This is a genomic window from Thioclava sp. GXIMD4216 (assembly GCF_037949285.1).
Taxonomy (GTDB): Bacteria; Pseudomonadota; Alphaproteobacteria; order Rhodobacterales; family Rhodobacteraceae; genus Thioclava; species Thioclava litoralis.
The window spans coordinates 57,672-113,308 of record NZ_CP149926.1; the positions used below are offsets into that span (position 1 = coordinate 57,672).

At 62.4% G+C, this 55,637-nt stretch carries 56 protein-coding genes, 1 other RNA gene and 1 riboswitch (2 of these 58 cut by a window edge); of the genes, 32 read left to right on the forward strand and 25 right to left on the reverse strand.

All coding sequences use genetic code 11. The features are described 5' to 3' along the window. Positions 1-486 carry the 5' portion of a fructose-6-phosphate aldolase gene (fsa, locus tag WDB88_RS00290; protein WP_339108230.1) on the reverse strand. It extends 168 nt beyond the left edge of the window, so 486 of the gene's 654 nt are visible here — the first part of the coding sequence; it begins with the start codon at positions 484-486; its stop codon lies off the left edge, out of view. A 150-nt stretch (positions 487-636) separates the two neighbouring features. Between fsa and WDB88_RS00295 the strand changes: the two genes are divergently transcribed. Then, positions 637-2,826 carry a primosomal protein N' gene (locus WDB88_RS00295; RefSeq protein WP_339108231.1) on the forward strand — a complete coding sequence of 730 codons (2,190 nt, stop codon included), beginning with the start codon at positions 637-639 and terminating at the stop codon, positions 2,824-2,826. 26 nt (positions 2,827-2,852) lie between these two features. Here the strand turns inward: WDB88_RS00295 and WDB88_RS00300 are convergent, their stop codons facing one another. The 5 genes from WDB88_RS00300 to WDB88_RS00320 all read right to left on the reverse strand — a co-directional run bounded on the left by WDB88_RS00300 (position 2,853) and on the right by WDB88_RS00320 (position 6,676). Then, positions 2,853-3,830: a glutathione S-transferase C-terminal domain-containing protein gene (locus WDB88_RS00300; RefSeq protein WP_339108232.1), complete on the reverse strand. Its 978-nt coding sequence runs from the start codon at positions 3,828-3,830 to the stop codon at positions 2,853-2,855. Then, complete coding sequence (locus tag WDB88_RS00305; RefSeq protein ID WP_339108233.1) at positions 3,820-4,635, reverse strand: VOC family protein; 816 nt, start codon at positions 4,633-4,635, stop codon at positions 3,820-3,822. Before WDB88_RS00305 ends, WDB88_RS00300 begins: the two co-directional genes overlap by 11 nt. Positions 4,636-4,701: 66 nt before the next feature. Next, the gene (locus WDB88_RS00310) at positions 4,702-5,160 is read right to left on the reverse strand and encodes a DoxX family protein (RefSeq protein WP_339108234.1); all 459 of its coding nucleotides are present in this window, start codon (positions 5,158-5,160) and stop codon (positions 4,702-4,704) included. 131 nt (positions 5,161-5,291) lie between these two features. Further along, on the reverse strand, positions 5,292-5,831 hold the full coding sequence (locus WDB88_RS00315) for a hypothetical protein (RefSeq protein WP_339108235.1): 540 nt from the start codon (positions 5,829-5,831) through the stop codon (positions 5,292-5,294). Positions 5,832-5,893: 62 nt separating this feature from the next. Then, positions 5,894-6,676: an SDR family oxidoreductase gene (locus WDB88_RS00320; RefSeq protein WP_339108236.1), complete on the reverse strand. Its 783-nt coding sequence runs from the start codon at positions 6,674-6,676 to the stop codon at positions 5,894-5,896. A 178-nt stretch (positions 6,677-6,854) separates the two neighbouring features. On the opposite strand from WDB88_RS00320, the gene ffs reads away from it, so the two are divergent. The 11 genes from ffs (at position 6,855) to WDB88_RS00375 (ending at position 16,598) form a co-directional block, all read left to right on the forward strand. After that, an RNA gene (ffs, locus tag WDB88_RS00325) (signal recognition particle sRNA small type) lies at positions 6,855-6,953 on the forward strand. A 170-nt stretch (positions 6,954-7,123) separates the two neighbouring features. After that, positions 7,124-8,338 (forward strand): efflux RND transporter periplasmic adaptor subunit, encoded by a 1,215-nt coding sequence (locus tag WDB88_RS00330; protein ID WP_339108237.1) that lies wholly within the window; start codon positions 7,124-7,126, stop codon positions 8,336-8,338. A gap of 10 nt (positions 8,339-8,348) precedes the next feature. Further along, complete coding sequence (locus WDB88_RS00335; RefSeq protein ID WP_339108238.1) at positions 8,349-10,283, forward strand: MacB family efflux pump subunit; 1,935 nt, start codon at positions 8,349-8,351, stop codon at positions 10,281-10,283. Positions 10,284-10,345: 62 nt separating this feature from the next. Continuing rightward, the gene (locus WDB88_RS00340) at positions 10,346-12,205 is read left to right on the forward strand and encodes a DNA polymerase III subunit gamma/tau (RefSeq protein ID WP_339108239.1); all 1,860 of its coding nucleotides are present in this window, start codon (positions 10,346-10,348) and stop codon (positions 12,203-12,205) included. Positions 12,206-12,234: 29 nt separating this feature from the next. After that, positions 12,235-12,579, forward strand: coding sequence for a YbaB/EbfC family nucleoid-associated protein (locus WDB88_RS00345; protein WP_339108240.1), 345 nt, complete (start codon positions 12,235-12,237; stop codon positions 12,577-12,579). A 4-nt stretch (positions 12,580-12,583) separates the two neighbouring features. Beyond that, entirely contained in the window at positions 12,584-13,183 is a 600-nt protein-coding gene (gene recR, locus WDB88_RS00350) for a recombination mediator RecR (RefSeq protein WP_339108241.1), read from the forward strand. Further along, the gene (locus WDB88_RS00355; RefSeq protein WP_339108242.1) at positions 13,184-13,558 is read left to right on the forward strand and encodes a TfoX/Sxy family protein; all 375 of its coding nucleotides are present in this window, start codon (positions 13,184-13,186) and stop codon (positions 13,556-13,558) included. Positions 13,559-13,616: 58 nt separating this feature from the next. Next, a complete protein-coding gene (locus tag WDB88_RS00360; protein ID WP_339108243.1) occupies positions 13,617-14,282 on the forward strand; it encodes a glutathione S-transferase family protein in 666 nt (221 codons plus the stop codon). Next, entirely contained in the window at positions 14,263-15,333 is a 1,071-nt protein-coding gene (gene queG / locus WDB88_RS00365; protein WP_339108244.1) for a tRNA epoxyqueuosine(34) reductase QueG, read from the forward strand. Before WDB88_RS00360 ends, queG begins: the two co-directional genes overlap by 20 nt. A 30-nt stretch (positions 15,334-15,363) precedes the next feature. Further along, entirely contained in the window at positions 15,364-16,305 is a 942-nt protein-coding gene (locus tag WDB88_RS00370; protein WP_339108245.1) for a DMT family transporter, read from the forward strand. Positions 16,306-16,403: 98 nt separating this feature from the next. Beyond that, the gene (locus WDB88_RS00375; protein WP_339108246.1) at positions 16,404-16,598 is read left to right on the forward strand and encodes a hypothetical protein; all 195 of its coding nucleotides are present in this window, start codon (positions 16,404-16,406) and stop codon (positions 16,596-16,598) included. Between the two features lie 70 nt (positions 16,599-16,668). Here the strand turns inward: WDB88_RS00375 and WDB88_RS00380 are convergent, their stop codons facing one another. Further along, the gene (locus WDB88_RS00380) at positions 16,669-17,538 is read right to left on the reverse strand and encodes a branched-chain amino acid aminotransferase (protein ID WP_339108247.1); all 870 of its coding nucleotides are present in this window, start codon (positions 17,536-17,538) and stop codon (positions 16,669-16,671) included. A 136-nt stretch (positions 17,539-17,674) separates the two neighbouring features. Between WDB88_RS00380 and WDB88_RS00385 the strand changes: the two genes are divergently transcribed. From WDB88_RS00385 to WDB88_RS00410, 6 genes are all read left to right on the forward strand, one after another. Next, positions 17,675-18,175 (forward strand): MarR family transcriptional regulator, encoded by a 501-nt coding sequence (locus WDB88_RS00385; protein WP_339108248.1) that lies wholly within the window; start codon positions 17,675-17,677, stop codon positions 18,173-18,175. After that, a complete protein-coding gene (locus WDB88_RS00390) occupies positions 18,175-18,888 on the forward strand; it encodes a response regulator transcription factor (protein WP_339108249.1) in 714 nt (237 codons plus the stop codon). Before WDB88_RS00385 ends, WDB88_RS00390 begins: the two co-directional genes overlap by 1 nt. A 263-nt stretch (positions 18,889-19,151) precedes the next feature. Continuing rightward, on the forward strand, positions 19,152-19,712 hold the full coding sequence (gene petA, locus WDB88_RS00395; protein ID WP_339108250.1) for a ubiquinol-cytochrome c reductase iron-sulfur subunit: 561 nt from the start codon (positions 19,152-19,154) through the stop codon (positions 19,710-19,712). An 11-nt stretch (positions 19,713-19,723) separates the two neighbouring features. Then, entirely contained in the window at positions 19,724-21,049 is a 1,326-nt protein-coding gene (petB, locus tag WDB88_RS00400; RefSeq protein ID WP_339108251.1) for a cytochrome b, read from the forward strand. 1 nt (position 21,050) lies between these two features. Then, complete coding sequence (locus WDB88_RS00405) at positions 21,051-21,860, forward strand: cytochrome c1 (protein WP_339108252.1); 810 nt, start codon at positions 21,051-21,053, stop codon at positions 21,858-21,860. A gap of 84 nt (positions 21,861-21,944) precedes the next feature. Then, positions 21,945-22,688 carry an NYN domain-containing protein gene (locus WDB88_RS00410; RefSeq protein WP_339108253.1) on the forward strand — a complete coding sequence of 248 codons (744 nt, stop codon included), beginning with the start codon at positions 21,945-21,947 and terminating at the stop codon, positions 22,686-22,688. Here WDB88_RS00410 and WDB88_RS00415 read toward each other — a convergent pair. The 3 genes from WDB88_RS00415 to aroC all read right to left on the reverse strand — a co-directional run bounded on the left by WDB88_RS00415 (position 22,685) and on the right by aroC (position 26,533). Next, on the reverse strand, positions 22,685-23,356 hold the full coding sequence (locus WDB88_RS00415) for a TetR/AcrR family transcriptional regulator (RefSeq protein WP_339108254.1): 672 nt from the start codon (positions 23,354-23,356) through the stop codon (positions 22,685-22,687). The genes WDB88_RS00410 and WDB88_RS00415 overlap by 4 nt on opposite strands. Before the next feature lie 289 nt (positions 23,357-23,645). After that, the gene (locus tag WDB88_RS00420) at positions 23,646-25,358 is read right to left on the reverse strand and encodes a hypothetical protein (RefSeq protein WP_339108255.1); all 1,713 of its coding nucleotides are present in this window, start codon (positions 25,356-25,358) and stop codon (positions 23,646-23,648) included. 71 nt (positions 25,359-25,429) lie between these two features. Next, a complete protein-coding gene (aroC, locus tag WDB88_RS00425; RefSeq protein WP_339108256.1) occupies positions 25,430-26,533 on the reverse strand; it encodes a chorismate synthase in 1,104 nt (367 codons plus the stop codon). Positions 26,534-26,749: 216 nt separating this feature from the next. On the opposite strand from aroC, the gene WDB88_RS00430 reads away from it, so the two are divergent. The 4 genes from WDB88_RS00430 to WDB88_RS00445 all read left to right on the forward strand — a co-directional run bounded on the left by WDB88_RS00430 (position 26,750) and on the right by WDB88_RS00445 (position 31,511). After that, positions 26,750-28,081, forward strand: a complete 1,332-nt coding sequence (locus WDB88_RS00430) for a dicarboxylate/amino acid:cation symporter (protein WP_339108257.1) — start codon at positions 26,750-26,752, stop codon at positions 28,079-28,081. 79 nt (positions 28,082-28,160) lie between these two features. After that, positions 28,161-28,264, forward strand: a riboswitch (TPP riboswitch). Positions 28,265-28,298: 34 nt separating this feature from the next. After that, a complete protein-coding gene (gene thiB, locus WDB88_RS00435) occupies positions 28,299-29,303 on the forward strand; it encodes a thiamine ABC transporter substrate binding subunit (RefSeq protein WP_339108258.1) in 1,005 nt (334 codons plus the stop codon). Then, positions 29,282-30,817, forward strand: a complete 1,536-nt coding sequence (locus WDB88_RS00440) for a thiamine/thiamine pyrophosphate ABC transporter permease ThiP (protein WP_339108259.1) — start codon at positions 29,282-29,284, stop codon at positions 30,815-30,817. The genes thiB and WDB88_RS00440 overlap by 22 nt, the downstream gene beginning before the upstream one ends. After that, positions 30,801-31,511, forward strand: a complete 711-nt coding sequence (locus WDB88_RS00445) for an ATP-binding cassette domain-containing protein (protein WP_339108260.1) — start codon at positions 30,801-30,803, stop codon at positions 31,509-31,511. The genes WDB88_RS00440 and WDB88_RS00445 overlap by 17 nt, the downstream gene beginning before the upstream one ends. Before the next feature lie 82 nt (positions 31,512-31,593). Here the strand turns inward: WDB88_RS00445 and WDB88_RS00450 are convergent, their stop codons facing one another. Continuing rightward, on the reverse strand, positions 31,594-32,724 hold the full coding sequence (locus WDB88_RS00450) for an S-(hydroxymethyl)glutathione dehydrogenase/class III alcohol dehydrogenase (protein WP_339108261.1): 1,131 nt from the start codon (positions 32,722-32,724) through the stop codon (positions 31,594-31,596). Between the two features lie 73 nt (positions 32,725-32,797). Between WDB88_RS00450 and WDB88_RS00455 the strand changes: the two genes are divergently transcribed. Further along, a complete protein-coding gene (locus WDB88_RS00455) occupies positions 32,798-33,145 on the forward strand; it encodes a hypothetical protein (protein ID WP_339108262.1) in 348 nt (115 codons plus the stop codon). A gap of 183 nt (positions 33,146-33,328) precedes the next feature. Here the strand turns inward: WDB88_RS00455 and WDB88_RS00460 are convergent, their stop codons facing one another. Then, on the reverse strand, positions 33,329-33,763 hold the full coding sequence (locus WDB88_RS00460; protein ID WP_339108263.1) for a cytochrome c: 435 nt from the start codon (positions 33,761-33,763) through the stop codon (positions 33,329-33,331). 509 nt (positions 33,764-34,272) lie between these two features. On the opposite strand from WDB88_RS00460, the gene WDB88_RS00465 reads away from it, so the two are divergent. Then, positions 34,273-34,611 carry a DUF2794 domain-containing protein gene (locus WDB88_RS00465; protein WP_339108264.1) on the forward strand — a complete coding sequence of 113 codons (339 nt, stop codon included), beginning with the start codon at positions 34,273-34,275 and terminating at the stop codon, positions 34,609-34,611. Here the strand turns inward: WDB88_RS00465 and WDB88_RS00470 are convergent. The 3 genes from WDB88_RS00470 to WDB88_RS00480 all read right to left on the reverse strand — a co-directional run bounded on the left by WDB88_RS00470 (position 34,608) and on the right by WDB88_RS00480 (position 37,372). After that, entirely contained in the window at positions 34,608-35,465 is an 858-nt protein-coding gene (locus WDB88_RS00470; RefSeq protein WP_339108265.1) for an NlpC/P60 family protein, read from the reverse strand. The two genes, WDB88_RS00465 and WDB88_RS00470, sit on opposite strands and share 4 nt — an antisense overlap. After that, a complete protein-coding gene (locus WDB88_RS00475) occupies positions 35,462-36,865 on the reverse strand; it encodes a leucyl aminopeptidase family protein (RefSeq protein ID WP_339108266.1) in 1,404 nt (467 codons plus the stop codon). The genes WDB88_RS00470 and WDB88_RS00475 overlap by 4 nt, the downstream gene beginning before the upstream one ends. Positions 36,866-36,991: 126 nt before the next feature. After that, the gene (locus tag WDB88_RS00480) at positions 36,992-37,372 is read right to left on the reverse strand and encodes a hypothetical protein (RefSeq protein WP_339108267.1); all 381 of its coding nucleotides are present in this window, start codon (positions 37,370-37,372) and stop codon (positions 36,992-36,994) included. Between the two features lie 247 nt (positions 37,373-37,619). Here WDB88_RS00480 and WDB88_RS00485 point away from each other — a divergent pair, with 247 nt between their 5' ends. Next, complete coding sequence (locus WDB88_RS00485; RefSeq protein WP_339108268.1) at positions 37,620-38,270, forward strand: carbonic anhydrase; 651 nt, start codon at positions 37,620-37,622, stop codon at positions 38,268-38,270. Positions 38,271-38,338: 68 nt separating this feature from the next. Next, complete coding sequence (locus tag WDB88_RS00490) at positions 38,339-39,031, forward strand: hypothetical protein (RefSeq protein ID WP_339108269.1); 693 nt, start codon at positions 38,339-38,341, stop codon at positions 39,029-39,031. Here the strand turns inward: WDB88_RS00490 and WDB88_RS00495 are convergent. The 4 genes from WDB88_RS00495 to WDB88_RS00510 all read right to left on the reverse strand — a co-directional run bounded on the left by WDB88_RS00495 (position 38,988) and on the right by WDB88_RS00510 (position 43,439). Further along, positions 38,988-40,547 (reverse strand): DUF4139 domain-containing protein, encoded by a 1,560-nt coding sequence (locus WDB88_RS00495; RefSeq protein ID WP_339108270.1) that lies wholly within the window; start codon positions 40,545-40,547, stop codon positions 38,988-38,990. The two genes, WDB88_RS00490 and WDB88_RS00495, sit on opposite strands and share 44 nt — an antisense overlap. Positions 40,548-40,704: 157 nt before the next feature. Continuing rightward, positions 40,705-41,727, reverse strand: coding sequence for an aspartate-semialdehyde dehydrogenase (locus tag WDB88_RS00500; RefSeq protein ID WP_339108271.1), 1,023 nt, complete (start codon positions 41,725-41,727; stop codon positions 40,705-40,707). 75 nt (positions 41,728-41,802) lie between these two features. Beyond that, positions 41,803-42,417 carry a glycosyltransferase family 29 protein gene (locus WDB88_RS00505; protein WP_339108272.1) on the reverse strand — a complete coding sequence of 205 codons (615 nt, stop codon included), beginning with the start codon at positions 42,415-42,417 and terminating at the stop codon, positions 41,803-41,805. Further along, a complete protein-coding gene (locus WDB88_RS00510; RefSeq protein ID WP_339109442.1) occupies positions 42,414-43,439 on the reverse strand; it encodes a glycosyltransferase family 4 protein in 1,026 nt (341 codons plus the stop codon). The genes WDB88_RS00505 and WDB88_RS00510 overlap by 4 nt, the downstream gene beginning before the upstream one ends. A gap of 121 nt (positions 43,440-43,560) precedes the next feature. On the opposite strand from WDB88_RS00510, the gene WDB88_RS00515 reads away from it, so the two are divergent. The 4 genes from WDB88_RS00515 to modC are packed head-to-tail and all read left to right on the forward strand — an operon-like array spanning position 43,561 to position 46,496. Continuing rightward, on the forward strand, positions 43,561-43,908 hold the full coding sequence (locus tag WDB88_RS00515; RefSeq protein WP_339108273.1) for a LysR family transcriptional regulator: 348 nt from the start codon (positions 43,561-43,563) through the stop codon (positions 43,906-43,908). Positions 43,909-43,968: 60 nt separating this feature from the next. Continuing rightward, on the forward strand, positions 43,969-44,712 hold the full coding sequence (modA, locus tag WDB88_RS00520) for a molybdate ABC transporter substrate-binding protein (protein ID WP_339108274.1): 744 nt from the start codon (positions 43,969-43,971) through the stop codon (positions 44,710-44,712). A 4-nt stretch (positions 44,713-44,716) separates the two neighbouring features. Then, a complete protein-coding gene (gene modB, locus WDB88_RS00525) occupies positions 44,717-45,412 on the forward strand; it encodes a molybdate ABC transporter permease subunit (protein WP_339108275.1) in 696 nt (231 codons plus the stop codon). 1 nt (position 45,413) lies between these two features. Then, on the forward strand, positions 45,414-46,496 hold the full coding sequence (modC, locus tag WDB88_RS00530) for a molybdenum ABC transporter ATP-binding protein (RefSeq protein WP_339108276.1): 1,083 nt from the start codon (positions 45,414-45,416) through the stop codon (positions 46,494-46,496). Between the two features lie 112 nt (positions 46,497-46,608). On the opposite strand, the gene WDB88_RS00535 is transcribed toward modC, so the two are convergent. The 5 genes from WDB88_RS00535 to WDB88_RS00555 all read right to left on the reverse strand — a co-directional run bounded on the left by WDB88_RS00535 (position 46,609) and on the right by WDB88_RS00555 (position 51,681). After that, entirely contained in the window at positions 46,609-47,085 is a 477-nt protein-coding gene (locus WDB88_RS00535; RefSeq protein WP_339108277.1) for an Hsp20 family protein, read from the reverse strand. Positions 47,086-47,272: 187 nt separating this feature from the next. Next, a complete protein-coding gene (locus WDB88_RS00540) occupies positions 47,273-48,049 on the reverse strand; it encodes a trypsin-like serine protease (protein ID WP_339108278.1) in 777 nt (258 codons plus the stop codon). Positions 48,050-48,243: 194 nt separating this feature from the next. Beyond that, a complete protein-coding gene (locus tag WDB88_RS00545) occupies positions 48,244-49,614 on the reverse strand; it encodes an aspartate aminotransferase family protein (protein WP_339108279.1) in 1,371 nt (456 codons plus the stop codon). Positions 49,615-49,635: 21 nt separating this feature from the next. Beyond that, a complete protein-coding gene (locus tag WDB88_RS00550) occupies positions 49,636-51,102 on the reverse strand; it encodes an NAD-dependent succinate-semialdehyde dehydrogenase (RefSeq protein ID WP_339108280.1) in 1,467 nt (488 codons plus the stop codon). A 99-nt stretch (positions 51,103-51,201) separates the two neighbouring features. Further along, on the reverse strand, positions 51,202-51,681 hold the full coding sequence (locus WDB88_RS00555; protein ID WP_339109443.1) for an Lrp/AsnC family transcriptional regulator: 480 nt from the start codon (positions 51,679-51,681) through the stop codon (positions 51,202-51,204). Between the two features lie 117 nt (positions 51,682-51,798). Here WDB88_RS00555 and WDB88_RS00560 point away from each other — a divergent pair, with 117 nt between their 5' ends. Both WDB88_RS00560 and WDB88_RS00565 read left to right on the forward strand, forming a co-directional pair. After that, entirely contained in the window at positions 51,799-52,608 is an 810-nt protein-coding gene (locus WDB88_RS00560) for a glucose 1-dehydrogenase (protein ID WP_339108281.1), read from the forward strand. A 1-nt stretch (position 52,609) separates the two neighbouring features. After that, positions 52,610-54,490 carry a glycoside hydrolase family 15 protein gene (locus WDB88_RS00565; RefSeq protein WP_339108282.1) on the forward strand — a complete coding sequence of 627 codons (1,881 nt, stop codon included), beginning with the start codon at positions 52,610-52,612 and terminating at the stop codon, positions 54,488-54,490. Here the strand turns inward: WDB88_RS00565 and WDB88_RS00570 are convergent. Beyond that, positions 54,487-55,637: the 3' portion of a PLP-dependent aminotransferase family protein gene (locus WDB88_RS00570; RefSeq protein WP_339108283.1), read on the reverse strand. 292 nt of this gene lie beyond the right edge of the window; 1,151 of the gene's 1,443 nt are visible here — the last part of the coding sequence; its start codon lies off the right edge, out of view; it ends in the stop codon at positions 54,487-54,489. The two genes, WDB88_RS00565 and WDB88_RS00570, sit on opposite strands and share 4 nt — an antisense overlap.

Below are 55,637 nucleotides of genomic sequence, written 5' to 3' on the forward strand. Positions count from 1 at the left end.
CGCGAGGATCTCGGTCTTGAACTCGTAATTGTCATAGACGGTGCGGATGTCTTCGATCAGCTCCAGACCATCAAGGTTGATGTCGTCCAGACGCCCGATGAAGGGCGAGATGAAGGTCGCGCCCGCTTTGGCGGCAAGGATCGCCTGTGCCGCAGTAAAGCACAGCGTGACATTGACCATATGTCCTTCGGATGCGAAAGCCTTACACGCGGTCAGACCGTCCCAGGTCAGCGGAACCTTGATCGCGATATTGGGGGCAATCTTGGCAAGTTTCAGACCTTCTTCGATCATGTCCTTGGCTTCGGTGGCGACCACCTCTGCCGAGACCGGACCGGTGACCATGTCGCAGATCTCTTTGGTCACTTCGAGGATATCGCGCCCCGATTTCATGATCAGCGAGGGGTTGGTGGTCACGCCATCGACCATGCCGAGGTCGTTGAGTTCCTTGATGGCGGCCACATCGGCCGTATCGACGAAGAATTTCATGAGTTTCCTCCAGATGGGCAGGTGCGGCACTGATAGCGCAAAACCTCTGGCCGCGAAAGGGTGGTTGTCGCGCATTCGGGGGGCTCTGCCCCCCTTGGCCTGCGGCCAATTCCCCCCGGGATATTTGGGGCAGCTGGAAAGGGGGGCCGCATGAGCGGGCAGGACTGGTTTACGGACGGGGCACGGGTCTCGGTTCTGACGGCGGAGCCGGTCGGGCGGCCACTGGATTATCTGGCGCCTGAAGGGGGCTGTTGGGCGGGCGCCTTTGTCATGGTGCCTTTGGGGCCGCGCAAGGTCTTGGGCGTTGTCTGGGGGGCGGGCGATGGGGATTTTGCCGCGGCCAAGTTGCGGCGCGTTTTACAGGTGATGGATGTGCAGCCGATGAAGGCAGAGATGCGGCAGTTCCTGATGAGGATGGCTGCCTATACGATGACGCCCCTGCCGCAGGTTTTGCGGCTGGCCACCCGTGCGCCGGGGCTGTTTGACGCGCCGGGGCTGCGCAAGATCTACCGTCTTGGGGCGGGCGAGCCGTCGCGGATGACCGATGCGCGGGCGCGGGTGTTAGAGGTTTTGCGCGACCATGGCGGGGCGGGCTTTCAGTTGGGAGAACTGGCCGCTTTGGCGGGGGTGACGACATCCGTGGTGAAAGGGATGCTGACCTCTGGCGCGGTGGTGGAGGCGGATGTGCCGCGCGATGCGCCCTTTGCGCGGCTTGATCCGTCCTTGCCGGGAAAGGTGCTATCCGAGGCGCAAAGGGCCGCTGTGGCACGGCTGGAGGATGGGTCTGGTGGGTTTGCGCCGGTTTTGCTGAAGGGTGTGACGGGCTCGGGCAAGACGGAAGTTTATCTGGAAGCGGTGGCCGATTGTCTGCGGCAGGGGCGGCAGGCTTTGGTGCTTTTGCCAGAGATTGCCTTGTCATCGGAGTTTCTCGCCCGGGTGGAGGCGCGGTTTGGCGCGAAACCGGGCGAGTGGCATTCGGGCGTGACCCAGACCGAGCGGCGACGGTTGTGGAAGGCCACGGCCTCGGGCGAGGTGCAGATGGTGGCGGGGGCGCGTTCGGCGCTATTTCTGCCCTTCCGCGACTTGGGGCTGATCGTGGTGGATGAGGAGCATGACACCTCCTACAAGCAGGAGGAGGGTGTGTTGTATAACGCCCGCGATATGGCGGTATTGCGGGCATCCCTGTGTGGGGCGCAGGTGGTGCTGGCTTCGGCCACGCCATCGCTCGAGACCTGGGCCAATGCCGAGAGCGGCAAATATGCGCGGGTCGATCTGGGCGCGCGGTTTGGCGCCTCCAAGCTGCCCGAGATGCGGCCCATCGACATGCGCAACGAGAGCATCGAGAGCCAGCACTGGATCGGCCCGACGTTGGTGGGCGCGGTGATCGAGCGGGTGCGCCGTGGCGAGCAGGCGATGCTGTTTCTCAACCGTCGCGGCTATGCGCCGGTGACGATCTGTCGGGCCTGCGGGCATCAGATCGGCTGTGACCATTGCGATGCGCGGATGGTGGAGCATCGTTTCATGAAGCAGCTGGTCTGCCATCAATGCGGCGAGACGAAACCGATCCCCACGCAATGTCCTAATTGCAAGGTCGAGGGCAAGCTGGCGCCCGTTGGCCCCGGTGTCGAGCGTCTGGCCGAGGAGGTGCGCGAGCGTTTCCCCGACAGCCGGATGGCAGTGCTTTCGTCTGATCTCTTCACCACCGCGCGGGCGCTGAAGGAGGCGATTTCTGATATTGCCAATGGCGGGGCGGATATCATCATCGGCACGCAGATCGTGGCCAAGGGGCATAACTTCCCGAAGCTGTCGCTGGTGGGGGTGATTGATGCCGATCTGGGGCTGCAGGGGTCCGACCTGCGCGCCGCCGAGCGGACTTTCCAGCTGATGCGGCAGGTGGCGGGCCGTGCGGGCCGCGCCGAGACCGAGGGGCTGGCGCTTTTGCAGACCTATCAGCCCGAGCATCCGGTGATCCGTGCGATTCTGGGCGGCGATGAGGAAGCCTTCTGGCGCGCCGAGGCCGCCCAGCGTCAGGCGCAGCATGTGCCGCCCTATGGGCGGATGGCGGGGATCATCCTCTCGGGACCGGATCTGAAGCCGCTGTTTGACATTGGCGAGGCGCTTTCGCGCCAGTCGGGGCCTTTGCGCGAGATCGAGGCCACCGTCTATGGCCCTGCCCCCGCCCCTGTGGCACGCGTGCGCGGACGGCACCGCGTGCGGCTGCTGGTGAAGGCCGACAAGCGGGCACCTTTGCAAGCGGCCCTTGCGCGTTGGGTGGCACAGGTGCGCCTGCCCAATAATGTGCGCCTTGCGATCGACATCGACCCGCAAAGCTTCATGTGACGCAGAGTTTCATGTGAAACGGTCCCTTAGCGCCCGCGCGCCTCGGCCAGCAGGCGATAGCTGTCTTCCGGCCCCTTCGGCACGATACGCGGCGGGTTAAGCCGTTTGATCGCGTAATAGCCCGCCTTGATGTGATCCAGATCGACCGTACCGGCCACGCCCGGCTGGTTCAGCATCCGCACCATATGGGCGTAAAGCGCAGGGTAGTCGCGCAGCATCTTCAGGTTGGTCTTGAAGAGCCCGTGATAGGCCACGTCAAAGCGGATCGAGGTGACGAAGATCCGGATATCGGTCTCGGTCAGGCGGTCGCCGTGAAACCACGGGCGGCCATCCGACAACACGGCTTCCATCCGGTCCATCTCGGAGAAAACACCGGCCACGGCCTCGTCATAGGCCGCCTGAGAGCTGGCAAACCCCGCCTTATAGACCCCGTTATTATAGGCGTCATAAATGCGGGCAGATGCCTTGGAGATCTCTGTCTCAAGATCCTCGGGGCGCAGGCACGGGGTCTCGGGGGCAAGCCCTTCGAAGGCTGCGTCGAACATACGGACGATATCGGCGCTCTCGTTATTCACGAGGCTATCGGTCTTCATGTCCCACAGCACCGGAACCGTCGCGCGGCCTGAGTAATGCGGATCGGCGCGGGTGTAGAGCTCGTGCAGATAGCTCGCGCCATGCAGCGGATCGGCCTCCGCCCGCTGGAAGCCGCCAAATTCCCAGCCCTGATCGCCCAAGCGCGGATTGACGACAGTCACCTCGATGAACGCCTCCAGCTTCTTGAGCTTACGGGCCATCAATGTGCGCGAGGCCCAGGGGCAGATATAGGCCACATACAGACGGTAGCGCCCGGCTTCGGCCTTATAGCCGCCCTGCCCCGTGGGACCGGCCGACCCGTCCGGCGTGATCCAGTTGCGAAACCCCGAGACCTGTCGCACGAAGCGTCCCTTATCATCGGATTTCTGCACCGGCTGCCAGTCTTCGGTCCATGTGCCATCAACGAGCATTGGCCATCTCCTTGGCTTTCAGTGTCACCGGCAGCCCCCAAGGGTCCACCAGTGTGGCAGCACCGCCCAGCGCTGCCAGGGCTTTGGCCTCACCGCGCAGGGTCAGCCCTGACAGGCCGGTGGCGGGGCGCGAAACGGCCCCTGCGCCCCGCGAATTCCAGATGTTGGTGGCGATATGGTGGTGATAGCCGCCCCAACCGAAGAACTTCGCTCCCGGATAGTCGTTCATCACCGAAAGCCCCAAACGCTCGCCATAGAAATCCATCGCGGGCACAAGCCCACCCACCTGCAGATGCACATGGCCAATGGTCATCCCCTTGGGGGCGCCAAACCATTTGCCCGAACGCTGGTTGTGCAGATCCTGCAGATCCAGCGGCTCGGTCACCATATGGATCTGGTCTCCCATGCGGATCCACTGATCTCGCGGGCGGTCGACATAGACCTCGACGCCATTGCCCTCGGGATCGGCCAGATAGATCGCCTCGGACACCGAATGGTCGGATGCGCCCTGCAAAGGTGCCCGACGCGCCACCGCATTATCCAGCCAATCGGCAAGCGCACGGCGCGAGGGCATCAGGAAGGCCGTGTGGAACAGCCCCGCCTCGCGGTGGCTGGCCTTGCGGGCCGCACGATCCGCCCGCAACTCGACCAGCACGCGCCCATCCGCGCCATAGCGGGCCACCGTGCCATCCGATGACAGACGCGCCAGACCCAGCACGTTTTCATAGAATGCGCCCACGGATTTCAGGTCGTGGACCGTGAGGGTGACATGGCCGACCTCGATCGGTGCGTCACTCGTTGCCATTTCAAACCTCCTGCCACCCGAGTGGCGTTATAGCTTGCGGGGAAAGCGCCCCCGCAGTCCAAGCTATCAGCGACGGAACAGGCGATGCGTCGGGAACAAGGCAGCCGCGCCATCCCCCAGCAGGGCCATCATGCCCATGACGGCGGCCCACATTACCGGATATTCCCAGCCGCCACCGGCATTGGAGAAGGTGAAGCCATTGGCGATATGGGCGGCCATCGCAGCCCCCAGAAGCAGCGGCACGAAGAGCGCCGAAACGAGACGCGGCAACAGGCCGAAAATCAGGGCCAGACCACCAAAGAACTCCGCCGTCATGGTCAGCAGACCTACCCAGCCCGGCAGGCCGAGGCTCTGGAAGTAGCCGGCGGTGCCTGCGGGGGTGAAGATGAAATATTTGATCAGCCCGTGGGTCACGAACAAAGCCCCCGTCGTCAGGCGAAGCCCCAGAATGCCCAGCGGAGCAAGGCGGCTGGTGGTGTCAGGCTTGGCCGGAGCGGCTGCGTTATCGAGTGCGATATGTGCCATTGTCTTCTCTCCATCATCCGGCAGATCCGCCGGAAGTATTGCGGGCCTTCCGTGCTGGCCCTTTCGATGAAGACACTATGACGTCGATCATTTGCCAATAAAATGATCTATAAAAGGAAACACTATCGCTATTATGTTCTTAAACAACTCCGTTTGATCGCAGCCAGCATCCTTTTGCGGATCAGACCGCTGACCGGCCGGATCAGATACCAATAGGGCGTCAACCGCACCTTGGCCGCACCATCCAGACAGTAGATACGCGTGCGGGTGGTCAGGCGGGGGCGATTGTCGCCCTCAACATGGAAATGCATCACCAGCTTGACAGAACCGGCCCGGTCATAGGCGTGAAGGGCGGCCAGATCGGGCAGCGGGTCCTGACCGTAGCGCGCCTGCCAGAACCGTCCGACCATCCCGAAAACCGCCTCGTCGGGGCCCTGAGCCAAGGGCGTGAAATGCGTCAGATCGAACGGCTTTTGCGCCACGGGCTTGCCCCGCAGGCGCCCGAACAGCCGTGCGGGCAACTCCCTGAGGGTGATGGCCCCACGAATGAAACCGTCCTGTCGGGGATCATAGGCCAGCGCCTCTGCCAGTATCCGCTCGGCAGGGGCCGGAATGGAAACCGAATGGGTTTCCTGAAAATGGAACTCGGGAAGAATGTCATCGATAATCATATGAATCTCCGCTGCGGATTGTATGTTACAATCCACAACGGAACACCGGATTCAAGCGGCGGTTACACCTCGATCGAGCCCACCGAGCCACCATCGACCCGCCAGTTCGCTCCGGTGACAAAGCTCGCCCTTTCCGAGCACAGAAGCGCGATCACGGGAGCGACCTCTTCGGGCTTACCGCGACGCCCCAGCTTCAGGAAGGGACGTTCTTCCTTCAGGAAGCTCTGGATCGCCTCGTCCTTCGACACGCCAAGCTCTTTCGAACGTTTCTCCATCATCCCGTCGGTCATCGGGGTTTCGATGAAAGCAGGGGCCACACAATTCGCCATCACCCCCTTGGAGGAATGCGCCAGCGCAATGGATTTCGAGAAGCTCAGCAGCGCCGATTTCGCACAGTTATAAACGGTTTCATCCGCATAGGGCTGGGCGACATTCTCCGAGGTCACAAAGACCATCCGTCCCCAACCGCCCCTGATCATCGCGGGCCCGATATGGCGGGCCAGACGCACGGCAGACAGGAAGTCGATATTCAGCGCTTCGGCCCAATCCTCTTCCGTCATCTGTAACGGATCGCCCTTGGCCCCCGTCACACCGGTCGCATGAACCCAGATGTCGAAATCGGTGCCGATTGTGTCGATCAGCGTGTCCACCCCTTCGGGTGTCGAAAGATCGGCAGCCACGGCCTTCGCCCCCAGCGGCTCGGCCACGGCATCAAGCTTTTTCTGATCGAGATCGGTCAGGACAAGATCGACCTTTTCCTCGGCCAGAAGCTTGGCGGTCTCGTGCCCCATGCCCCCCGATGCTCCGGTAATCAGCGCGCGCCGTCCCCTGATGTGCAGATCCATGTGCAATTCTCCTGATTGAATGCTGTCGACGGGCCAACGCCCCCGCCCCCGCCCGCTGTTCCAAGAGAGCCGATCACGCGCCCGCGAGGCCGCCCGCAAGAATACGTAGCGAGGGCGCGTAGCAATGACCTCGAAAACAAGGCTTGCGAAAGAGGCGAAGATTTTCTATATGCCCCCTTGAGAGGTTGGCGCGGGCGAGCGCCTCGCCAACCCGGTCAGGTCCGGAAGGAAGCAGCCGCAACGAGCCCCGCTTGGGTCGCTGTCCAGCCTCTCACCTCTTCCCCCACAGCTTCAGTTTCTCTTCAGGTCCATCACCGAAGGTGCCGCCAGATGTCGGCGGCGCAAGGATCAGCTGATATTTGCGTGAAGGCGCAAATTTATCAGACAGAATATAGCCCGTCCGCCGTTGAAGCATAACAAGACGAATAAGTTAGTGGACCGGGCCGTATGACGCAAAGACTGAAAATCACTCGCGCGAAGCTGATATCTCTTGCAGGTATCCTCCTGATCGCGGCAGGCGTTTTTGCGTGGTTCCACAGCCATAGCAATGCCGCTCAGGAGAGCGAGGTGCAGACCGTGACCGTCGCGCGCGCCAATGTGCAGAAGACGGTTCTGGCGACGGGGCTTATCGAAGCGGATGATCTGGTTTCGGTCGGGGCGCGGACCTCGGGGCAGATCGAGACGCTGGCGGTGGAGATCGGCGATACGGTCAAGTCCGGTGATCTGATCGCCCAGATCGACAGTCTCGAACAGCAGAACACGGTGGCGCAGGCCAAGGCCGATCTGGACGAGATCGATGCAGAGATCACCTCGAAGGAAGCCGAGATCAAGGTGGCGCAACTGGATGTCACGCGCCAGACGGGGCTGAATTCGCAAAAGCTCTCGGCCACCTCCGATCTGGAAACCGCGCAGGCCACGCTGGATATGGCCAAGGCGGGGCTGGTCTCGTTGCAGGCACAACGCGCCCGTGCGGTGATCGAGGTCTCCTCTGCCGAACTGGATCTGGACCGTACCAAGATCACCGCGCCGATTGACGGAACGGTGGTCGCCATCGTCAATGGCGAGGGCACCACGGTGAATGCCAGTCAGGATGCGCCGACAATCGTCAAGCTGGCCAAGCTCGACAAGATGCAGATCAAGGCCGAGATCTCCGAAGCCGATGTGATCAATGTCAAAGCGGGCCAGAAGGTCGAGTTCTCGCTGCTGGGCGATCCGGACAAAACCTATTCGGCCACGCTCGACAAGGTCGAACCGGCCCCCTCGTCGATCGAGGATGACGACGATATCGATACCGATAGCGCGATCTATTACGATGCCCTTTTCACCGTCGACAATCCCGACGGTCTGCTGCGGATCGGCATGTCGGCCAATGTCACGATCATCATTGACGAAGCCGATGACGCGCTGACCCTGCCGGTTTCCGCCCTGCCGCCAAAAGGGCCGGATGGCAAATACCGCGTGCAGGTCATTGGCGCGAATGACAAGCACGAGATGCGCGCGATCACGGTCGGGCTGGAGAACTCGACCACGGCGGCCATCACCGACGGCCTCTCCGAAGGTGACAAGGTCGTGCAGATGACCGCGCCCACCGGCCCGCCCCCTTCGGACAATTCGCAGCGGCGCGGCGGTCCTGGCGGTGGCCCGCCGATGATGGGCATGTGAGGCACAGACCATGGCATTGATCGAAATTTCCAATATCCGCCGCGCCTTCGCGGCAGGCGATCAGGAAGTGACCGTTCTGCATGATATCGACCTCAGCATCGAGGCGGGCGAAATGGTGGCGATCATCGGGCAGTCCGGCTCGGGGAAATCGACCCTGATGAACATTCTGGGCTGCCTCGACCGTCCGAATGGCGGCAGCTACCGGTTTGACGGTGCCGAAGTCGGCCAGATGTCGGATGAGGAACTGGCCGAACTTCGCCGCGCGCATTTCGGCTTCATCTTCCAGCGCTACCAGTTGATGCCCGAACTGGATGCCGTGGAAAATGCCGAGATCCCTGCTGTTTACCGTGGCATGTCACGTGGCGCACGGCGCCAGCGGGCACAGGATCTGCTGACACGGCTGGGGCTTGGCGACAGGCTCGGCAACCGCCCCGGCGCACTGTCGGGCGGGCAGCAACAACGGGTCTCGGTGGCCCGCGCCCTGATGAATGGCGGCGAGGTGATCCTTGCTGACGAACCGACCGGCGCCCTGGACAGCCAGTCCGGCAAGGACCTGATGGCGCTCTTGCAGGAACTGCATGCCGAGGGTCATACCGTCATCATCGTGACCCACGATCCCGAAATCGCGGCCCAGACCGAGCGGGTGATCGAAATCCGTGACGGGTGCATCATCGACGACACCCGCAAGGCCCCGCTGCGCCAAAGCACAAGGATGACACCGCCGCATGAGGGCGCAGGCGGCATCAGCGTCTGGCTCGACCGGCTGCGCGAGGCCGCCCGCATGGCGATGAAATCCATCGCCGCCCATAAGCTGCGGTCCTTCCTGACCATGCTGGGCATCATCATCGGCATCACCTCGGTGGTCTCGGTGGTGGCTTTGGGCAATGGCTCGCAACAGAAGGTGCTGGAAAACATCGCCTCTATCGGCACCTCGACCATCTCGATCCGTCCGGGCACGGGCTTTGGCGACAGGCGTGCCAATCGGGTGGAAACACTGGTGGGCGGCGATGCCACGGCGCTGGAAAGCCTGTCGCTGGCACAAAGCGTATCGCCGGAAGTTTCGGAAACGGCCAATGTCCTGCATGGCAATGTGACGGCCTCCGCCTCGGTCAACGGGGTAACGGCGGGCTATTTCGACTTGGGCGCCTATAAGGTGACCAAGGGGGCGGTGTTTGACGAAAGCGATGTCACCAACCGCACGCAGGTCGCGGTGCTGGACACGGACGCCGCCGAGACCTTCTTTGGCACCGACAACCCCATCGGCCAGCGCGTGCTGATCGGGCGCATCCCGCTGCAGGTGATCGGTGTGGTGGAAAGTTCGGGCGCAAGTTTCGGACCGCAATCGATCAAGATTTTCACCCCCTACACCACAATGATGGTGCGGGTGACCGGCGCCGACACGGTGGATTCGATCACCGTTCAGGTCAATGACGGCTACGATATGGATCAGGCCGAAACCGAGATCAGCAACCTTCTGGAACAGCGCCACGGCACGGTGGACTTCTTCCTGACCAACTCGGACACGATCCGCGAAACGATCCAGTCCACCTCGAAGACGCTGACCTATCTGATCTCGGCCATCGCGGTGATCTCGCTGATCGTGGGCGGGATCGGGGTGATGAACATCATGCTGGTCTCGGTCACCGAGCGCACCAAGGAGATCGGCATCCGTAAAGCGGTGGGCGCGCGACGGTCCGATATTACCGCGCAATTCTTGATCGAAGCGGTGATGGTCTGCATATTAGGCGGGGCGCTGGGGGTCGGGCTGGCCTTTGCCATTGGCGAAGTTATCGGCATTCTCTCACCCAGCACGCGGCTGGTCTATTCGGGCACGACCATTGCTGCGGCCTTCACCTCGGCCACGCTGATCGGGATCATCTTCGGCTACCTGCCTGCCCGCTCGGCCTCGCGGCTGGATCCGGTGGTGGCGCTTGCCCGAGAGTGAGTGATCACACCTTGCCCGCGGGCGGCCCAATCCCTAGATTGGCGCCAACCAAAGGAGAGGCCATGACAGACGCGATGGGAACCGACGCCCCCGAGAAAGGCGGCTATCAGGTTCTGGCCCGCAAATACCGCCCCGCCACCTTTGCCGATCTGATCGGTCAGGAGGCGATGGTGCGCACCCTCAAGAATGCCTTTGCGGCGGACCGGATCGCGCATGCTTTCGTCATGACGGGCATCCGGGGTGTGGGCAAAACCACCACCGCGCGGATCATCGCCAAGGGGCTCAACTGTATCGGGCCGGATGGCAAGGGCGGCCCTACGACCGAGCCTTGCGGGGTCTGCGAGCATTGCCGCGCCATCGCGGAAGGCCGCCATGTCGATGTGATGGAGATGGACGCAGCGTCCCGCACCGGCGTCGATGATATCCGCGAGATCATCGAAAGCGTCCATTACCGCGCGGCCTCGGCCCGCTACAAAGTCTATATCATCGACGAAGTCCACATGCTGTCCACCAATGCCTTCAACGCGCTGTTGAAGACGCTGGAAGAGCCGCCCGCGCATGTGAAATTCATCTTTGCCACCACCGAGATCCGCAAGGTTCCGGTGACGGTGCTCTCGCGCTGCCAGCGGTTTGACCTGCGCCGGATCGAGCCGGAGGTGATGATCGACTATCTCTCCAAGGTCGCGGCCAAGGAGAACGCCCAGATCAATGCCGATGCGCTGGCGCTGATTGCGCGGGCGGCAGAGGGCTCGGCGCGGGATGCGATGTCGCTGATGGATCAGGCCATCTCGCATGGGGCGGGCGAGACCACCGCCGATCAGGTCCGTGCGATGCTGGGTCTGGCCGACCGTGGTCGCGTGCTTGATCTGTTCGACATGATCCTGAAAGGCGATGCCGCAGGCGCGCTGACCGAGATCGCGGGCCAATATGCCGATGGTGCCGACCCGATGGCCATTCTGCGCGATCTGGCCGAGATCACCCATTGGGTCTCGGTCATCAAGATCACGCCGGATGCCGCCGAAGACCCGACCATCCCGCCGGACGAGCGCGACCGCGGCATGGGCATGGCCGAGAAGATCCCGATGCGGGTGCTGACCCGCCTGTGGCAGATGCTGCTGAAGGCCATCGAAGAGGTCTCTTCCGCGCCCAATGCCATGATGGCCGCCGAGATGGCGGTGATCCGTGTGACCCATGTGGCCGACCTCCCCGACCCCGAGGCGCTTTTGCGCCGCATTCAGGATGGGCCGGGTGTGACCCCGCCCAGCGGTGGCGGCGGTGCGCCTGCGGGTGGCCCCTCTGGCAGCACGGGCGGTATGGGTGGCCCTGCCCCCGCGGCAGGCCCCGTGCATGGCCCCATCATGTCGGGCGAGGGTCAGGTCATGGCGATCGACCCCTATGCCACCACGATGCGCGCGCGCTTTGGTCAGCCCATCGTCGCGGCGGGCAATCTGGCCGTGGCTCAGCAGCCCTCGGCAGAAGAGGCGCTGGCGCGGTTTGACAGCTTCGAGAAGGTCGTGGACCTCATCCGCCGGATGCGCGACATGACGCTTTTGCTGGATGTCGAAACCGGGCTGCGCCTTGTGCGCTACCGTCCCGGCCTAATCGAGTTCCAGCCCGCCGAGCGTGCTCCGAAATCGCTGGCCGCCCATCTGGCGCAGCGGCTTCAGAACTGGACGGGTCAGCGCTGGGGCGTTTCGGTCGTCAATGAGGGCGGCGGGGAAACCATCGCCGAGATGCGCGACGCCGACCGGCGCATCGCCGAGAAGGCCGCAATGGATAACCCCCTTGTGCAGGCGATCTTTGCCGCATTCGAGGGCGTGAAATTCGAGAAAATCATCTCGTCGGAAGAAATCGCGCAGGAGATGGAAGACACCGTCCTGCACGAGGTCGAAGACGAATGGGACCCTTTCGAGGATCATTGATCCCCGAGATCACTTCAGGAGATTACCCTATGTTCAAAGGTTTGGGCGGTCTTGGCGATATGGCCAAGATGATGAAACAGGCGAAGGAAATGCAGGAACGCGTTCAGGGCCTGCAAGAAGAGATGCAGAAGATCGAGGTCACCGGCGAATCCGGCATGGGTCTGGTGAAGGCGCGTGCGGCGGTCTCGGGCGATCTGCTGGGGCTGGATATCGACCCCTCGATCCTTGTGGCCTCGGAGAAAGAGGTCGTCGAAGATCTGATCCTTGCCGCGATCAAGGATGCGCAATCGCGCGCCAAGGCCCGCGCTCAGGAAGAGCAGAAGAAGATGCTGCAGGATATGGGTCTACCGGCCGATATGAACCTGCCGATCTGACCTGATGGCCGGACCCCGCGACGAAATCGAGGCGCTGATTGCGCTGATGTCCCGCCTGCCGGGGTTGGGGCCACGCTCTGCGCGGCGTGCGGTGCTGCATATGCTCACGCGGCGCGAGGGGCTGATGGCCCCTCTGGCGCGCGCGATGGGCGAGGTGGCCGCCCATGCCCGCGAATGCTCTGTCTGCGGCAATATCGGAACGGCCGAGATCTGCGAGATCTGCGCCGACCCCCGCCGCGCCACGGGCGAGATCTGCGTCGTGGAAAGCGTGGCCGATCTTTGGGCGATGGAACGCGGTCAGGCCTTCAAGGGCCGCTATCATGTGCTGGGCGGCACGCTTTCGGCGCTGGATAGTATCGGCCCCGAAGAATTGGGCATCCCCAAGCTGATCGACCGCACTGGCGCCGAGGGTGTGACCGAGGTGATCTTGGCGCTCAATGCCACGATCGAGGGGCAGACCACCGCCCATTACATCGCCGAGGCGCTTGAGGCGCAGGAGATCAACGTCAGTACTCTGGCCCAAGGGGTGCCGATTGGCGGCGAGCTTGACTACCTTGACGATGGCACCATCGGCGCGGCCCTGCGCGCGCGGCGGAAGTTCTAGATGCCGGTCTCGCCCGATATCGAGCTGTTCCTGCGCGAACAGCTTGAGGGCCGCGTGCATACGAAGCGGATGTTTGGCGGCTATGGCGTCTATACGGATGTGAAATGCGTGGCGTTTTTGCTCAATGACGCGCTGTTCCTGCGCCCGCTGCCTGAAATCCGCGCCTATATCGAGGGCACGGGGCATGATCTTGTCATGGATGGCCCGGTGAAAGGCGCGAAAAGCTATTACCGGATCGACCCCGACCTATGGGAGGATGGCGACTGGCTGATGGGGCTGATCCGCACCGCCCATGAGGTGATCCCCGCCCCCAAACCCAAGGCGAAACCCAAGGCGAAACCCAAGAAGACGCGCCGCGAATCAGGCAAGGATTGAACCGCCCCGCATTCCCGCGTATCACCGGAGCTGCCCCCAACCGCCACAAGAGGTGAAGATGAACCGGCTCTATCACATGACGCTATCGCCCTATTGCCGCAAGGTGCGCCTGACGCTTGCGGAAAAGCGCATGGAGGTCGAGCTGGTCGAAGAGCGCTATTGGGAGAAATCGCCCGAATTCATGCGCCGCAACCCTGCTGGCAAAGTGCCGATCCTGCGCTATGAGGGCATGCTGATGACCGAGAGTCAGGCCATCTGCGAGTTCCTTGACGAAATCGCCCCCGAGCCGCGCCTGCTGCCGCAAGACCCGATGGGGCGCTATGAAGTGCGCCGGTTGTGCAGTTGGTTCGACGACAAGTTCAACGAAGAGGTCAGCGGGCCGATCATGAACGAGCGCGTCTGGAAGAAGGTCCGCAAGGAAGGCTATCCCGACAGCCGCACGGTCAAGGGGGGCTTGGCCGCGATCAAATATCATATCGATTACATGGACTGGCTTCTGAATGAGCGCCGCTGGCTGGCTGGCGACATGATGTCTCTGGCCGATTTCACCGCCGCCGCCCATCTGAGCTGTCTGGACTATATCTCGGATGTAGATTGGAACCGCTCGCGCAATGTGAAGGACTGGTACGCGAAGATCAAATCGCGCCCTGCCTTCCGCTCGCTTCTGGCCGATCAGCTTCCGGGGATGCGGCCCAGCCCGCAATATGCCGAGCTTGACTTCTGATCCTCTCGTTGCCCTCAAGGCGCGCCTGAACGCACAGGCGCTGGCCGAGGGGTTTTCCAAGATGGGCGTCACCCGCCCCGACGCCATCCCCGAGGCCATGAGCCGTCTGCGCGCCTTTGTCGAGGCGGGCTATCACGGCGATATGGGCTGGATGGAAGAGCGGATGCAGTGGCGCGGCGCCCCCGATGCGCTTTGGCCAGAGGCGCGGTCGGTCATCATGCTGGCCGAGACCTACACCCCCGATCACGACCCGCTAGAGGTTCTGAACCACCCCGAACAGGGCGGGATTTCCGTCTATGCGCAGGGCAAGGATTACCATGATCTGGTGAAAAAGCGGCTCAAGCGCTTGGGGCGCTGGCTGATGGACGAGGCGGCAAAGCAGGGCATCGACCCGCAGATCAAGGTCTTCGTCGATACGGCTCCTGTGATGGAGAAACCGCTTGCGCAGGCGGCGGGTCTGGGCTGGCAGGGCAAACATACCAACCTTCTGGGGCGCGATCTGGGGTCGTGGTTCTTTCTGGGGGCGATCTTCACCACGATCCCCCTTGCGCCCGATGCGCCTGACAGCAGCCATTGCGGGTCTTGCCGCGCCTGTCTGGATGCCTGCCCGACAAAGGCCTTTCCCGCGCCCTACCAACTGGATGCGCGGCGCTGCGTGTCCTATCTGACGATCGAACATAAGGGCCCCGTGCCGGAAGATCTGCGTGCCATGATGGGCAACCGGATCTATGGCTGCGACGACTGCCTTGCCGCCTGCCCGTGGAACAAATTCGCGGCAGACGCGCGCGAGATGCGCTATCATGGCTCCCATCGCGCCCCTGATCTGGCAGAACTGGCGGCCCTTGATGATGCAGCCTTCCGCGAACGGTTCTCGGGCTCGCCCATCAAAAGGATCGGGCGCAACCGGATGGTGCGCAATGTGCTTTACGCAATGGGAAACTCCGGCCAGAGCACATTTATTAGGCAAGCCAGCGCCCTGACGCAGGACCCCGATGAAACTGTGGCGGATGCGGCCAGTTGGGCATTGGAGCGGCTTACCAAGCCATGCTAGCCAAGCTTAGCATCCGAAGGACAGACCCCCATGCCCGACACACCTGACGCGCCGCCCTCCGCCCTGACAGGGATCTTGCTGAAGCTCGGATCGGTGCTGGCCTTCATCGTGATGTCCTCGCTGATCAAGGCCGCCGCCGATGAGGTGCCCGCCGGTGAAACGGTCTTCTTCCGGTCGTTCTTCGCGATTCCGGTGATCGTCGGCTGGCTGGCGCTACGCGGGCAGTTGCGCGTGGGCTTTCAGGTGGCCAGCCCGATGGGCCATTTCTGGCGCGGGATCGCGGGCACCGCCGCCATGGCGCTGAACTTTGCGGGGCTTGGCCTTCTGCCCCTTCCCGAACTGACCGCCATCACCTATGCAACCCCGCTTCTGGTGGTCATTCTGGCCGCGATGTTTCTGGGGGAAGAGGTCCGGCTGTTCCGCCTGAGCACGGTCGGGCTGGGGCTGGTGGGGGTGCTGATCGTGCTCTATCCCAATCTGGGCCATGTGGGAGACACCTCCGACAGGCAGGCGCTCGGGGCGATGATGGCGCTGACGGGGGCACTCTGCGCCGCCCTCGCGCAAGTGTTCATCCGCAAGATCGTGCATACCGAGCGCACCTCGGCCATCGTCTTCTGGTTCACCATCACCTCGACGCTGCTTTCCCTGATCACCCTGCCCTTTGGCTGGGTCATACCCAGCCCCACCAATACCGCGCTGCTGATCGTGGCGGGGCTTCTGGGCGGTGTGGGGCAGATCCTGCTGACCTCGGCCTACCGTTTTGCGCCCGCCTCTATTGTGGCACCTTTCGATTATGCCTCGATGCTCTTCGCGCTGATCATCGGCTTTGTGTTCTTTGCCGAAATTCCGACCACCCTGACACTGGCCGGAGCCGCCGTGATCATCTTTGCCGGTATCCTCATCATCTGGCGCGAACGGCAGCTGGGGCTACAACGCGACCGCCAGCGCAAGGCCCAGACCCCGCAGGGATAAGGCCAAAGATGGTTTCCCTCTGATCAAGCAAGATTAAAAATAATTCCGGTGCGGACCTATTCCATGCTATGCTCTTGTCGGGGAAGGAGGACCCTCACATGACAAAGCATATTCTTGACCGCGCTCCGAACCGGAGCGATGACAGCCGTTACCGCCGGTTTCTGAAAATCGACCATGATGGCCAGATGGCACGCAATACCCGCGCCCTGCTGCAACGCCCGCGCAAATCCAGCGACCAGCCAAGGCTGAGCCACTTCCTGCGGATCGAACATGAAGGCCTCGGGTCTGTCTAAGCCGCTGCTGCCGAACAAAGCCAAAAGGCGCACTGCCAGAGTGCGCCTTTTCTGTTATGCCCCGCAGACCCTAGCGGCGCACCAAAGCCTCGTAGCCCTCCGACAGCGCCCGCGCCATCGGGCCGACGGTAAAGGTAATATCGCCGATCTGCGCCACCGGCGTGACCTCTGCCGCCGTGCCCGTCAGGAAACATTCCTCGAACGAGGCAAGCTCCAGCGGATTGATCCGGCGCTCATGCACCACAATCCCCTTCTCGCGCGCCATCCCGATAATGGTCTGACGGGTCAGCCCGTTGAGGAAGCAATCGGCCAGCGGCGTGTGGATCTCGCCATTCCTGACGAAAAAGATATTGGCCCCCGTGGCTTCGGCCACATTGCCGCGCCAGTCGAGAAACAGCGCATCCGAACAGCCCTTCGCCTCGGCGGCATGTTTGGACATGGTGCAGATCATATAAAGCCCCGAGGCTTTGGCCTGCACCGGAATGGTCCGCGGGTCGGGACGCGCCCATTTCGCGATATCGAGCCTGGCGCCGTCCCATTTGGCCTCGCCGTAATAGCTGCCCCATTCCCACGCGATCACCGCCAGTTGCACCGGATTACGGGCCGCCGACACGCCCATATCCAGACCCGCGCCCCGAAAGGCCACCGCCCGCACGTAAGCATCGCTCCAGCCATTGGCCGCAAGCACGGCATATTTGGCCGCGTCGATTTCTTCGGGCGTATAGGGGATCTCCATATCGATCAGGCGGCCCGACTGGATCAGCCGTTCCGAATGTTCGCGGCATTTGAAGATCGTGCCGTTATAACAGCGCTCCCCTTCGAAAACCGAAGAGGCATAATGCATGGCGTGGCTCAGGATATGCACCTTCGCCTCGCGCCACTCGACCAGCTGGCCGTCTACCCAAATCTTGCCATCGCGATCATCATATGCAGCAGCCATACCAGCCTCCTTTTTAAATGTTGCAAAATTACGTCCAAATCGGCCATAAAATTACAGAAACGATGAGAATTCGCTAGCAATCGATTCTTGGAAAGTCAACATCGTTGACGTAAACTCGTCAAAAATGAGGTGAGACATGGCGGAAATCGGATCTCAGGGCGGCGAGACCCTGCTGTTTCTGACCGACGAGCAATTGCGCAAAGGGATCGAGGCGATGTTTTTCGCCTATCGTGCCTTCACGGCAGATCCCGACCGGATTCTGGACAAACATGGCTATGGCCGCGCCCATCACCGTGCGCTGCATTTCATCAACCGCCAACCGGGCCTGACGGTGACCGCGCTGCTGTCGGTTCTAGGGGTGACCAAACAATCGCTCAACCGTGTGCTACGCACCCTGATCGAGGACGGGCTTGTTGATAACCGCGTGGGCCGCAAGGACAAGCGCGAGCGGCATCTGTACCTGACCGACACGGGCTCGGCGCTGGAACGCGAGATTTCGGATGCGCAGCGCACCCGAATGCGCGCCGCCTACCGGCAGGCAGGGCCTCAGGCTGTGCAGGGGTTCCGGCAGGTGCTGGAGGCGATGATGGATCACGACTTGCAAAAGCAGTTCCAGACCATGAAAGACAATAGCTGATGGCCTATGATCCCGCAGCCCCGCATCTTCTGATCGTCGATGATGACGAACGCATCCGCTCTCTGCTGCGCAAGTTCCTGATGCGGAACGGGTTTATCGTGACTACGGCACGCGATGCCGCGCATGCGCGCAGGCTGCTGGACGGGCTGGAGTTCAACCTGATCGTGCTGGATGTCATGATGCCCGGCGAAGACGGGATCAGCCTGACGATCGACCTGCACAAAAAGATCCGCACTCCGGTTCTGCTGCTGACAGCGCGCAGCGAGACGCGCGACCGCATCGAGGGGCTGGAGGCGGGGGCCGATGACTATCTGGCCAAACCGTTCGAGCCGCGCGAATTGCTGTTACGGATCAATGCGATCTTGCGGCGGGTGCCGGCAGAGACCTCGGCGGGGCCGAAATTCCTGCATCTGGGCGGGCTTCGCTATGATCAGGACCGTGGCGAGCTGTGGGATGGCGAGGAAATCGTTCGCCTGACAGCCACCGAGATGGCTCTGATGAAAATCTTTGCCGCCCATCCGGGCGATGTTGTCTCGCGCGCGGATCTGATTGACGAGCTGTCGCGCGACCGTCCCGCCTCAGACGAGACCTCGGGCGACCGTGCCATTGACGTGCAGATCACCCGCCTGCGCCGCAAGCTGGAACGCGACCCGAAAGAGCCACGCTATCTGCAAACCGTGCGCGGCCTGGGCTATATGCTGACGCCCGACTAGACGCGGCCCGTCCGGCTGTGACCGCAAAACCGTGCCGACACGGTCTTCACATTTGCTTGACCTATATCAATGCGGCCCGCTCCCTTGCCTGTGTATCGGATGCTATAAGGCGGAACTTTATGTTCCAGTCTAAGGGCATCGGTCTGTTTTCCCGTGTCCGCATGACAGGAGAGGATCGGGCGCTTACGCCTTTCTTCTTCCGGTCGGGTCGGCGGACAGGCAGAAAACAGGCACAGCACAGTCTAGGCAAGGGAGAGGAACGCGTGTCCCACTCAGACGAACAAAAAGGTACCCGGAGGGACTTCCTTTATTTTGCAACCGCCAGTACGGGGGCAGTGGCCGCCGGTGCGGCGGCTTGGCCATTGATCAACCAGATGAACCCCTCGGCGGATGTGCAGGCCATGTCCTCGATTTTCGTCGATATCTCGGGGGTCGAACAGGGCACCCAGATCACGGTGAAATGGCGGGGCAAACCGGTTTTCATCCGCCGCCGCACGGCAGACGAGATCTCGGCGGGTCGCGCTGTGCCGCTGAACGACCTGATCGACCATTCTGCCGAAAACGCCAATAAACCCGGCGCCGATGCGGCAGATGAGAACCGCACGCTGGATGAGGCCGGAGAATGGCTGGTGATGATGGGCGTGTGCACCCATCTGGGCTGCGTTCCGATCGGCAATGCCTCGGGCGATTTCGGCGGTTGGTACTGCCCCTGCCACGGCTCGCATTACGATACCGCAGGCCGTATCCGCAAAGGCCCCGCCCCGCGCAATCTCGATATTCCGGTGGCCAAGTTCACCGATGACACAACCATTCAACTGGGCTGAGGGAGGAACCTATGTCCGGCATTCCCCATGATCATTACGAACCCAAATCGGGGTTCGAGAAATGGTTACATTCTCGCCTGCCCATCGTTGGACTGGTCTATGACACCATCATGATTCCCACCCCCAAGAACCTGAACTGGTGGTGGATCTGGGGGATTGTTCTGGCCTTCTGTCTGGTGCTGCAGATTGTGACCGGCATTATTCTGGCGATGCATTACACGCCGCATATCAGCCTCGCTTTCGCCAGCGTGGAACATATCATGCGCGATGTGAATGGCGGCTATTTCATCCGCTATCTGCATGCCAACGGTGCCTCGCTCTTCTTCTTCGCGGTCTATTTGCATATCTTCCGCGGCCTCTATTACGGGTCCTACAAAGCGCCCCGCGAGGTAACGTGGATCATCGGCATGATCATCTATCTGTGCATGATGGGCACGGCCTTCATGGGCTATGTGCTGCCCTGGGGGCAGATGTCCTTCTGGGGGGCCACGGTGATCACCGGCCTGTTCGGCGCGATCCCCGGGATCGGCCCGTCCATCCAGGAATGGCTGCTTGGCGGACCGGCGGTCGATAACGCGACGCTCAACCGCTTCTTCTCGCTGCACTATCTGCTGCCCTTCGTGATTGCCGCCCTTGTAGCGCTGCATATCTGGGCCTTCCATACCACCGGCAACAACAATCCCACCGGGGTCGAAGTGCGTCGCACCTCGAAAGAAGACGCCAAGAAAGACACCCTGCCCTTCTGGCCCTATTTCGTGATCAAGGATCTCTTCGCGCTGGCACTGGTTCTGCTGATTTTCTTCGCGGTTGTCGCGTTCATGCCGAACTATCTGGGCCACCCCGATAACTATATCGAGGCCAATGCGCTGGCGACGCCCGCCCATATCGTGCCCGAATGGTATTTCCTGCCCTTCTACGCCATCCTGCGCGCCTTCACCGCCGATGTCTGGGTGGTGATGCTGGTGAACTGGCTGACCATGGGCTTCATCGACGCCAAGTTCTTCGGGGTGATCGCCATGTTCGGCTCGATCATCGTGATGGTGCTGGCGCCGTGGCTCGATACCTCGAAGATGCGCTCGGGCATGTTCCGGCCCGCCTTCAAATTCTGGTTCTGGCTGCTGGCCATCGACTTCGTGGTGCTGACTTGGGTGGGGGCAATGCCGACCGACGGGATCTACCCCTATATCTCGCTCATCGGGGCCACCTACTGGTTCGCCTATTTCCTCGTGATCCTTCCGGTGCTGGGCCGTATCGAGAAAACGACGCTTCCCCCCGCCACCATCGAGGATGACTTCAACGCCCATTACGGCCCTGATGCCGCGGAAAGGGGCCTGTAAGATGAAAACCCTTCTGATCTCTGCCATCGCTGCCTTGGGGCTTAGCTTTGGCGCGGCCAATGCCAATGAGGGCGGCCATGTCACCGATATCGCCTTCAGCTTCGAAGGACCGTTCGGCAAATATGACCAGCAACAGCTGCGTCGCGGTTTTCAGGTCTATCGCGAGGTCTGCTCGGCCTGTCACGGGCTAAAATATGTGGCGCTGCGCACGCTCTCCGACAAGGACGGGCTGGGAATGAACCCCGATTGGGTGCGCGCTTATGCCGCCGAAATGTCGATCTACGACCCCGAACTCGACGATGAACGCCCGCGCAAGGAAACCGACCATTTCCCGACCGTGGTGGATGCCGGCGCACCGGATCTGTCGCTGATCGCGAAATCGCGGGCGGGCTTCCACGGGCCCTACGGCACCGGTATCGCACAATTCGTGCAAGGTATGGGCGGACCGGAATATATCTATTCGCTGCTGACCAGCTATACCGGAGAAGAAACCGAAACCGCCGGCAATGTGCTTTATGAAAACCACGTCTTCTCGACGGGTTATCTGCAAATGCCGCCGCCGCTTTCGGACGATCTGATCGAATACGAGGACGGCACGCCCGCCACGACCCAGCAGATGGCCAAGGATGTCGCGGCCTTCCTGATGTGGGCCGCCGAACCCAAGCTGGTGGATCGCAAGGAGTGGGGCTTTGTGGCGGTGCTGCTGCTGTCACTGCTGACCGTGCTGCTCTACCTGACGAACAAGCGGCTCTGGGCACCGTTCAAAGACCGGTTCCGTCATGATGACTACAAAGAGAATATTCCGGACTAGAACCGGCCTCTTCTTGAAACGCGCCCTTCGGGGCGCGTTTTCCTTTGCGATAGAATGCGCTAGCTTGGGGCAAAAGAGGATCACATGCCCGACACCCAACGCCACGAGCTTCACCGCACCGCCCGCCTTTGCGTCCTGATCGATGCCGATAATATGCCCCACGCCCATGCCGAAGCGATTTTTGAAGAGATTTCGGGCTTGGGCGAGGCCAGCGTGCGCCGGATCTATGGCGACTGGTCAGCCCAACGACTGGGCGGCTGGGCCAAGAAGGCCAATGTTCTGGGGCTGGTCGCGGACCAGCAATTTGCCAATACCAAGGGCAAGAATGCCTCGGATATCGCGCTGGTGATTGCCGCGATGGATTTCCTGCATTCGGGGCGGTTCGACGGGTTCGTGCTGGTATCCTCGGATAGCGATTTCACCCGCCTTGCCCAGCGTATCCGCGAACAGGGGCTAGATGTGTTCGGCATCGGCGAGAAAAAGACCCCCGAGGCCTTCCGCAATGCCTGCAAACGCTTCATCTATGTCGAGAATCTGGGCGAGACCGCATCCCCCGAGCCCACCGATGTCACCCCCCGTCTCGCCCCCGTCGAAAAACTGGGCGCCAAGGAGGCCATTCCGTTGATTGCCGCTGCGATCAAACGGATCGGGCTGGAAGAGGAGTGGTATTCCCTTGGCCAGATCGGTCAGTTCATCACACAGGCCAATCCCGATTTCGACACCCGCACCTATGGCGCAGCCAAGCTGTCGGATCTGATCCGCCAGACGGGCCGCTTCGAGGTGCGCAAGGGCGAAGGGAACCACATTCAGGTGCGCGACCGCGCTTAGGAGGCGCCGCCCTCTGTCTGGCAATGACATTTGGTGCCATAGCGCGCCATGAACATCGCCACGGCCTCCTTGACGGTGCGCTGGCGGCAGTCTTCGGTCAGCATCTCCGGCAGGCCGAAGACGATCTTGGCATGCAGATTGGCCTTGCACAGTTCCAGAAACTGCTCGGCGGCAAAGTCGAAATCCTCGATCTTCAACTCGCCGCGTTCCGCGCCGCGGCGCATAAGGCCCACTAGCTTGTCGCAGACAACGACATGGCCGGTGGCGTAGAACTGCCGTCCGACCTCGGGAAAACGCTCGGCTTCGGCCACGCAGATCCGGAAGATATCCCGCCCGAAATCAGAGAAAATATAGGTTGTCAGCTTTTCTGCCGCCCCTGTCAGGACCACCTCGATCGGCGCGTCCATCGCCTCCATCGGAGACATGCTGGATTGCGCCTGCATGGCACATTCCTGCTGGGCGAAAACCATAAATAACAAGCGCTTGTCAGGAACATAGCTGTAAAGGGTCGCCTTGGAGACCCCTGCCTCGCGGGCGATGTCATCCACCGAGGCTCCCTCGAACCCGTCCCGCAAGAACACCTTGCGCGCCCCTTCGAGCACCTGATCGAATTTCCGCCCTCGGCGGATACATGTTTCCATGGCAGGCTGTTTCGGAGAATGCGTCATCAAAGTCCCCTTCTTTCCATCATGATAGACAGAACGGTTCAGAAGGGGAAGCGGGTCCCTTCAACGGGCAAGAAAAGCCATCCGCCGCCGTGTCTCCAAAGCCTATCATGCCGGCGCGATAGGCCACCGCCCGACCCACATCCTGCGCAGGGGCGATATCCGCAAGGCACGGCATCCGCCGCATGTCCGAAAGAAGGATACCAACGGGCGAGGCTGCGAATCTCATGGCGACCCATCTCAAAAGGCCACCCCGAGGGGCGGCCTTCCCGATCAGTAAAACGCGGGCCGTTTAGGCATCCGCAAGTGCCTCGTCCTCGTCTTCGTCCTCGGTATCGCCATCTTCGGCAACCGGCACAGTCGGGATATCGGCAAGATCGGCCACGGCGGTCTGGGTCTCGCTCGTGGTCTCATCGAGTGCCTCGGTGCTCTCCTCGCTGTCAGAGGCATCGGCCTGCGCTTCGGTGCTCTCGTCTTCCAGCTCGGCCCAGGCGGCGCTGTCATCTTCGGCCGCGCTGTCATCGGACCAGCCATCCGCCAGTTGCGCGTCCTTGGCGGCCTGCAACTTTGCACCATAGCTTTGCATGGAGGCAACCGACTGGCCTTGCAGGGTCACGCTATCATCATCATGGAACGACAGGACAAGATTGCCATCCTCGTCATCCGCGCCGGAGACGTCATCGGGCAGAGCCGAGAAATCGACCGCCTCGCCATCAAACATCAGCACATCTTCCCCGAAGCGGAAATCCGTGACCGTCACATTGGATGTCGCCGTATCGGAAGCGCCGCGCAAATCCACCACGTCATTGCCCTTGCCCAGATGCATCACGTGATCAGCCCCGTGATCGAGATACCCCACAAGCGTGTCATCCCCCTTGCCGCCTTCCAGCAGACAGGTGTCATTGCCGCCAACGATCAGGTCATCGCCTGCCTCACCGGCCAGATGATGCTCGCCGCTGACCGCATACAGGCTGTCATTGCCCTCGCCGCCCCCGATGATATGCGACAGACCACTTTTGACACGGATGTAATCATCGCCCCCAAAGCCGTTGATCCGCACCGTATCGGCTGTCGAATCGCCATCGGCATCGACATAGAGATCCTGCATGAAATCCGCCTCTTCGGTGCCATCGACACGATTGTCCGAGAGGGTCGCCTCTTCACCGGTGCCCGCGCCCGGATCGGTCGCGGCCTCCTCGCTCGATTCCTCATCGGCGAAAATGTCGGAAGACAAACGGATGGTCACCGGCCCCCCTTCATCGTTCCCCGAGAACGCAAGATAGGTGAAATTCCCCGAATATTCGGTCGCGCTGCTGATATCGACCCCTTCCGCATTCTCGGGATCGGCCACCAATGCCGACAGATCGTCGCCGCTATATGTCACACCATTCACAACAAGCGTGTCCATCGAGGGGTCGAAATCGCTGCCCAAATCGACAAGGCCACCCGTCTCGGCATCGATATCGGAGGTAACATTGACAACATCCGCTGCGGCCTCGGTTTCAGCCAGAAACACCGAGGCCGTATCATTATCGCCCAGCGTGATATTGACGGTATCCGCACCCTGTCCGGTGAAGATCCGCGCAGACTCGGCCCCCACTGCCGTCATATTGGCGGTGATCACATCATCGCCATACTCGCCCGACAAGGACGCATAGCCCTGACCGGACCATGTAATCGTGTCGTTGCCCGCATTGCCGTTGAACAGCACATTCCCCGACCCTTCGATCGTGTCATTGCCCTCATCGCCAAAAAGCTGGGGGTAGAAATGGTCGAGGCTGGGCGTCGCAACCAGATTGCTGCCCGAGAGATAATCGTCTCCGGCCTGACCATGAACGATGGTGCGCCCCTCCACACCGGTCACGCGGTCATTGCCACGACCTGCCCAGATATTGAGAAAGGTTTCCCAAGTGGCGCTGCCCGTGTAATCGAGCGTCACCCCATTCGCATCAACAAAACCGGCGGTGATCTCGTCAGCCGCAGAGCTCCCCAGAATATAAGACATAATAATCCCCACAATCAGGCAAAGGCCCGTAATAATGCGAGGATTATAATATTTATGGATGCGGTAAAGTTTTATTTACCGACTTCACCCCGAATCCCGCTCGTTTGTCCACGGTCCATCAACAGATGGTCCAGAATGACACAAGCTGTCATCGCTTCGGCAACAGGCACGGCCCGAATACCCACGCAAGGATCATGGCGGCCCTTGGTCACCACCTCGACCGCCTCGCCATCAAGGTTGATCGAACGGCGCGGGGTGAGAATCGACGAGGTCGGCTTGACCGAGAAGCGCACCACAACCGGCTGGCCCGTGGTGATCCCGCCCAAGATGCCGCCCGCATGGTTGGTCAGGTATTCCGGCCCGTTCTCGCCCATGACGATCTCGTCGGCATTCTCGATGCCGGTCAGATTGGCGGCATCCATGCCCTCGCCGATCTCGACGCCTTTCACGGCATTGATCGACATCATCGCCGCCGCCAGATCGGTATCCATCTTGGCATAGATCGGCGCGCCAAGCCCTGCGGGAACGCCGGTGGCCACCACCTCGATCTTGGCGCCGACCGAGGAATGCTGCTTGCGGATCGCCTGCAGGTAATCGGCCCATTCATCGACCACATCCGCATCGGGGATGAAGAAGGGGTTCTGCAGGATCTGGGCTTCGTCGAACCGCGCGCGGTTGATATGTTTCACGCCCATCTGCACCATATAGCCGGTGATCTTCAGATCGGGCACCAGCTGGCGCAGCACGGCCTGCGCGACACCCCCTGCCGCCACCCGCGCCGCCGTTTCCCGCGCCGAGGACCGTCCGCCGCCACGGTAATCGCGGATGCCGTATTTCTGGAAATAGGCCAGATCGGCATGACCGGGGCGGAACTGGCGGGCGATCTCGCCGTAATCCTTCGACCGCTGGTCGGTATTCTCGATCATCAGCTGGATCGGGGTGCCGGTGGTTTTTCCCTCGAACACGCCCGACAGGATACGCACCGCATCGGGTTCCTTGCGCTGGGTGGTTTCTTTCGACTGGCCCGGACGGCGGCGGTCAAGGAAGACCTGAATGAACTCTTCCGAGATCTCGATCCCCGGAGGGCAGCCATCCACCGTCGCGCCAAGCGCCGGCCCGTGGCTTTCGCCCCAAGTGGTCACGCGGAACAGATGTCCGAAGGTATTATACGACATGAGGCATCTCCCTGTTATGCGCGCCAGATCCGGCAAAAGCTCCTGCGGCGGTCGATTCCAGCCTGCATAAAAGCCCGGCACCGATGTAGCAACTGCATCCCCTCTAGGCAATCAGGGCTGAAGATATCATGATGGGCATGCTTGGGTTTTAATGGCCTCGCCCGGGCCGATCACCTATAGGCAGACTGAAAGCATCACAAAGGGGGAGAGTGTTGCATGGTTCATAAACGCGTATCACTGACGACGCAGATCATGGTTGCGATGGGCGCGGGCATCGTTCTGGGGGTCATTTTCAACCAGATCCAATCCGGTTTCATTTCGACCTATATCACCGGCGGCCTTCTCGCGATGATCGGGAAGATGTTTGTCAACGCGCTGAAAATGCTGGTGGTGCCGCTGGTCTTCTTCTCGCTGATCTGCGGCGTGACAGGGATCGGCGATATCCGCGTGCTGGGGCGTGTTGGCGGCAAAAGCTTCGGGCTTTATATCGTGACCACCGCCATCGCCATCGCCATCGCCATTCTCATCGCCAAGATTGTCGGGCCGGGCCAAGGCTTCACAATGGAGGGCATCGACACCTCGGGCATTAGTGCCAAAACGGCCCCTTCGGTCTGGGATGTCTTCGCCTCGATCGTGCCGACCAATCCGGTTCAGGCCTTTGCCAGCGGCGAGATGTTGCAGATCATCTTCTATACCATCGTGCTGGGCGTGGCAGTGCTGATGCTGGGCGAGAAATCGGACAAATTCGTCGAGGGCTGTGAATATATGAACGAGGTGATGATGAAGATCGTCTCCATCGTCATGGCCTTCGCGCCTTTGGGCGTGTTCTGCCTGATCACCAAGACCTTCGCAGAACAGGGGATCGACCTGTTCCTGCCGGTGCTGGCCTATGTGCTGACCCTGACCGGCGCGCTTCTGCTGCACCTGTTTGTCACGCTGATGGTGATCTTGAAGCTGTTCTCGGGGCTAAGCCCGATCACCTTCATTCGCAAGATCCGTCCGGCACAGATCTTCGCCTTCTCGACCGCCTCCTCGAATGCCACCATTCCGGTGACCCTGCGCTGCGTGACCGAGCGTATGGGCGCGCGCAATTCGGTGGCGTCGTTCTGCATTCCTTTCGGGGCCACGATCAACATGGACGGCACCGCGATCATGCAGGGTGTGGCCACGGTCTTTCTGGCCAATGTCTACGGCATCGATCTGGGGCTGACCGGCTACCTGACCGTGATCGCTATGGCGGTTCTGGCCTCGATCGGCACCGCAGGCGTGCCCGGCGTGGGGCTTGTCATGCTGACGATGGTGCTGGGACAGGTCGGCCTGCCGATCGAGGGCATCGCGCTGATCTTGGGCGTTGACCGGCTGATGGATATGATCCGCACCGCCGTCAATATCACAGGGGATGCCGTGGTGACCGCCATTGTGGCCAAAACCGAAGGCCAGCTTGACATCGCTACCTACGAGAACCCTCTTGCAGGCACCGCGGATGACGATCTGGGCATCGACCCCGCCGCCGAAGAGAAACTGGCCCATCTGGCCCGCCCGCATTAAGCGGCGCGCTCCGGTTTGAGCGGCCAGTACGACACGGCAGGGGGCGCTTGCCCGAATGCGGCCCCTGCACTAGAACAGCCCTATCACCTCGGGGTGCCGGTTTGGTCCGGCTGAGATGCCAAAGGCGAACCCGTCGAACCTGAACCGGCTAGCACCGGCGGAGGGAAGGTCACGGGACTGTCGCGCCCTCCTTCCCCTGCGGATTGGAGGAGCATAGATGAAACGACCCCTTACGGCCCTTCGCCTTGTGGCGGGCACAGCCCTTCTGGCAGCCACGACCGGCGGCGCTCAGGCCGAAGACCTGCCCGTTCTCACGGTCTATGCGCCCGATTATTTCACCTCGGAATGGGGTCCCGGCCCGCAGATCGAAAAAGGGTTCGAGGCCAGATGCGGCTGCGACCTGCAATTCGTGGCCGGTGACGTGCTTTCGCGCCTCATGCTCGAAGGCGACAAGACCAAAGCGGATATCGTGATCGGCCTCAATACCGACCAGACCGCCCGTGCCCGCAAGACCGGCCTCTTCGCGCCCTCGCATGAAGACAATTCGCGCCTGACCCTGCCGATCAAATGGACCGATGACACCTTCATCCCGTTCAACTGGGGCGAAACTGCCTTTGTCTATGACAAGACCAAACTGAAAAACCCGCCGAAAAGCTTCGAGGAACTGCTGGATGCCCCCGATGATCTGAAGATCGCCATCCAGGACCCGCGCTCGTCCGTTTCGGGGCTGGCGCTGCTGCTCTGGGTCAAGGCCGTCTATGGTGATCGCGCGCCCGAAGCATGGGCCAAGCTCAAACCCAAAGTGCTAACCGTGACCCCCGGCTGGTCGGAAAGCTACGGCCTCTTCACGGATGGCGAGGTGGATATGGTGCTGTCCTATACCACATCGCCGGCCTATCACATCATCGCCGAGCACGATAACACCAAAGCCGCCGCGATCTTCCCGGAAGGCCATTATTTCATGGCCGAGCTGGTGGGACAGCTGAAAACCTCCAAACATCCCGAACTGGCGCAGGATTTCATGGATTACGTGCTGTCGGATGATTTCCAGGGGATGATCGCCACCGCCAACTGGTCCTATCCGGCCATCATCAAAGAAGGCTTCCTGCCGCCCGAATTCGCCAGCCTGCCGCGCCCGAACAAGACCATCTTCTATAGCGAAGACGAGGCCGAGGCCCTGCGCCAGCCCGCACTGGACGAATGGCTCGCCGCGTTCCGCTGATTGCGGCTTGCGTCGCTCTGGTCCCCGCGCTTCTGGTGCTGGGGCCGATCCTGATGACCGCCCTGCACGGGGGCGGTCTTACGGGGTTGCGCGGGTCGGACCTGCAGGCGCTGTGGTTCACACTCTGGCAGGCGGCGGCGTCGGCGCTGATCTCCTGTGTGCTGGCGGTGCCTCTGGCGCGGGCGCTTGCGCGGCGGCGGTTTATCGGGCGCAGCGTGCTGATCACCGCACTTGGTGCGCCCTTCATCCTGCCGGTCATCGCCGCCATTCTGGGACTGCTGGCGGTCTTCGGCCGTAGCGGGCTGCTCAATCAGGCGCTCGGCGCGCTCGGTCTGCCGACAATGACCATCTATGGCGCGCATGGGGTCATTCTGGCCCATGTGTTCTTCAACCTGCCACTGGCCACCCGCATGGTGCTGCAAGGCTGGCAGGCCATCCCCGCCGAACGCCTGCGCCTTGCCATGATGCTGGATTTCGACGGCCCCGCCCGACGCCGCCACATCGAAACCCCGATGCTGCGCGCCACCCTGCCCGGCGCCTTCATCGCCATCTTCCTCGTCTGTCTGGGCAGCTTCGCCGTTGCGCTGACCTTGGGCGGAGGCCCCTCGGCCACCACGGTCGAGCTGGCCATCTACCAAGCGTTCCGCTTCGATTACGATACAGGCCGCGCCGCAAGCCTCGCGCTGGTGCAGGTCGCGCTCTGCGTGCTGGCCGTGGGGATCGGGGCCAAGATCTCGGCCCCCACGGGCTTCGGCGCAGGGCTGGACCGCCCCACCCTCTATGGCCCGTCAAGCCTCTGGCAACGGTCGGGCGATGCAGCCATCATCGTCCTTGCCGCACTGTTTCTTCTACTGCCCATCGGTTTGATCCTCTGGCGTGGCCTGCCCGCCTTTCCGGCCCTGCCCCTTATGGTCTGGAAAGCCGCGGCCACCTCGCTGACCATCGCACTCGGCTCCACCGTGCTGGCGCTGGCATTGGCCCTCCCTCTGGCACTGGCGGCCCCGCGCCATCGCTGGGCGGAAGGCTCCGCCATGCTGCCACTGGCCGCCTCGGGGCTGGTGCTGGGCACAGGACTTTTCCTGCTGATCCAGCCCTTTGCCGCACCGACAAGCCTCCTCGTGCCGGTCACACTGGTGGTCAACGCCACGCTGTCCCTGCCCTTCATCACCCGCCTTCTGCTGCCCGAAATCCAATCCCTGCAAGCCGATTACGACCGGCTCGCCACATCCTTGGACCTAAGCGGATGGGCCAAATTGCGGCGGCTCACCCTGCCCCGCCTCGCCCGTCCCTTGGGCTTTTCCGCAGGGCTGGCCTGCGCCTTCTCGATGGGCGATCTGGGTGTCATCACCCTCTTCTCCGATGGCCAGACCCGCACCCTGCCGCTGGCGATCTTCCAGCTGATGGGCAGCTACCGGCTGGATCAGGCCGCCGCCGCCGCCACATTGCTTCTGACACTCACCTTCGGGCTCTTCGCCCTTTTCGACCGGATCGGACATCATGCTGACCCTCGATAACCTGCGCCTGACGCAAAACGACTGGCACCTCGAGGCCAACCTGAACATCGAACAAGGCCAGCATACCGCACTGATCGGGCCTTCGGGCGCGGGCAAATCCACCCTGCTTGCCGCCATTGCCGGCCTCTTCGCGCCGGAACGGGGACGTGTGCTCTGGCAGGGGCAGGATCTTGTCCAGATCCCGCCGGGCAAACGCCCGCTCTCGATCCTGTTTCAGGACCAGAACCTGTTCCCCCATCTCAGCATCGCGCAAAATCTCGGCCTCGGAATCTCGCCGCGCCTGCGCCTCTCGCCCGAAGATCACCAGCGCATCGAAAACGTCCTTGCCGCCACGGGCCTGCAGGATCTGGGCACCCGCCGCCCCGCCGAACTCTCGGGCGGTCAGCAAAGCCGCGCAGCCCTTGCCCGCGCGCTCCTGCGCAACCGCCCCCTCCTCCTCCTCGACGAGGCCTTCGCAGCCCTCGGCCCCGCATTGAAAACCGAGATGCTCCACCTCACCGAAACCCTCGCCAGACACCATGATTTCACCATCCTCATGGTCACCCATGACCCCGAAGATGCGCGCCAACTCTGCCCGCAAACAATCCTCGTAGCAGAGGGCCGCGCCTATCCGCCAGAACCGACAGACCGCCTTCTGTCACACCCCCCCGAAGCGCTCCGCCGCTATCTCGGCACGTCTGCTTCCAGCTGCTAGAAATATCCTCAGGGGGTGAATTTGCGGGAAACGCAAAGAGGGGGCGCGAGCGCCCCCTCCTTCCCATCGGCCTAAGCCGAGCTCAGTATTGCACGACCGCGCGGATCGACTTGCCCTCATGCATCAGGTCGAAGCCGTGGTTGATCTCCTCCAGCTTCAGAACATGGGTGATCATCGGATCGATCTCGATCTTACCATCCATATACCAGTCAACAAACTTCGGCACGTCGGTCCGGCCCTTGGCGCCCCCAAAGGCGGTGCCCTTCCAGACGCGGCCGGTGACCAGCTGGAACGGGCGGGTCGAAATCTCGGCCCCTGCCGGCGCCACACCGATAATCACCGACACACCCCAGCCACGATGCGAACATTCCAGCGCATCGCGCATGACCTTGACGTTGCCGGTCGCATCGAACGAATAATCCACGCCACCGATCTGGTCATCGCCCTTCTTCGTCAGATTGACGATCTCCTGCACGACACTGCCTTCGATCTTCGAAGGATTCACGAAATGGGTCATGCCGAATTTCTTGGCCATCTCGGCCTTGTCGTCATTCAGGTCAACGCCGATGATCATATCGGCCCCCGCCATCCGCAGCCCCTGAATGACGTTCAGACCGATCCCGCCCAAGCCGAACACTGCCGCGGTCGAGCCGATCTCGACACCTGCGGTATTGATCACCGCACCGATGCCGGTGGTCACGCCGCAGCCGATATAGCAGATCTTGTCGAAAGGCGCGTCCTCACGCACTTTCGCCAAAGCGATTTCCGGCATCACGGTATGCTGGGCAAAGGTCGAACAGCCCATGTAGTGATAGATCGGCGTGCCATCCAGCATATGGAAGCGCGTCGTCCCATCGGGCATCAGCCCCTGACCTTGGGTATTGCGGATCGCGGTGCAGAGGTTGGTCTTGCCCGAGCGGCAGGAGGGGCACTCGCGGCACTCGGGCGTATAGAGCGGGATCACGTGATCGCCCGGTTTGAGCGTGGTCACGCCCTCGCCCACCTCGATCACGACGCCCGCGCCCTCATGGCCGAGAATCGACGGAAAAAGCCCCTCGGGGTCCGCGCCCGAGAGCGTGAAGGCATCCGTATGGCATAGGCCCGTGGCCTTGATCTCGACCAACACCTCCCCCTTCTTCGGCGGATCAAGCTCCACTTCCATAATTTCCAAGGGCTTACCTGCCTCTAGTGCAACAGCAGCACGGGTTCTCATTGGCCTTCTCCGTCATATGGAATTTTATCCGAACCTGAGGCACAATGCGCGCAAACACAAGCAAGAGAGCGACATGTTGACCCGAGTTTACGCCTTCGCAGCGATTGGCCTATTGGCCGCCTGCCAGCCTTCCCAACAAGAACTGGCCCCGACCCCGATCCTCCCCGAATCAGCTCAAGCCCTGATCCAGCCGGAAAATTCCGCCGACGGGCTGAACGAACGCGAGCCCGATCTTTGCGGGGCCAAAGCCTATTCTTATGTGCTTGGCCAGCCGGGCAGCGTCGTCTCGACCCTGCCGCTTGGTGACACGAAATACCGCGTGGTCGAATGGCGCGGTGTGGAAGACCAGCTTTACCAACCGCATCGGATCGTCTTCCGCCTCGACGAGGCAGGCAATGTCTATAACGTAGATTGCGGTTGAGAATGCGCGTCGCGCATCTTGGCGCGAGCTGCGGGATTGGCGGGATTGCGGCCTGCCAATCCGACCCGCGCCCGTGACGCCGGACACGGGCGGCACGGCCCCTGCGGCCCATTGCGGGGCCGACAGGCTTTACGGACAGCGCCTTTGCGGACAGGGCCAAAACCCCGCCCGCAAGAGGCACGGTTATTCCTTGAACTGCTTATGGCAGCCGCCGCAGGCCGCACCAACCGCCTGCATCCCTTCCCGCACGCCCGCCAGAGACGAGGTGTCCATCTGCGCCGAGGCGACCTCGAGATCGGTGGCATGAGAGGTGAAGGCCTCCCAGTTGTCCCAGATGCTGGATTTGGCTTCCGATTCAGGGTCTGTGGCCTTGGCTTCGAACAAAGGCGCCACCTTCTTGGCCTCTTCCTTCAGCGCCGAAGCGGCAGAGGCCGCGATCTCGGCATCAAAGCTGCTTTTGCCCTTGGCCATATCGCCCAGAATATTGGACGACTGACGCAGCTCTTTCATTCCGTCCTGCCAGGCTTTGACCGTCGGATCTGCGACATCGGCATACACCGCCGCGACCGAGCTGCCCATCAGCAGGACCGCTGCGGAAAAAGTAATGAAACGCTGCATCTGTGGCTCCTTGTGAAATAGCTTATGCGAAGACGCGTAATGGCTCTGCACATCCTGGACACTATGCCAGCCTCCGCTGTGAGACAAAACAGGTTTTCCGTCAGCCCGCCCCCCCCACGAGGAAAACCGCCCACGAAAGGCCCGCGCCCATCTGAACGCGCCCTGCACAGCCGGTCATCCGCAATCGGGCAGGCCCCGCCGCAACTGGCCTGTGCAGTTCGGCCCGAAAGGCATGGATCGCAAAGAGGGGGAAAGACTGTTCCGGTGCCGCATACTGGGTGGGGGCTGTTAACTGCGGCACCGGAACAGAGCGTTTGCTTTCGCTCTCTCTTTCCTGACAGCGGATCGCGGCACCTTCGAGGGGGCAAAAAGGTCATTTCAAGACCGGAATCTGGCTAAACCAAGAATTGATTAACCGCATTCACTTTCCGCTCATAATGGCACCCGCGCCGTGCTGCGGCCCCTTGGAAAAGATTGCGCGAAACGCAAAGCGGTGGCAGGCTGGCCCCATGACAGTGCAAAATATGCCGCCTCTTTCCGGAGGCACACCGCAAATCGCCTTCGACCGCCACGAGCTTTCGGTCATCCTCTCGGTCTATGGCCGCATGGTCGCAGCTGGTGAATGGCGTGATTACGGCATGAGCTTTCTCAGGGATGTGGCGATTTTCTCGGTCTTCCGCCGGGCGGCAGAATACCCGATCTACCGCATCGAAAAGCGCCCCGCCCTGCGCAACCGGCAGGGGATGTATTCGGTGATCGGCATGGACGGGCGGATCCTCAAACGCGGCCATGACCTTGCACAGGTGCTACAGGTTCTGGAGCGCAAGCTGATCCGCCCGATCGATTAGAGCCTGCGCTTGCGGCCCAGATAGATCCCCTCGCCGGAGGCGGCGATGCGCTCCATCGTGTCGCGGATCGGTTCGTAACGGACCGCCATATGGTGGCCATTGGCATGGATCAGGCGCGTGTCATCGACCGCCATCGCCACATGCCCCTTCCAGAAGAACAGATCCCCGCGGATAACCGGAACCTCTTCCGGAAGCACCTGCCCGAAACCGTGCCACTGCTGGTCACTATCGGCCGGACAGGCGATACCGCAAAGCCGGTAAGACAGCTGCACGAGCCCCGAACAGTCGATCCCGTCATAGCCGTTCCCCCCCCAGAGATAGGGAGCCCCCAGCAGACGTTCGGCCACGGCCACAGGATCGGCCTCGGGGGCGGTCACCGCGCGCAGATGCTGGCGCGGCACGAAGCCTTCCGCTGTCACGACAAAGCCGCCCTCTTCCCGTATCGCGCAAAGCCCTGCGCCGATCGGCAGGGCCATGACCTCGCCGCGCTTGATGGAGGCCTCGCGATAGATATGGGTGGCAGGGGCACAGACCACATGGGTGACATCCCCGCCCTGCCCCAAAGCGGTCAGAGGCACCCAGCCGCAATAGTGGTCGGCTGCGGCCTGAACGAAGGCCCATCCCGCGCGTTCGTCGATCACGGTCACGCCCGCCCCGAAAACAAGCTGCCGGTCACGTGCTCCGGCGGGGGCGTCACATAGATCCACCACTGGCACAGCGACCCGCGCAGGCCGGCCCTCGGTAAAGCTGATCGCGGCCACTTTCCCCTTGAGGGCAACCAGTGCCACCGAGCCGGAATAGGGGGTCAGCCGCCTGTCCAACCCGTGCAGGGGATCACATCCGGCAGGCGTCATGCGGGCAGCCCCAGCATGGCGGGCAAGGCCGCAAGAATGGCCCGCGCGCCCTGCCCCACCCCCCCTTTCGGTCGCGCCGGAGCCGCCGAAGGTTGCCAGCCATAGATGTCGAAATGGACAAAGCCCTCGGTTTCAGTGACGAAGCGGCGCAGGAACAATGCCGCTGTAATCGAGCCTGCCATCCCCCCTGCCGGCGCATTGTCCAGATCGGCGATGCCGGGTTCGATCTTGTCCTCATAGGGGCACCAGAACGGCATCCGCCATAGCGGGTCGGCAACCTGCGCGGCCCCCTCTGCCAGCGCGGCGGCAAGATCCTCGTCATCGGTATAGAATGGCGGCACGTCCGGCCCCAAGGCCACGCGGGCGGCGCCGGTCAGGGTGGCCATGCAAAGCACCAGATCGGGCTTTTCCTCATCGGCATAGGCCAGCGCATCGGCCAGCACCAGACGGCCCTCGGCATCGGTGTTGTTGATCTCGACCGTCAGCCCCTTGCGGGAGGTATAGACATCTTGCGGACGGAACGCATTGCCCGACACCGCATTTTCCACCGCAGGCACCAGAACGCGCAGCCGCAGCGGCAGTTTCAGGGCCATGATCATATGCGCAAGGCCCAGCACCGTGGCCGCCCCGCCCATATCCTTTTTCATCAGCCCCATCGAGCTGCCGGGTTTGAGGTTGAGACCACCCGTATCGAAACACACGCCCTTCCCCACCAGCGTCAGTTCCGGCCCCTCGCTGCCCCAGCGCATCTCGACCAGTCGCGGTGCCCGCGGGCTGGCCTGCCCCACCGCGTAAATCAGCGGAAATCCTTTCTCGACCAGCTTCTCGCCGATGATCGAGTTCAGTTCGGCCCCGTGCTGGTCGGCCAGATCCTTGATCGCACGCTCCAGCTCTTCCGGCCCCATATCATTGGCTGGCGTATTGATCAGATCGCGGGTCAGGGCTTCACCTGCAGCTATCGCTTCAAGGCGCGCCGCATCCAGCCCTGCGGGACAATGCAGGCGGGCCTTGGGCGCGGCAGCTTTGGCATAACGCTCATAGGCATAGCCCGCCAGCAACCAGCCAAGCGCCGCCTCTTCAGATGCGGCACCCGACAGATCGCCCTGCAAGGACCAAACGCCTTCGGGCAGGGCCGTGGCCGCACGCGCCAGATGGAACCGCCCGCGCGCCCGGCTGGCCGCGCTGCCCCAGCCGAAAAGCGCCGCAGACAGCCCCCCCTCGGCATCGGGAAGCACACAGATCTGCCCCAGAGCGCCGGTAAAGCCTTGCGCCTTGGCCCATGCCACCTGCGCCTCCGTCAGCGCGGCCGGCAGCCCCCCTTCGGTAATATAAAGCGGCAACGGTGCGTCGCTTTGCGCGAAACGCATGGCAGGACGGTCGGGCAGGACAGGCAAAGACATCAGAAGCTTCCGGATCGGTTGGACATTTGCCTCAGCCTAACCTGCTCTGCGCCACCTGCAAGAGCACGCCGGAGCGTCAGCCGCGTTCTCACGCGGCTTTGCACCATGATCTGCGGTGCCCCCCGCCTAGATGCTCATATCCTCCAGATCCCAAACCTCGCTCAGCGAGCGGTCCCCGATCCGCATCAACCGTGCCAAAACAGCACGCGAGGCCACCAGATCCTGCGCCCGCATACAGTCCCGCAGATCCCGCGTCACCTGCTCCAGCTTGGTCATTCCCACCTGACGCGCCAACGGAATAAGCGAGGTCACGGCGTCGTCAAACGCCCCGAGCTGGTTTTTCTGCACGGCGGCATCAATGGCAACCATATGCATCGCCAGATCCTCGATTGCGCTGGCCATCAGCCGTTCGGCTGCCTGCTGCCCCAACTGGGCATAAAGCGCGACGATCCGGGCCTGTTCAATCCGCACCGTTTCATTGCAGCGCAATTTCGTAACATTTGCCAAACTGGCACCCTCCGCATTGCGTCGGGTCACATCATACTGACCATACAGAACACGTATGGCTTTCAAGGACCCCATTTTGGCAGGTATAGCCTGCCCCCCATGACCCCCACGGTCGACATTCACCATGCAGGAAAGGTCTCAAGAAAAGCTTTCATAATTAGGAAAAACTCTGCCTAACCCCCGGAAAATCTCTCGAACTCCCCTTGTATCGGGTCTAAGTAAGGGGAAATCATTATAGGGGATGATCATGAGGGAACGTGTAAAACTGTTGCCGCCGACTTTGGTGCAACGCTTCCACGGCTGGAAAGCAACCACCTATTCGGAAAATTCCGTATGGTACAAAAAGCTCGCCGATGAGGGCCAGCGCCCGCGTGCGATGGTGATCTCGTGCTGCGATTCGCGTGTGCATGTCACCTCGATCTTCGGTGCCGACTCGGGCGAGTTCTTCATTCACCGTAATATCGCGAACCTCGTGCCGCCCTATGAGCCCGATGGCGAACATCACGGCACCTCCGCCGCACTGGAATATGCCGTACAGGCGCTGAAAGTGTCGCATCTGATCGTGCTCGGCCACTCGAATTGCGGTGGCGTGGCAGGGTGCAACGCGATGTGCACCGGCCATGCGCCCGAACTGGAAGACAAGACCTCGTTCGTGGGCACCTGGCTCAACCTGCTGCGTCCCGGCTTCGAACGCGTCAAGGATCTGCCGGAAGAAGAGCGAATCACGGCGCTTGAACAAGAGGCCGTTATGGTCAGCCTTGAAAACCTGATGACCTTCCCCTTTGTCACGGCGGCTGTCGAATCGGGTCAGATGACGCTGCACGGGCTGTGGCACGACATCGGCAGCGGTGATCTGCGCCAGTACAACCCCAACAAGAATGGGTTTGAAGCCGTCTGAGGCGGTTTTAATAAAAAAGAGCAAGTTCGCTTAACTCGCGATTAAGGACAGGGATGCAATCTGGCGACATGACCCAGATTGCATCACACCTCGTCACCCTCCGCCTGCCGGCAGACATGATCCACCTGATCGAACGCACGGCACGCGCGCAAGCAAAGTCCCCCGCGGACCTGATCCGCGGCGCTCTTCTGGCTTCCCTGTCTCAGGGGGGCAGCACCGTCGCCGAACGCCTGCGCAAGCATGTGGCACTGGCGGAATGTTTCGAGCTGGCCGATGGCTGGCTGGATCTTCAGGCCCAGCTGCGCGGTCTCGGGTTCGTGCTGCGCCATAACGGTGAAGAGCAGGTCTGCCTGCATGACTTCCCGTCGCAGGATTTCCTCTGCAGCCTACATGATATCGGCCAGAATCTGGGCGAACTGACCCGCCGCTACCATTCTCCCTTCCCCGGCCTGCGCCCCGAAGCTGCCGCCGAAGCGGCGCCCGAACCGGTTCCGGCTCCGATGCTGCAAACCGCACCTCAAGCTGCCACGGCAACGGCAGAGATCGAGCCCCTCGTGCAGCCCCAGCCCGTCTTCCATTCGCTGCGCCGCAAACCGCGCCCGGAACCGGACCGCCCGAAGCTGGTCGCCGTTTCGACCGCCCCCACCGAAGACGAGCTGGACGCCGCTTTCAGCAATGCGATGTTCCGGTCCCGCCGCGCGGCGCAGGCGGTCAGGTTCAGTGCAGAACCTGATCTGCGGGCCACTCCAATCGCGTCGTAAGCGTGATCTCGCGGCTGGCCTGCGCGGGCAGGTCAAACCGCCATCCCAGAAGACCGGTCTTGTCGTCAAGATCGGTCTGGCTGACCTCGGGCGAGGCATTCCAGCTGATCTTCAGATCATCCTGTTCCGAATAAGGCACCTGATCCACCACCCGCAGGGGCCATGACTGGTCGGTATGGTTCTCGACGGTCATCCGCACGGTCTCCACCTGTTCATTCCGGCGCGCGATCACCCCGCGATCTCCAGACTGGCGGGTCTGCTTGCGGGTCAGCACAAGCCCGTCAATCGCTCCGAACCCCTGGGTGACCGTCTGGCCCGGCATCGTCAGCGGGAGGGCACCCTGACCGACCAGACGCCCATCGGCATAAAGCATCACCGGACCGGGCAGAATCGGCTCGGACCCGCTATTGGTCGCCTCGGCCACCAGATAGGCGGTTGCATCGCGCGAAGGCACGGCCTCCGCCCAGCTTGCGGCCTTCAAGGACAGATCATCCATCTTCAGACGCAGCGCCTCGGCCCCGTCGCGCATATCCACCTTCTGCGGCAGATGATAGACAAGCGACACCCCCTCCATTTGCGGTGCTAGCAGATCCGCCTTCCGCATCGGTGCCGCCTCGACCTCGGCTGCGGCATATTCCGCCCCCATCGTTCGCAGAACCGGACGGTCCGGCCCGACGCTGCGCAAAAGCGGCCATAGCTCGGACGGATCCATGCGGTCATTCGGGCGCGCGGTTGACAGGGTCAGATCGACATTGTGCCAGTCCTCGCCGCTCGACTGATGCACCGACACCAGCCGCGTAAGATCAATCCGCTTGGCGCCGCGGTCCAGACGCATATCATACACCGGCGACCAGCCCGCATCATCGGCAAAGCTCGTCAGCGTCAGCACCCCATGCCCGCTGGCCGTGGCCTCCAGCCACTGGCCATTCTCCGCTTTGGCCAAAAGTTGCGCCAGATCATCCTGCGCGCGCTGCAACGCGCGTCGGTCAGGGGCCAGTGCCGCCTCGGCACGGCGCGCCTCCGCTTGCGCATGCAAGGCGGTCTGACGCGCCGCCAGAGCACGCGCTTCGACCTCATCGCCAATCGCAAGCGCCTGCTCGGGCGTGGCCTGCGCCGCCCCGATCCCACGCAGATAGACCACCCGATCCAGCGCCGCCTCGGCTTTGGCCCGCAAAAGCGCGACCGCATCCTCTTTCTGCGCCAGATCCTCGGTCATTTGCGCAAGCTTGGCGCGCGCCTCCTGCACGACAGGGCTGTCGCCCGCCCCCTGCCCCGAGACAAGCCGCACGCCCGAAAGGCTGACGCCCTCACCCGCGATCCGAAGCCGGTCAAGATCAAGGCTGGCAGGCAGTCCCGCAACCCGCACGGTGCCCGCCCCATCCGGAACCTGCACCTGCCGCGTCACCTCGGCCCCTTGCGGATACAGCGTGACACGACGTATCTGCGCCTGCAAAAGATCCTCTGCCCATACCGTTTGCGGCAATGCCACGACCAGTCCGGCCATTATCAAACGCATCACATTCTCCTCCCCGACTATTCACGAAGGTGATCGGTCGGACAGAGGCTGACAAGCCCCCGCCCGCATAATCCCCCGCCTCCGCCAATGACGATTGCGTCAATGCAAAACGCCCGGAGAACTCTCCGGGCGTTTCGACATCAGTCCAGTCTGGCGCTTAGCCTTTTTTCAGGCAGCGCTTCCCAAGCGTTTCGGCAATCTGCACGGCATTCAGCGCCGCGCCCTTGCGCAGGTTATCCGACACGCACCACAGGTTCAGACCATTCTCGATGGTGCTGTCCTGACGGATGCGCGAGATGAAGGTCGCGTAATCGCCCACGCATTCCACGGGGGTGACATAGCCGCCATCCTCGCGCTTATCGACCACCAGAATACCGGGGGCTTCACGCAGGATATCGCGGGCTTCGTCCTCATCAAGGAACTCTTCGAACTCGAGGTTGATCGCTTCCGAGTGACCCACAAAGACCGGCACGCGCACACAGGTCGCGGTGACCTTGATCGCCGGATCGACGATTTTCTTGGTCTCGGCCACCATCTTCCATTCTTCCTTGGTCGAGCCGTCTTCCATGAAGACGTCGATATGGGGAATCACGTTGAAAGCGATCTGCTTGGTGAATTTCTTCGGCTCTTTTTCCTGACCGGGGACGTAAAGGCCCTTGGTCTGGTCCCACAGCTCATCGATCCCTTCCTTGCCCGAGCCGGACACCGACTGGTAGGTCGACACGACAACGCGCTTGATCTTGGCACGGTCATGCAGCGGCTTGAGCGCCACAACCATCTGCGCGGTCGAGCAGTTGGGGTTCGCGATGATGTTCTTCTTGGTGTAGCCATCAACCGCCTCGGGGTTCACTTCCGGCACGACCAGCGGAATCTCCGGATCGTAGCGGTAGAGCGAGGAGTTATCGATGACAACGCAACCCGCTTTCGCCGCGATCGGCGCGTATTGCTTGGTCGCATCCGAGCCGATGGCGAAGAGCGCAATGTCATAGCCAGAGAAGTCGAACCCTTCGATGTCCTTGCACTTGAGTGTCTTGTCGCCATAGCTGACCTCAGTACCAAGGCTCCGGCGCGACGCCAGAGCAACAACCTCATCGGCAGGGAACTCGCGCTCGGCGAGAATATTCAGCATTTCGCGGCCCACATTACCCGTGGCGCCAGCAACGACGACTTTATAGCCCAATTTAGGCCCTCCTTGTACTTCGGACGAGGTGCGACATAGCCCGAATGGCCGTATATTTAAAGGGTTTTCGCGAAATTAGCGGCGAATAAGGCGGTTATCTTGCGCCATCAGCCCTGCGACGAAATCGGCCTCGGAGGTGAAATCATGCGGCACATCTTTGGCGCTGCGGCTGCCCGAAAGCGACAAAGAGGCAAAGAAATCAAAGCCGTATAGCGTCAACTGCCGCAGATCCGAGCGCAAGAGAAGGTCGATCATCATCGCCCCCGTGGTGGGCTGCGCGCCAAGCCGGCTTTGCAGATCCGCATAATCGGCCAGAGGGTGCAGATAGAAACCGTGGCTTGTGGCCGTTTGCCAATCCAGCCGTTTGCGTTTGTGACTCATCCACAGATACCGCCCCGCCCCGATGCGGGCACGGTCCTGCGCCCCGAGCCGCGTCGCAAGGGCCAGCCAGTCCGTGCGGGTGCCGTGGCTTGCCACCGACGGCATCGGGGCACGGTTGATCCGCACCACCACATCCTGCGCATCGATCTCGGCCCCGTGCCGCGTTTCCGCCAGCGACCGCGCATTGCCCACCAGCGCCACCGATTTGCCCGCAAGCCCCGCCAGCAGATCCGCCTGATCCACCGACATCGCGGCCAGAGGTGCCTCCTGCCGCAAAAGCCGCGCCAGATAGAAACCCGCCCGCGTCATGCCAGCAGATCGCGATAGACAGCGATCAGCGCATCGGCTTCGGCATCAATCTGGAAGCGCGCCTCGACATTGCGCCGCGCCGCACGCCCTGCCGCGGCCATCGATTGCGGATCATCCAGATAGCCCGCCACCGCCGCGCTCATGCCCTCTATATCGCCCGGATCGACCAGCTTGCCGCTTTCCGGCGTCACGATCTCCTCGAAGGCGCCCACGCGGGTCGCCACCACCGGCACATGGCAGGCCATTGCCTCGATGGGCGTCAGGCCGAAGCCCTCCCAACGCTGCGGCGCAACGTAAAGATCAAGCACCCGATACCAGTCGGCCATGCGATCGACCGAGACCTCGGGCATGAACAGGATGCGATGCTCCAGCCCCGCCTGCCCCACTTTACGCTTCAGCCCCGCCAGAAATTCCGAATGCCCTTCGGTTGCGCGGCCCATCACCAGCGCCGAGACATTGGGGCGCGAGGGCAGCAGCGCGATCATCGCCTCCACAAAAGCATCGGTGCCCTTCTGATGGCGGACCCGCCCGTAACAGCCGATCAGCACCCCGCGCGGCAGATTCATCGATGCGCGCAAGGCGCTACGGTCCTGCGCCCTGTCGAACCCCGAGATATCGATGCCATGATGGATCACATGATTGGGCACGCTCAGGTATTCCGCCGTGCGCGCCGAGGTCGCCACCACCGCGTCCATCTGCCCGATCAGCCATTTCGTATAGCCCGTATGCTGCCGCTGGCTGGCCGAGGTGAATAGCAGCTTCAGATCCATGAAACACAGATATTTCAGCGCCAGCCCCAGAGCCATTTCCACATTGCGCCGCGCATGCCAGACACGGCGGCGACGCTTCAGAAACGGCACGCGCCATAGGGCGACATGCGGCACGGTTTCGGGCAAACCCGGCCCGGTGGTCACAATACCGATCTTGCGCGCCTGCAGGGGCACAAGCCGAACAATCGTCGCGGTCACGCCGGACAGGCGACGCTTGAGGTTCGGGGCAATAACATCAATCTCTTTATCCATACCCCTTTCATACCCTGCCTTGCCCGCCTTGTCTTTCGAGAAAATGGCGCGGCGCGGCTTGCCTTCGGGGCGGGCGGGCAGGATGATCGGGGCTGTTTCCATGCCCTGTCAGGACATTCGCATGCCGCCAAACCGTATCGCCCTGCGCCTTTACTGGGACCCGATCATGATGGGGCCCGGCAAGGCCGATCTTTTGCAGGCCATTGCCGAAGAAGGCTCCATTTCCGCCGCCGGACGCCGCATGGGCATGAGCTATCGCCGCGCATGGGCCCTGGTGGAAGAGATGAATGCAGGCTTTTGCGCACCGGTCGTGTCCTCGGCGCGCGGTGGAACAAGGGGCGGCGGCGCGCATCTGACCGAAACCGGCACCGAAGTGCTGCGGCTGTATCGCCAACTGCTGGAACGGTTCCGCGAAAGCTGCAACGACGACATTGCCGCGCTCGAGGCCCTGACCGGCCCCCGCGACTGAAGCCTATGGACGGGAAGCAGAAAAGGGTTATGTTCAGCAAAACATATCGGAGATCCCCGCATGCGCGCCCTGCCCCTTCTTGCCCTGACCACCGTCCTGATGAGCCCGCTTGCCGCCGCAGCGGACCCCGTCATCTTTGCCGCCGCCTCGATGAAAACCGCGCTGGACGAGATCGCGCAGGACTGGAGCGAAACGCATGATCCGGTGACCATCTCCTATGCGGGCTCGTCGAAGCTGGCCCGCCAGATCGAGGCCGGAGCGCCAGCCGATATGTTCATCTCGGCCTCGACCGACTGGATGGACGAGGTCGAGACATCCGGCGCGACCATTGCAGGCACCCGCCACGACCTGCTGGGCAACGCGCTGGTTCTGGTGGCCCATGACGATGTGCAGACCACCCCCGCAGACTTGCCCAAAGCCTTGGGCCAAGACGGTTTTCTGGCTATGGCACTTGTCGATAGCGTACCGGCGGGGGTCTATGGAAAGCAGGCGCTGACCCATCTGGGGCTGTGGGACCAGCTTTCCGCACATGTCGCACAGGCCGATAACGTGCGCGCGGCTCTGGCCTTGGTGGCCACGGGGGAAAGCCCCTATGGCATCGTCTATGCCACCGATGCCCATGCCGAACCGCATGTGCATATTGCCGCCACCTTCCCCGAAGACAGCCATGATGCGATCACCTATCCGGTGGCGCTGCTGAATACCGGCGCCGATGCGGCGGGGGCCAAAGCCTTTCTGGCCTATCTGACCACGCCCGCTGCCAAAAAGATATTTGCAGCACAGGGCTTCACGGTAAAGCCCTGAGCAGATGCCCATGCTCAGCCCCGAAGAATGGGCCGCCATCGCGCTGTCGCTGAAAGTCTCGCTGGTGGCGGTGCTTTGCGCGCTGCCGGTGGCGATTGCGGTCGCGCTGGTGCTGGCGCGGGGGCGCGGGCCGCTTGTCTGGGGGCTGAATGCGCTGGTTCATCTGCCGCTGATCCTGCCCCCTGTCGTCACCGGTTACATCCTGCTGCTGCTTTTTGGCCGTAACGGGCCGGTGGGGCGCGTGCTCGACCATGCCATCGGGCTGGTCTTCGCCTTCCAATGGACGGGGGCGGCGCTGGCCGCTGCGGTGATGGGCTTTCCGCTGATGGTGCGGGCGATATGGCTGGCCATCGAAGCCGTCGATCCCGGCCTTGAACAGGCCGCCCGCACCCTTGGCGCGCGCCCTTTGGGCATGTTCTTCAGCATCACGCTGCCGCTGATCGCGCCGGGGATCATCGCGGGGATGATCCTCGCCTTTGCCAAGGCGATGGGCGAATTCGGGGCCACCATCACCTTTGTCTCCAACATTCCGGGGCGGACCCAGACACTGCCTTCAGCGATCTATGCCCTGCTGCAGGTGCCCGGTGCCGAGGCCTCGGTGGCCAAGCTTGCGGGGATTTCCATCGCGATTGCGGTCACGGCCATGCTGGTGTCGGAATCCGTCTCGCGGATGATCGCCAAACGGATCAGGGGGGCATAGGATGCTCAAGGTCTGCCTGAAGCACCGCGCCGGACAGCTTGACCTATCGGCCGAGTTCACCGCCCCCACCGGCGTCACCGCGCTGTTCGGACCCTCAGGAGCGGGCAAATCCACCATCGTCAACGCGATCTCGGGGCTTCTGCGCCCCGCTGCCGGTCGCATCACATTGGGCGGAACGGTGCTGTTTGACAGCGCCACCCGCACCAATCTGCCCCTCCATAAACGCCGCATCGGTTATGTCTTTCAAGAACCGCGCCTGTTTCCCCATCTGGGTGTCAGGGGCAATCTGGATTATGGCCGCAGGCGCGCCCCCAAAGACGCACAGGGGCCGGATTTCGATCAGGTGATCGGAATGCTGGGCATCGCGCCCTTGCTCGGGCGCAGGGTCGCGGCGCTCTCGGGCGGCGAAAAAGCCCGCATCTCGATCGGTCGCGCCCTACTGTCCAAACCGCAGATCCTGTTGATGGACGAACCGCTGGCGGCGCTTGATACCCCCCGCCGTGCCGAGATCCTGCCCTTTCTGGAGAATCTGCGCGATACCGGCCTGCCGATTGTCTATGTCAGCCATTCCGTGTCCGAGATCGCGCGGCTGGCCGATACGCTGGTGGTGATCGAGGCCGGCAGAACCCGCGCTTCGGGACCGCTTCAGACCCTGCTGGCCGAGCCGGATCTGGCCCCGCTATTCGGGCAGGACGGGGCGGGCGCGGTGATCCATGTGCAGGTTGCCGGACAGGACCCCGATGGCATGACCCGCGTGCAGGGCGCGGGGGGCACGCTTTTTCTGACCGAGCCGCATCCCGTGGGCCAGACGCTACGGCTGCGCATTCAGGCCAGTGATGTCATCCTGTCGCGCCAACGCCCCGAGGGGCTTTCGGCGTTGAATATCCTGTCGGGACAGGTGCAGAAAATCACCCCGACATCAAAGGCCGAAGACCGGTTCTGGGTACAGATCCGCTGTGGCGGAGAGACGCTGCTGGCCAAGATCACCGCGCGCTCGCGGCAGGCTCTGGATCTGCGGCCCGACACGGAATGTCATGCGATCCTGAAAACCGTGGCCGTCGAACGCCGCGCGCCCCGCCCCTGAACGGCCCTGAGAACAACCGACACAGGCTAAGGTATAGCAGGCCAAGGCATAGGAAACGGCATAGAAAAAGGCGCGGGATATCCCGCGCCTCCGGCTTCGTCACACAGATGGCTTATTGCGCATTGTCGATCACATCGCGCATATCGCGCGCGACACGGCCCGCACCCGTATTGGTAATCTCGATCCGGCGGGGCTTGAGAGCCTCGGGAACCTCATGCACCAGATCGATATGCAGCATGCCATCCTCATTGCTGGCACCGGTCACACGGACATGATCGGCCAGCCCGAAACGACGCTCGAAAGCGCGGGTGGCGATACCGCGATGCAGATAGGTCTTCTGTCCGGCTTCCTCGGATTTGCGGCCCGAGACGATCAGCGCCCCGTCGCGCATCTCGACGGTCAGCTCGTCTGCGGCAAACCCCGCGACAGCGATGGTAATGCGATAGGCATTCTCGGCGGTTTTTTCGATATTATAGGGGGGATAGCTGGTTTGGGAGACGTCTTTCGACATCACGCTATCCATCAGGTCGGCCATCCGGTCAAAACCGACAGTGGCACGGTAAAGCGGCGAAAGATCAAAGCTACGCATGGTATCATCCTCTCAGAGCGATGGTTGCCCACCCCGTCCGGGCATGGGCGATGAAATGGGTGCGGGACCCTGTTGCGGCATCCCGACACACTCAATCTGGGAAGGGCCAAACGCCGTTTCAAGCCTTCCTGCCCCGAAGGATTTCAGATTTTTGCCACTCGGCCACAGCCCGCATTGGTGCGGAAGCCTAAGGCGAAACGGATGGCGGCACCGAGAGGAACTTCGCGCCCCCCACCATCTTCGCCCGCTGCCCGCCCGGCTGGCGCAGATCGGTCAGCATATGGCGCATCAGGCTGGCATCGGCCACCACCGCAACCGGCTGCCCCTCAAGCCGCGCCTTGGCCGAGACCACCCCCACGATCTGCGGCCTGCCATGTTTCATGACGAAGACCGGCGCACCGGAGGCCCCATGATCGACATCACAATCCGTGATCATCCGCCCCTCGTTTTTCTGGATCACATAGCAGCGCGCCTGCAGGGAGGGCAGCGCCTCGCGCCCCTCGGCATAGGAGACCACCCGCAGCGGATCGCCCTTGCGGGGCACCTCCCCCAGATCGAACGGCATGACCGGCGAGATCCGCACGGGCCTATCCAGTTGCAGCAGAGCCATATCATAGGTCACGCGGTCAAAGGCCTGCGGTCCCTGATAGCGATATTGCGGATGGGGAAACCCCGCCCTGATCTGGCGTTCGACCAAGGCACGGTCTTCGCGCAATCCCATCCGGAAGCGGGCCGTGGTGATATCGACCCTGCCCCCGCTACGGGGATCAAAGAGACAATGCGCCGCCGTCAGAACCAGATCGGGCGCCACAAGACTGGCGGTGCAGAACCCGCCATCCGCAAAATCGAGCCGCCCGACCGCCTCCCAGCCCCGACCGGCATCCCCCGTGGTCAGGACCCGCAGAGTGGTCTGGGCCGATAGCGCGACAGGGAGAAGCATGGCCAGAAGACAGAGTGATATCATATGCCGGATCATCGCCATTTCCCCGCAAACCGTGCCCGCAGATCGTCAAAGCGGGTCAATACGGCGATTTTAGGACAAACGCGCGGCCCCGAGCGGGATTCACACTCGCGGATATGTTTCGAGCAGACCGAGCGGGGCGGGGCCATCGAGACCCCGCCCCGCTCGGCCCGAAGGGACCTACGGCCCCTTCGGGCTCAGCCCAGCACCTGTGTAACCGCCTTTTTCATCGCCGCGACAATGATATCGGCCTCGGCCTCGCTGAGGCATAGGGGCGGCGCGAAGCCAAGGATATCGCCCTGTGGCATGGCGCGCCCGATCACCCCTTCTGCGGCCAGCGCCGTGGCGATCTGCGGGCCGATCTTGGCACTCGCGTCAAAGAAGCGGCGGCTGTCGCGGTCCTCGACGAATTCGACCGCGCAAAGCATGCCCTCGCCACGGATGTCACCGACATTCGGATGATCGCCCAAGGCCTCTTTCATCGCCTTATTCAGATAGGCCCCTGTTGTGCCTGCGTTTTCCACCAGACCGAGGTTGTCGATCAGCTTGAGGTTGGCCACCCCTGCTGCCGCGCCAATGGGGTGGGCCGAATAGGTCCAGCCATGACCGATCGGGCCGTTTTCATCGGTACCCTGTTCGAGCACCTTCCACATCCTGTCACCCACAATCGACCCCGACAGCGGCGCATAGGCCGAGGTCAGCCCTTTGGCGATGGTGATCAGGTCGGGTTTCATCCCGTAGTGATCCGAGCCGAACATCGTGCCCAGCCGCCCGAACCCCGTGACGACCTCATCGGCCACCAAGAGGATGTCGTACTTGGTCAGCACCTTCTGGACCCCTTCCCAATAGCCTGCGGGCGGCGGCACGATGCCCCCTGTGCCCAGAACCGGCTCGCCGATGAAGGCGGCGATCGTATCGGCGCCCTCGCGTTCGATCAGCGCCTCTAGCTCGGCTACGCAATGGGCGGTGAAGGCTTCCTCGGTCTCGATCCCCTCGGGGCGACGGAAGTAATAGGGCGCCTCGGTATGCAGGATCGGCGCGCGCGGCAGGTCGAATTTATTGTGGAAACCCGATAGCCCCGTCAGAGACCCCGTCATCACCCCCGAGCCGTGATAGCCCCGCCAGCGCGAGATGATCTTCTTCTTCTCGGGGCGGTTCAGGATGTTGTTGTAGTACCAGATCAGCTTGATGTTGGTTTCATTCGCATCCGAGCCGGACAGCCCGAAATAGACCTTGGACATGCCCTCGGGCGCGCGTTCCATGACCATCTGCGCCAGCGTGATCGAGGCCTCCGTCCCATGACCCACATAGGCGTGGTAATAGGCCAGCTCGCGCGCCTGATCGGCAATCGCATCGGCGATCTCGGGGCGGCCATAGCCCACATTCACGCAGTAAAGCCCCGCAAAAGCATCGAGCATCTGGCGGCCATCGCGGTCCTCGATATAGACCCCCTTGGCGGTACGGATCACGCGGGTCGGGGTCTCGCCACGGGCATGCTGTGCCAGATGGGTCGAGGGGTGGAAGAAATTCTCGCGGTCCCAGCGGGCGAGTTGGTCATTGGTCAGCATAATGCCTCCTTTCGTCATCACTTAGATACCCCAGTCGCGGCAGAGGTATTTGATCTCCATGAATTCCTGCATGCCCATGCGCGCACCCTCGCGGCCAAGGCCGGATTGCTTCATGCCGCCAAAGGGGATGGGCGCGCCGGTGACCTTGGTGCGGTTCACCGCCACCATGCCGAACTGTAGCGCGCGGCTCATGCGGTAGATGCGCTTGGGGTCGCGGCTGTGGATATAGGCCATCAGCCCGTAATCGCCTGTATTCGCACGGGCGATCACCTCGGCTTCGGTATCAAAGGGCGTGATCGGCGCGATGGGGCCGAAGGTTTCCTCGCGCATGATCTTGGCGTCATCGGGCACATCGGTCAGCACGGTCGGCTGGAAGAACAGCCCCTCATGCGTGCCGCCGGTGGCCAGCTTCGCGCCTTGGGCCAAAGCGTCGTCCAGATGCTCGACCTGTTTGGCGATGGCGCCTTCATTCATCAAAGGGCCGATATCGGGGTCGTCGATCCCGCGCCCGACGGTCAACGCCTGCACGGCCTCGGTAAATTTCGTGCAGAAGGCATCATAGATCGGGCGTTCCACATAAATGCGGTTGGCGGCCAGACAATCCTGCCCCGAGGTAGCGAATTTGGCCTTGAGCGTCTCGGCCACGGCACGGTCCAGATCGGCACCCTTGAAGATGATCACCGGCGCATGGCCGCCCAGTTCCAGCACCAGCCGTTTCACCGTCTGGGCCGATTGCGCATACAGCAGCTTGCCGATGGCGGTGGAGCCGGTGAACGACAGCGCCCGCACGCGGGGGTCTTCGCACCAAGGGGTGACGATATCGGGCGCATGGCCCGTGACCACATTGAACACGCCCGCCGGAACGCCCGCCCGCTCGGCCAGTTCCGCCAAGGCCAGCGCCGAATAGGGCGTCTCGGCAGATGGATGCGCCACCACGGTACAACCCGCCGCCAAGGCCGCTGCCGCCTTGCGCGTCAGCATGGCCGAGGGGAAATTCCACGGGGTGACCAGCGCCGCCACGCCAACAGGCTCCAGCCAGAGTTCCATCTCGGCATCGGGCAGATGCGAGGTCACGCTTTCCACATTGGGGCGCTTGGCTTCCTCGGCGTAGAATTCGACGAAACTTGCGGCATAGTCGATCTCGCCACGCGCCTCCGATATCGGCTTGCCCTGTTCGGCCACCATGATACGGGCAAGGTCTTCTTTTGCCTCGGTAATCAGGTCGAACCAGCGGCGCAGGATCGCCGCGCGCTCTTGTGGCAGGGTTACAGACCACGCGCCAAAGGCACGATCGGCCGCCTCAACGGCTGCCACGGCCTGCGCGCCCGAGAGGCAGGCGACATGGCCCAATTCCGCTCCGTCGCTCGGGTCGACAACGGCAAAGGCGCGCGCGTCCCCTGCCTGCCATTTGCCATCCACATAGGCGAAACTTCGCAGCAGGCGGCGGTCTTTCAGGGCGGCTCGGTCGGAAATAGCAGCATCCAGCATGGGCGGGTCTCCTTTCCCGTCCAGTCTGCCCGATCCAACCCGCCTGAGAGACCGAAGATCACCCATCCGCAGCCCAAGCGGACTGCCGCGCGGGTGATCTCAGTCCAGATGGCCTGCCAGCAGATCAAAGGGCGGCAGGCCCTGCTTTACCGGCTTGGTCACGATATAGGTGAAATAGCGCGCAATCCCGATGCGCCCCTCCAGCAGCGTGTCGATCAGCCGCTGATAGCTGTCGATATCGCGAGTGACGATCTGCATGAGGTAATCAAACCCGCCGCCCAAAGCCCAGACATTCACGATCTCGGGGATCGGCTGCACGGCATCCTCGAAAATGCGGAAGGTCGCGGCCTTATGATCGGCCAGCTCGGCGGCCACAAAGACCGTCACATGCGGGCCCAGTTTTTTCAGCGCGATCCGCGCGCCATAGCCCTCGACCAGCCCCGCAGCCTCGAGTTTGCGCAGCCGCTCCCAAGCGGGCGTGGGCGAAAGATTGATACGCTCGGCCAGCGCCGCTTTGGTGATGCGGCCCTCGCGGGCAAGCGTTGTCAGAATGGCAAGGTCACGGTCGTCAAGCTTCAGCATGAGGCGATGATAGCCCAGCGCGCGCGGCCCTGCATCCGGCAAAAACGACGAAGTGAAGGAAACTTCCAAAGGGTCTGCCCGTTAGGGAGACACCCCCTGAGGAAAGGATATCCGATGTCTCCTGTAACGCCGCAACCGACCAAAGCCGCCAACCGCCTGAAAGGCAAAATCGCCATTGTCACCGGCGGCTCGTCGGGGATCGGGGCGGCCATTGCCGAGACCTACGCGCAGGAGGGGGCGGATCTGGTGATCACCTACCGTTCGGATGAAGCGGGCGCCAAGAAGACCGCCGATCATGTGGCCGCCCACGGCAGTCTGGTGGAGATCGTGAAATGCGATCTGTCCAAGCTTGACGACATCGAGGCGCTTTTTGCCAAGACGCAGGACCGGTTCGGAGCGGCGGATATTCTGGTGAATAACGGCGGGATGGACCCTGACCCCGCCGATCTGGACCAGATGGACCCCGAGGACTGGTCCAAGGTGATCGCCGTCAATCTGACCGGCCCCGCCATGGCTTCGGCGGCCTTCACCCGTATGCGTAAGGCAGCGGGCGGCGGTGGGCGCATTGTCACCGTGTCTTCGGTGCATGAGAACGTCCCGCGCGGGGGCACCTCAGCCTATGATGCGTCCAAGGGCGGGCTGCGGATGCTGACCCGCACGCTGGCGCTGGAACTGGCGCCGCATAGGATCACCGCCAATAACATCCTTCCCGGCATGATCCTGACGCCGATCAACCAAGAAGCCATCGACGATCCCGAACTGCGCAAGGAGATGGAGAGCCATATCCCGTGGGGCCGCGCGGGCCAGCCGTGGGAGGTGGCGAAAATGGCAGTCTATCTGGCTTCGACGGATGCGGAATATGTGACGGGCCAGAGCTTTGCCATTGATGGCGGGCTGTCGATCAACCTTGGTCAGGGGGCATAAGATGGAGGGCCGCATCACCCGTCCGCTGTTGCACACCCCTGCCGACACCGCTCTGGCCGACCTGCCCCAGCGCAAAAACGCCTATCCGCCGATCCGCGATTTCGCCCTGATCGGAGACACGCTGACCGCCGCGATTGTCGCACGCGACGGGGCGATCGAATTCCTCTGCCTGCCGGATTTCGATGGCGATGCGGTCTTCACCGGCATGCTGGATGCGCGACGCGGCGGGCGGTTTTTCGTGGGCCCCACTGTGCAGGGGGAGATCACCCGTGACTATATCGGGGACAGCGCCGTTTTGCGCACCACCCATCACACGCCGCAGGGGGTCTTGCAGGTCACCGACCTGATGCCGATGGGCGAACGCGCAGATGGCTCGATTGGCGGCGACAGGCAGGTGCTGCGCATTGTCGAAGCGTTGGAAGGTGCGCCGGAACTGGCCGTGCTGATCAACCCGATGCTGGACTGGGGCGCGACCCTGCCCGACCTCCGGCAGGATGAGGATGGCAGCTGGCGGATGGAATTCGGCCATGACGGGCTGCGCTTTGTGTCCGATGTGGATCTGTCCCCTGTTGCCCCCGGCGCTTTGGGCGGATCCTGCACGCTTCAGGCGGGCGAGACCCGTTTTGCCCTGCTGACCAGCGCCAGCCCCGATGCCCGCCCTGTGGATGCTGGCACGCCTCGGCGTGAACTCGACCGCACCTTGGCCTATTGGAAAAAGATCAACACGGGCTGCAAACCCGAAGGCCCTTTCCGCAAGGCGATCATGCGCAGCGCGGTGACCCTGCATCTTTTGCATTACAACAACTCGGGCGCGCTGCTGGCCGCCCCCACGGCGGGCCTGCCCGAGACCATCGGCGGGGTGCGCAATTACGACTACCGCTTCTGCTGGATCAGGGATGCCACTTTTGTGCTGCATGCGTTTTTCGCGCTGAACCTGCCTGACTGTGCCCAGAATTTCTTCCGCTGGCTGATGCAGGCCGCGCGCCAGTCCGCTCCGCGTCTGGGAGTGTTCTATTCCATCGGCAAGGAACATGATCCGGGCACGCGCACACTGACGGCGCTTGAGGGCTATCGCGGCTCGGCGCCGCTGATCATCGGCAATGACGCACAGGGGCAGCTCCAATTGGACGGCTATGGGGCCGTGCTGGATTGCGCGCGCATGTATGTGCGTCATGGCGGCACCCTGTCCGAGGAGGAACAGACCCGCCTGCAGGGCTATGCGCAGGCGGCCATGCTGGATTGGACCCTGCCCGATAACGGCCTGTGGGAAATTCCGGGGTCGCGCCAGCATCACACCTATTCCAAGGCGATGTGCTGGCAGGCGCTGGATGCCTGGCTTGATCTGATCGAATTGGGCGCCGTGAAGGATGACCCCGAGGCCTACCGCAGCGAACATGCCCGCATCCGCGACTATGTTCTGTCGCGGGCATGGAACGAGGAGGTCGGTGCCTTTACCGGCGCGATCGGACGCGACTGGCTGGATGCCTCGGTTCTGCTGCTGCCCCGCATCGGGATCGTCGCGCCGGACGACCCGAAGATGGTGGCCACCTATGAGACCCTGAAGCGCGAGCTGTCTGAAGGGCCGCATTTCCGCCGCTATCAGGAAGGGGTGGACTGCATTGCGGGCAATGAGGGGCACTTCATGGCCTGTGGTTTCTGGGCGGCAGATTACCTGACCCGCGCGGGCCGCATCACTGAGGCCGAGGCGCAGATTTCCGGCCTTCTGGCCACGGCGAATGATCTGGGGCTGATGCCTGAAGAGATCGCCCCCGCAAGCGGCGACCACTTGGGCAATTTCCCGCAGGCCTTTTCCCATGCAGGGCTGATTGCGGCGGCCGTCGCGCTGGAAGAGGCCCGTGGCACGCGCGCCGACTGCGACTAAAGCGCCTCTGCCACCTGCCCCAATAGTTTCAGACCGGGGCGCACGGCCTCGGTCCGGATGCAACTAAGCCCCAGCCGGATGTAACGCCCCGCGCCTTCGGCTCCGGTGAAAGGATCGCCCAGCTCGAAAGCCACGCCACGGGCCAGCGCGCCCTGCAACAGCGCGGCATTATCCATGCCTTCGGGCAGCTTTAGCCAGAGGCTCGACCCGCCATGACAGGGATCGGGCGCGCGAAACCCCGCGAGGTCTTGGGGAAGGCGGTCGATCACCTGATACCAGCGTTCGGCATGGGCCTCGCGCAGCCGCCGCATCAGCGCCAGATAATGCCCCTCGGCCAGAAAGATCGCCGCCGTGCGCTGATTGTTCAGCGGAGCAGAGCGGTGCAGCAGCCTGCGCATCCAGCGCGCCTCATGCACAAAACCCTCGGGTGCCACCATAAACCCAAGCCGCACCCCCGGCGCGAGAATCTTCGACATGGTGCCTAGGTAAATCACGCGCCCCGCCCGATCCTGAGACTTCAACGCGGGGCCTCGGGCCAAGGCCAGTTCTCCCTCGTAATCATCTTCAAGGATCAGGAAATCCTCATCGCTCGCACGGTCCAGCCAGTCGGCGCGGCGGGCGGACGACATCACCGTCATCGTCGGACAATGCGAGGCGGGTGTCAGCACCGCCAGATCAAGGCCGGACACAGGTGCCGCCCCTTCCGCATCCACGCCCAGATCCACCGGCTCGGCCCCTGTCAGGCCAAAGATGAACCGCGCGTCGGGATAGCCCGGACGCTCCAGCCCGACACGCGCACCCTCGCCCGCCAGAAGACGCGCCGCCAGATACAGCCCCTCCTGCGCGCCCAAGGTAATCAGAATCTCTTCGGGGCGGGCAAAGATCCCCCGCGCAGGCAGAATGCGGGTGCGGATCTGTTCGATCAGCATCGGGTCATCGTCCACCGCCCGATCCGCCGACCACCAATCCAGCGCCGACCGCCCCATCATATCGCGCGAACAGACCCGCCACGCCTGAATGGGAAACAGCGTCGGGTCCACCTGCCCGTAGATGAACGGATAGGGGTAATCGGCCCAGTTGGTCATCTTGCGGATCTGCTCGAAGGCCGAGGGCCGCGCCCGCAGCCGGCTGGCCCAATGGATCGCCC

What these genes read in the sequence shown, in the direction of transcription:
- WDB88_RS00295 (WP_339108231.1), top strand. Translation starts at nt 637, where the DNA reads ATGAGCGGGCAGGACTGGTTTACGGACGGGGCACGGGTCTCGGTTCTG.
- WDB88_RS00300 (WP_339108232.1), bottom strand. Translation starts at nt 3,830, where the DNA reads ATGCTCGTTGATGGCACATGGACCGAAGACTGGCAGCCGGTGCAGAAA.
- WDB88_RS00305 (WP_339108233.1), bottom strand. Translation starts at nt 4,635, where the DNA reads ATGGCAACGAGTGACGCACCGATCGAGGTCGGCCATGTCACCCTCACG.
- WDB88_RS00310 (WP_339108234.1), bottom strand. Translation starts at nt 5,160, where the DNA reads ATGGCACATATCGCACTCGATAACGCAGCCGCTCCGGCCAAGCCTGAC.
- WDB88_RS00315 (WP_339108235.1), bottom strand. Translation starts at nt 5,831, where the DNA reads ATGATTATCGATGACATTCTTCCCGAGTTCCATTTTCAGGAAACCCAT.
- WDB88_RS00320 (WP_339108236.1), bottom strand. Translation starts at nt 6,676, where the DNA reads ATGGATCTGCACATCAGGGGACGGCGCGCGCTGATTACCGGAGCATCG.
- WDB88_RS00330 (WP_339108237.1), top strand. Translation starts at nt 7,124, where the DNA reads ATGACGCAAAGACTGAAAATCACTCGCGCGAAGCTGATATCTCTTGCA.
- WDB88_RS00335 (WP_339108238.1), top strand. Translation starts at nt 8,349, where the DNA reads ATGGCATTGATCGAAATTTCCAATATCCGCCGCGCCTTCGCGGCAGGC.
- WDB88_RS00340 (WP_339108239.1), top strand. Translation starts at nt 10,346, where the DNA reads ATGACAGACGCGATGGGAACCGACGCCCCCGAGAAAGGCGGCTATCAG.
- WDB88_RS00345 (WP_339108240.1), top strand. Translation starts at nt 12,235, where the DNA reads ATGTTCAAAGGTTTGGGCGGTCTTGGCGATATGGCCAAGATGATGAAA.
- recR (WP_339108241.1), top strand. Translation starts at nt 12,584, where the DNA reads ATGGCCGGACCCCGCGACGAAATCGAGGCGCTGATTGCGCTGATGTCC.
- WDB88_RS00355 (WP_339108242.1), top strand. Translation starts at nt 13,184, where the DNA reads ATGCCGGTCTCGCCCGATATCGAGCTGTTCCTGCGCGAACAGCTTGAG.
- WDB88_RS00360 (WP_339108243.1), top strand. Translation starts at nt 13,617, where the DNA reads ATGAACCGGCTCTATCACATGACGCTATCGCCCTATTGCCGCAAGGTG.
- queG (WP_339108244.1), top strand. Translation starts at nt 14,263, where the DNA reads ATGCCGAGCTTGACTTCTGATCCTCTCGTTGCCCTCAAGGCGCGCCTG.
- WDB88_RS00370 (WP_339108245.1), top strand. Translation starts at nt 15,364, where the DNA reads ATGCCCGACACACCTGACGCGCCGCCCTCCGCCCTGACAGGGATCTTG.
- WDB88_RS00375 (WP_339108246.1), top strand. Translation starts at nt 16,404, where the DNA reads ATGACAAAGCATATTCTTGACCGCGCTCCGAACCGGAGCGATGACAGC.
- WDB88_RS00380 (WP_339108247.1), bottom strand. Translation starts at nt 17,538, where the DNA reads ATGGCTGCTGCATATGATGATCGCGATGGCAAGATTTGGGTAGACGGC.
- WDB88_RS00385 (WP_339108248.1), top strand. Translation starts at nt 17,675, where the DNA reads ATGGCGGAAATCGGATCTCAGGGCGGCGAGACCCTGCTGTTTCTGACC.
- WDB88_RS00390 (WP_339108249.1), top strand. Translation starts at nt 18,175, where the DNA reads ATGGCCTATGATCCCGCAGCCCCGCATCTTCTGATCGTCGATGATGAC.
- petB (WP_339108251.1), top strand. Translation starts at nt 19,724, where the DNA reads ATGTCCGGCATTCCCCATGATCATTACGAACCCAAATCGGGGTTCGAG.
- WDB88_RS00405 (WP_339108252.1), top strand. Translation starts at nt 21,051, where the DNA reads ATGAAAACCCTTCTGATCTCTGCCATCGCTGCCTTGGGGCTTAGCTTT.
- WDB88_RS00410 (WP_339108253.1), top strand. Translation starts at nt 21,945, where the DNA reads ATGCCCGACACCCAACGCCACGAGCTTCACCGCACCGCCCGCCTTTGC.
- WDB88_RS00415 (WP_339108254.1), bottom strand. Translation starts at nt 23,356, where the DNA reads ATGACGCATTCTCCGAAACAGCCTGCCATGGAAACATGTATCCGCCGA.
- WDB88_RS00420 (WP_339108255.1), bottom strand. Translation starts at nt 25,358, where the DNA reads ATGTCTTATATTCTGGGGAGCTCTGCGGCTGACGAGATCACCGCCGGT.
- aroC (WP_339108256.1), bottom strand. Translation starts at nt 26,533, where the DNA reads ATGTCGTATAATACCTTCGGACATCTGTTCCGCGTGACCACTTGGGGC.
- WDB88_RS00430 (WP_339108257.1), top strand. Translation starts at nt 26,750, where the DNA reads ATGGTTCATAAACGCGTATCACTGACGACGCAGATCATGGTTGCGATG.
- thiB (WP_339108258.1), top strand. Translation starts at nt 28,299, where the DNA reads ATGAAACGACCCCTTACGGCCCTTCGCCTTGTGGCGGGCACAGCCCTT.
- WDB88_RS00440 (WP_339108259.1), top strand. Translation starts at nt 29,282, where the DNA reads ATGGCTCGCCGCGTTCCGCTGATTGCGGCTTGCGTCGCTCTGGTCCCC.
- WDB88_RS00445 (WP_339108260.1), top strand. Translation starts at nt 30,801, where the DNA reads ATGCTGACCCTCGATAACCTGCGCCTGACGCAAAACGACTGGCACCTC.
- WDB88_RS00450 (WP_339108261.1), bottom strand. Translation starts at nt 32,724, where the DNA reads ATGAGAACCCGTGCTGCTGTTGCACTAGAGGCAGGTAAGCCCTTGGAA.
- WDB88_RS00455 (WP_339108262.1), top strand. Translation starts at nt 32,798, where the DNA reads ATGTTGACCCGAGTTTACGCCTTCGCAGCGATTGGCCTATTGGCCGCC.
- WDB88_RS00460 (WP_339108263.1), bottom strand. Translation starts at nt 33,763, where the DNA reads ATGCAGCGTTTCATTACTTTTTCCGCAGCGGTCCTGCTGATGGGCAGC.
- WDB88_RS00465 (WP_339108264.1), top strand. Translation starts at nt 34,273, where the DNA reads ATGACAGTGCAAAATATGCCGCCTCTTTCCGGAGGCACACCGCAAATC.
- WDB88_RS00470 (WP_339108265.1), bottom strand. Translation starts at nt 35,465, where the DNA reads ATGACGCCTGCCGGATGTGATCCCCTGCACGGGTTGGACAGGCGGCTG.
- WDB88_RS00475 (WP_339108266.1), bottom strand. Translation starts at nt 36,865, where the DNA reads ATGTCTTTGCCTGTCCTGCCCGACCGTCCTGCCATGCGTTTCGCGCAA.
- WDB88_RS00485 (WP_339108268.1), top strand. Translation starts at nt 37,620, where the DNA reads ATGAGGGAACGTGTAAAACTGTTGCCGCCGACTTTGGTGCAACGCTTC.
- WDB88_RS00490 (WP_339108269.1), top strand. Translation starts at nt 38,339, where the DNA reads ATGACCCAGATTGCATCACACCTCGTCACCCTCCGCCTGCCGGCAGAC.
- WDB88_RS00495 (WP_339108270.1), bottom strand. Translation starts at nt 40,547, where the DNA reads ATGCGTTTGATAATGGCCGGACTGGTCGTGGCATTGCCGCAAACGGTA.
- WDB88_RS00505 (WP_339108272.1), bottom strand. Translation starts at nt 42,417, where the DNA reads ATGACGCGGGCGGGTTTCTATCTGGCGCGGCTTTTGCGGCAGGAGGCA.
- WDB88_RS00510 (WP_339109442.1), bottom strand. Translation starts at nt 43,439, where the DNA reads ATGGATAAAGAGATTGATGTTATTGCCCCGAACCTCAAGCGTCGCCTG.
- WDB88_RS00515 (WP_339108273.1), top strand. Translation starts at nt 43,561, where the DNA reads ATGCCGCCAAACCGTATCGCCCTGCGCCTTTACTGGGACCCGATCATG.
- modA (WP_339108274.1), top strand. Translation starts at nt 43,969, where the DNA reads ATGCGCGCCCTGCCCCTTCTTGCCCTGACCACCGTCCTGATGAGCCCG.
- modB (WP_339108275.1), top strand. Translation starts at nt 44,717, where the DNA reads ATGCCCATGCTCAGCCCCGAAGAATGGGCCGCCATCGCGCTGTCGCTG.
- modC (WP_339108276.1), top strand. Translation starts at nt 45,414, where the DNA reads ATGCTCAAGGTCTGCCTGAAGCACCGCGCCGGACAGCTTGACCTATCG.
- WDB88_RS00535 (WP_339108277.1), bottom strand. Translation starts at nt 47,085, where the DNA reads ATGCGTAGCTTTGATCTTTCGCCGCTTTACCGTGCCACTGTCGGTTTT.
- WDB88_RS00540 (WP_339108278.1), bottom strand. Translation starts at nt 48,049, where the DNA reads ATGATATCACTCTGTCTTCTGGCCATGCTTCTCCCTGTCGCGCTATCG.
- WDB88_RS00545 (WP_339108279.1), bottom strand. Translation starts at nt 49,614, where the DNA reads ATGCTGACCAATGACCAACTCGCCCGCTGGGACCGCGAGAATTTCTTC.
- WDB88_RS00550 (WP_339108280.1), bottom strand. Translation starts at nt 51,102, where the DNA reads ATGCTGGATGCTGCTATTTCCGACCGAGCCGCCCTGAAAGACCGCCGC.
- WDB88_RS00560 (WP_339108281.1), top strand. Translation starts at nt 51,799, where the DNA reads ATGTCTCCTGTAACGCCGCAACCGACCAAAGCCGCCAACCGCCTGAAA.
- WDB88_RS00565 (WP_339108282.1), top strand. Translation starts at nt 52,610, where the DNA reads ATGGAGGGCCGCATCACCCGTCCGCTGTTGCACACCCCTGCCGACACC.